Here is a 55222-nt window from a genome sequence, read left to right as displayed (position 1 = left end):
TTCCAGAAGGACCTCACCCCCCGCTACGAGCTCCTGAAGAGGCTGGACGTGGGGGACATCCTGGGGGTGAAGGGAACGGTCTTCACCACCAAGACGGGGGAGGTCACGGTGAAGGTCCTCTCCTGGACCCCCCTGGTGAAGGCCCTCCACCCCCTCCCCGACAAGTGGCACGGCCTCAAGGACAAGGAGGTGCGCTACCGCCAGCGCTACCTGGACCTCATCGTCAACCCCGAGGTGCGGGAGGTCTTCCAGAGGCGCGCGGCCATCCTTCGCTACATCCGCCGCTTCTTTGAGGAGAAGGGCTTTTTGGAGGTGGAAACCCCCGTCCTCCAGGCCACCACCGGGGGGGCGGAGGCGAGGCCTTTTCGGACCTACCACCACGCCTTGGACGACGAGTTCTTCCTCCGCATCTCCTTGGAGCTTTACCTCAAGCGCCTCCTGGTGGGGGGGTACGAGAAGGTCTTTGAGGTCGGGCGGGTTTTCCGCAACGAGGGCATTGACCACAACCACAACCCCGAGTTCACCATGCTGGAGGCCTACTGGGCCTACGCCGACTACCAGGACATGGCGGGCCTGGTGGAGGAGCTCCTCTCGGGCTTGGTCTACCACCTTTTCGGGGGCTACGAGGTCCCCTACCAGGGGCGGGTGCTGAACTTCAAGCCGCCCTTCAAGCGCATCTCCTTCGTGGAGGCCCTGAAGGAGGGGGCGGGCCTTTCCTTTGACCCCCTGGACCTGGAACGCCTCAGGCTCTGGGCCGACGCCCACCACCCTGAGCTCGCCCAGGTGCCGAGCTACAAGCTTTTGGACAAGCTCTTCGGGATCTACGTGGAGCCCGAGCTCCAGGACCCCACCTTCGTCTTTGACTTTCCCCTGGCCATCAGCCCCCTGGCCAAACGCCACCGGGAGAAGCCCGGCCTCACCGAGCGCTGGGACCTCTTCGCCGGGGGGATGGAGCTCGCCCCCGCCTACTCCGAGCTCAACGACCCCCTGGACCAGAGGGAGCGCTTCCTGGAGCAGGCGAGGCGCCGCAAGGAGGGGGACGAGGAGGCCCCCGAGCCCGACGAGGACTTCCTCTTAGCCCTGGAGTACGGCATGCCCCCGGCGGCGGGGCTTGGCCTCGGGATAGACCGCCTCACCATGCTCCTCACCGACCAGCCCTCTTTAAGGGACGTCCTCCTCTTCCCCCTGATGAAGCCCAGGAAGGAGGGGCAAGAGGAGCTGGAGGAGGCCGGGAAGGAAGGTTAGTGGCCGAGCGCGCCGCCCGCCTTAGTTTCCTCGTCGCCCTCCTGGTCCTGGGCCTGAAGGCCCTGGCCTACCTCCTCACCGGGTCGGTGGCCCTCCTCTCCGACGCCCTGGAGTCCATCGTCAACGTGGCCGCGGCCCTTTTGGCCCTCTTCGCCATCCGCCTGGCCCATAAGCCCCCGGACGCCACCCACCCCTTCGGCCACACCAAGGCGGAGTACTTCTCGGCGGTGCTGGAAGGGGTGCTGGTGGTCCTGGCCGCCCTCCTCATCGCGCAGGAGGCCCTGCCCCGCCTCCTTCGCCCGGTGCCGCTGGAGGGCCTTGGCCCCGGGCTAGGGGTGAGCCTCCTGGCCTCTGGGACCAACGGCCTTTTGGCCTACCACCTCATCCGGAAGGGGCGGCTTCACCGCTCCCCGGCCCTGGTGGCCGACGGCTACCACGTTCTTTCCGACGTCCTCACCTCGGTAGGGGTCTTTCTGGGAGTGGGCCTGGCCTGGCTCACGGGGTTTTGGGTCCTGGACCCCCTTCTGGCCCTAGTGGTGGCGGGGAACATCCTCCTCATGGGCTTCCGCCTGGTCCGGGACTCGGTGGGAGGGCTGATGGACGCCGGGCTTTCCCCCGAGGAGGTGGCCCGCATAAAGGAGGTGATCGCAAGGGAACTTGGGGGAAAGGCCCTCGAGGTCCACGACCTCAAGACCCGGAAAGCGGGGCACCGGGCCTTTCTGGAGTTCCACCTGGTGGTGCCCGGGGAAACCCCCGTGGCCGAGGCCCACCGGCTCTGCGACCGGCTGGAGCGGGCCCTGGAGGAGGCCATCCCCGGGCTTAGCGTCACCATCCACGTGGAGCCGGAAAGCGAGCGCAAGGGGCCCTGAAGGTAGGCCCCAAAGCCCTCTTTCCCGAGACGCCTTGGAGGTCACCCAAGCCGAAGCCCAATCGCCCTGGGGCGTCTTTTTCCGGGCCCCCATTCTGGCGCAAGCCAGCAAGGGGCGATATGACGCTCTTTTCCCCAGCGGCAAAAAAGCGTACACTAAAGACCAAGGGAGGGCCCATGCGCAAGAAACACGACTGGCTCAGGGAGACCTACCGGAAGAGCCTGGAGAAGATGCCGGAGAGGCCCGTGGCCCACAAGACCCTCTCCGATATCGCCCCCGAGCCCCTCTACACCCCCGAGGACATCGGGGTTTTGGACCCCGAGTACGAGGAGAAGCGGGGCTTTCCCGGGGAGTTCCCCTACACCCGGGGGGTCTACGGCTCCATGTACCGGTCCAAGCTTTGGACCATGCGCATGTTCGCCGGCTTCGGCACCGCCGAGCAGACGAACGAGCGCTTTAAGAAGCTCTTAAAGGCGGGCCAGACCGGCCTCAGCGTGGCCTTTGACCTCCCCACCCTCATGGGCTACGACTCCGACCACCCCCTCTCCAAGGGGGAGGTGGGGAAGTGCGGGGTGGCGGTCTCTAGCCTCGCCGACATGGAGGTCCTCTTTGAAGGGATCCACCTCGAGGAGGTCACCACCTCCATGACCATCAACTCCCCCGCCAACGCCATCTGGGCCATGTACCTGGCGGTGGCCAAGAAGCGGGGCTACGACTGGAAGAAGCTCGGGGGCACCATCCAGAACGACATCCTCAAGGAGTTCATCGCCCAGAAGGAGTTCATCTTTCCCCCCGAGCCCAGCGTGAAGCTGGTGATCGACACCTTTGAGTGGGGGCCCAAGAACGTCCCCAAGTGGAACTTCATCTCCGTCTCCGGCTACCACATCCGGGAGGCGGGCTCCACGGCGGTGCAGGAGCTCGCCTGGACCCTGGCGGACGGCTTTGAGTACGTGGAGGCCGCCCTCAAGCGGGGCCTGGACGTGGACGAGTTCGCCCCCCGCATCAGCTTCTTCTTTGACGTCCACAACGACTTCTTTGAGGAGATCGCCAAGTTCCGGGCGGCCCGGCGCATCTGGGCCAAGGAGATGCGCTACCGCTACGGGGCCAAGAACCCCCAGAGCTGGATGCTCCGCACCCACGCCCAGACCGCCGGGGTGTCCCTCACCGCCCAGCAGCCCCTGAACAACATCGCCCGGGTGGCCATCCAGGCCCTGGCGGCGGTCCTCGGGGGCACGCAGAGCCTCCACACCGACGCCTACGACGAGGCCCTGGCCCTGCCCACGGAGGAGAGCGCCACCATCGCCCTCCGCACCCAGCAGATCATCGCCTACGAGACCGGGGTCACCCACACCATTGACCCCCTGGCGGGGAGCTACTACGTGGAGTGGCTCACCGACGAGATGGAGCGGCAGGCCATGGCCATCATTGAGGAGATCCGCCGCATGGGGGGCGTGGTGCGGGCCATTGAGGAGGGGTACTTCCTGCGGGAGCTCGCCGAGGCCAGCTACCGCTACCAGCAGGAGGTGGAGCGCAAGGAAAGGATCATCGTGGGGGTGAACGCCTTCACCGACGAGATCCCCCTAAAAGTGCCCATCCAGCTGGTGGACCCGGAGGTGGAGAGGGTCCAGGCGGAGCGCCTCGCCCGGGTGCGGCGGGAGCGCGACCCCAAGCAGGTGGAGGAGGCCCTAAAGGGCCTGCGGCAGGCCGCGGTGGAGGGGCAGAACACCATGCCCCACTTCGTGGAGTGCGCCCTGGCCTACTGCACCCTGGGGGAGATGATGGACGTGCTGCGGGAGGTCTACGGCACCTACCAGGAGCCCGCCTACGTCTAAGGAGGCCGATATGGAAAGCACGGAGCGGCGCATACGGGTGCTCATCGCCAAGCCGGGCCTGGACGGGCACGACCGCGGGGCCAAGGTGGTGGCCCGGGCCCTGAGGGACGCGGGGATGGAGGTGATCTACACCGGGCTCCGCCAGACCCCGGAGATGATCGTCTCCGCCGCCATCCAGGAGGACGTGGACGCCGTCGGGCTCTCCATCCTCTCCGGGGCCCACATGCACTACTTCCGGGAGGTGAAGCGCCTTTTGGACGAGCGGGGGGCCTCGGACATCCTCCTCTTTGGCGGGGGGATCATCCCCGACGAGGACGTGCCCAAGCTCAAGGCCCTAGGCGTGGCCGCCGTCTTCGGCCCCGGGACCAGCACCCAGGAGATCGTGGACTTCCTGAGGAAGGCGGTGCCGGAGCGCTGGAAAGCCCAGGGGCTCGCATGAAGGCCATCCAGCTCTACTACCCCCCGGAGTGGGCCCACTGCTACGGGTGCGGCTACCTGAACGCCCACGGCCTCCACATCAAGACCTACTGGAACGCCGAAAAAGGGCTTAGCGAGACCCGCTTCACCCCCTCTCCCCACCACACCGCCCTCCCCGGCTTCGTCTACGGCGGGCTTTTGGCCTCCCTGGTGGACTGCCACTCCACCGCCACGGCGGCCGCGGCCAAGGCCCAGGCCGAGGGGCTTTCCCTGGAGGCCACCCCCCTCCGCTTCGTCACCGCGAGCCTCAAGGTGGACTTCCTCAAGCCCACCCCCCTGGGCCCGGAGCTCCTCCTCCTGGGCCGAGCCCGGGAGGTGAAGGGCAGGAAGGTGGTGGTGGAAACCGAGCTCTACGCCGAAGGGGTCCTCACGGTGCGGGGGGAGGCGGTTCTCGTTCAGATCGGCGAGGGGTTCCCGCAAGAAGGCGCTCCAGGCCCTGGATGAGGGCCTCGAGCTTGCTGGCTTGGGGCGAGGCGTGAAGGACCAGCTCCAGCCAGGCCTCCTCTAGGACCTGGCGCAACTCGGAAAGCCTCTCCGGGTCCCAGGCCCGCCCCAGCAGGGCCGCCCTCACCTCCTGGGCCAGGCGGCGGTTTTCCTCCTCGGCCCTTTGCAGGTCTTAGCCCAAAGGGCCCTCCCCCGTTGTGCCCCGGTTCCGGCGGGCCTCGAGGGCCCGCTCCCCCAGGAAGAGGAGGAGGGCGAGGCCCAGGAGGTAGGGCCTCAAGGGGAGGTCCACCGGGGCCCTTGCGGGGAGCTCCTCCGGGGAAAGGAGCCTCCCCCCCGAGGCCTCGGCCAGGGCCTGAAGGAGGGCCTTCCCGTCCCGGGGGGTCCACTCCCCGGGCAGGGGAAGGGGGAGGGGAAGGCGGCGCTTTCCGTCCAGGAGAACCCCCGGCTCCTCCAGGTGGAGCTCGTACCGCAGGGGCCCCGAGGGGAGGGGCGGCACCTCCTTCCCCCCGGCGAGGACCACGGGGCGCTCCAGCCCTCCAAGGAGGACCACCCTGACCCCCTTGCCCTCGGGGTAGGCGTAGAGGGCGAGGGCCCGCCGCGCCCCCGCAAGCCACCGGGCAAGCCCCCCGAGGAAGGCCGAGGCCCCGGGGAAGTCCCGCCAGGAGCGGGAGAGGTCCGTGGCTAAGGCCGCCACCCGCCCCTCCCCCCGCTCCCCGATGGCGAGGACGGCCCGCTCGCCGCTTTGGAGGAGCACCTCGGCCCAGGGCTCGGCCCTTGCGGGGAGGAGGACGGCGAGGGGGGGAAAGCGGAAGCCCTCGGTGAGGGGGTGGGGCCTCGCCTCCACGGGAAACCGCCCCTCCAGGCCCTCCCCCCGGAAGACCTCCTGGCCCTCCTTGAGGAAGAGGCGGGGAAGCTCCCTGGGGGAGGCCGCCCGGTAAAACCGCCCCCCGCCCCTCCGGGCGAGCTCCTGCAGGAAGGGGGTATCGGCGTCTTCGCCCAGGGCCAGGGCGCTCACCTCCACCCCGGAGGTCTGGGCGAGGTCCAGGATGGGCTCCTTGGCGTCGGCGACCAGGCCATCGGTGAGGACCAAAACCGCCTTCCGCCCCCCGGGCACCCCCTCTAGGAGGCGCACCGCCTCCCGGAAGCCCCCCCCGAGGGCCGTCCCGCCCCCCGCCCTTAGAGAGAGGAGGAGGCTTGCCGCCTCCTTTTTGGCCTGGGCGGTCATGGGCCTTGGGGGGAAGAGGACCCGGTGGCTCGAGGCGAAGACCACCACCCCCAGGCGGTCCTCGGGGGCGGCGCTTTCCACCAGGGCCAAGGCCCCGGCCACCGCCATGGAAAGCTTCTCCCCCTCCATGCTCCCGGAGACGTCCAGGACCAGGACCAAGGCCGCCCCCTCCCGGCCTAAAGGCTTCAGGGGAAGCTCTTCGGGGAGCGCCCGGTCCCACCCCCCGAAGAAGAGGCCCTTGGGGGTGGCGGTGAAGAGGAGGCCTCCCCCCTGGCGGAGGAAGCCCCGGAGGGCCTCCGGGGCCCCCTCGGGGAGGTCCAAAACCCCCACGCCCACCACCACTAGATCGGCCTCCAGGGGAAGCCTGAAGCCCTCCTCCACCTGGAAGCCCTGGGCCTCGAGGTACCGGGCCAGGGCCGGGTCCCCGAGCACCAGGGCCCGCGCCCGGTCGGCGGGGGCCACTTCCACCTCCGCCTCGCTCCTTCCCCAAGGGCCCTCCGCTGCCGCCCGCACCCCTGCCTTCTCCGTGAGGGGAAAGGTGTAGACGAGGGCCCGCCTCCCCTCCACCCTCAAGGCGCGCTCCAGGACCCCCCCAGGCCCCTCCACCCGGAGCCTGGCCTCCGCCGGAAGAGGGGCTTCCAGCACCACCCCTACCCCCACGGTCTCCCCGTAGAGGGGGTAGGCGGGAGGGACGAGGCGCACCGCCACGTGGGCCCTCGGGGGGACGTAGAGGGCATCCAGGGGAAAGGGCGGGGGAACGGGCTCCAAAAGCCCGTCGGAGACCAGGACCACCCGGGCGGGGTTCAGCCGCTTGGCCTCGGCGAAGGCCGCCCTGAGATCGGTTTTCTCCCCGAGGTCCAGCCGCCGGGCCGTGGGCGAGGGCAGGGTGGCCGCCCGCTCGGCGAAGGCCACGTACACCGCGTCCTTGGGAAGCCTCGAGGCCAGGGCGAAGACCGCCTCCCGGGCGGAAGGGGAAAAGTCCAGGAGGTAGACCACCCGGCCCGGCAAGGGCCACCTCAGGTCCAGAAAGGCGAGGAAGAGGAGCAGGAGGAGGGCGGCCCTCAGAAGCCCGAGGCGCTGGGGCATGCCCCCATGCTAGTCCATCCAGTGCCCGAGCTTCTCCTTCTTGGCCTGGAGGTAGCGCTCGTTGTGGGGGTTGTCCCCGGCCCTAAGGGGGAGGCGCTCCACGATCTCTATGCCGAAGCCGGAGAGGGCCTTCACCTTCCTCGGGTTGTTGGTGAGGAGGCGCATCTTCCGCACCCCGAGGTCGTAGAGGATCTGGGCCCCCACCCCGTAGTCCCGGAGGTCCGGGGGAAAGCCCAGGGCCAGGTTGGCCTCCACCGTGTCCAGGCCCTGGTCCTGGAGGTGGTAGGCCTTGATCTTGTTCACCAGGCCGATCCCCCGCCCTTCCTGCCTAAGGTAGACCAAGACCCCCTTCCCCTCCTCGGCGATCCTCTCCAGGGCTAGGTCCCGCTGGAAGCCGCAGTCGCAGCGCAGGGAGTGGAGGGCGTCCCCGGTGAGGCACTCGGAGTGCATGCGCACGAGGACGGGCTCCTCCGGCCCCCAGCTTCCCATGACCAAGGCGGCGTGCTCCTCCCCCGTGAGGGTGTCCCGGTAGGCCAGGATGCGGAACTCCCCGAAGCGGGTGGGGAGGAGGGCCTCCGCCTCCCGCCGCACGTAGAGGTCCCCCTTCTCCAGGCGGTAGCGGATGAGGTCGGCGATGGTGCCCACCTTGAGGCCGTGCCTCTGGGCGAAGGCCAGGAGGTCCGGCAGGCGGGCCATGGTGCCGTCCTCCTTGAGGATCTCAATGAGGCTCCCCACCGGGGTGAGCCCGGCGAGGCGGAGGAGGTCCACCGTGGCCTCGGTGTGCCCGGCGCGGCGCAAGACCCCGCCCGGCCTCGCCACCAGGGGGAAGACGTGCCCCGGGCGGCGGAAGTCCTGGGCCGTGGCCTCGGGGTCGGCGAGGAGCCTGATGGTGGCCGCCCGCTCAAAGGCGCTGATCCCCGTGGTGGTGCCCCGGGCGTCCACGCTCACGGTGAAGCGGGTCCCCTGGGGGTCCTGGTTCCTTTCCACCATGAGGGGAAGGTCCAGGGCCCTGGCCCTTTCCTCCGTGAGGGCCACGCAGAGGAGGCCCCGGCACTCCTTGAGCATGAAGTTCACCCACTCCGGGGTCACGTGCTCCGCCGCCATGATGAGGTCGCCCTCGTTCTCCCGGTCCTCGTCGTCCACCAGGATCACGGGGCGGCCCGCCCTTAGCTCCTCCAGAAGTTCCTTGACGCTGGCGATCCCTTCCATCACGCTCTCCCAAGAAGCCTGGCCACGTAGCGGGCGATGAGGTCCACCTCGAGGTTCACCCCGTCCCCCACCCGAAGCCTCCCCAGGTTGGTGACCTCGAGGGTGTGGGGGATGAGGGTCACCCAGAAGGCCTCTCCCATAAGCCCCGCCACCGTGAGGGAGACCCCGTTTAGGGCCACGCTCCCCTTCTCGGCGATGTAGGGGGCAAGCCCCTCGGGGGGAAGGAAGTAGAGGTCCTTGGCCCCCGGGGCCTCGCGCACCTCCACAAGCCTCGCCACCCCGTCCACGTGCCCGGTGACGAAGTGCCCCCCAAGCCGGTCCCCCACCTTCAGGGCCCGTTCCAGGTTGGGCCTGTGCCCCACCCGCCAGGTGGGGGCGGTGCGGCGCAGGGTCTCCCGGGCGAGCTCCACCCAAAACCCCCCTTCCTCCACCCCAACCGCCGTGAGGCAGGCCCCGTCCACGGCCACGGAGTCCCCCACCTTCAGGTCCTCAAGCACCTTGCGGGCGGCGATGTGGACCCTAAGGAAGGGCCCTTCCTCCACCTTCAGGATCTCCCCCGTTTCCTCCACGAGTCCCGTGAACATCTACTCCTCCGGGTAGGCCTCGAGCCAGAGGTCCTCCCCAAGCCACTCCCTATGGGCCAAGCGAAGGCGCAGGGCCTCCGCCACCCGCTCCACCCTGAAGCCCTCGGCCAGCCCCCTCCCCTCCCCCAGGATCCGGGGGGCGAGGAAGAGGGCGAGCTTGTCCACCAGGCCCCTTTCCAGAAAGGCCCCGGCGAGCCTCGGCCCCCCCTCCAGGAGCACCCCGTCCACCCCTTCCTCCAGGAGGAAGGCGAGGGCCCCCTCCGGGCTCACCCGCCCCCCTTCCCGGGGGAGGGCCACCACCCGGGCCCCCGCCTCCTCCAGGGCCGAGACCCGCGCCCTCGGGGCCCCCTCCCCCACGAAGACCAGGACCCGGGCGGCCTCCCCCCTGGGGCCCTTCCGGAAAAGGCGGGCCGTGGGGGGGGTGCGGGCCTCGGTGTCCAGGACCACCTTGAGGGGGTCGCGGAGGGGCGGGGGCTCCACCATGAGGGGGAAGGGGCGGAAGTCGGGATGGCGCACGGTGAGGGCGGGGTCGTCCTGGAGCACCGTCCCCACCCCCACCATCACGGCGGGGAGCCACTGCCGGTAGGCGTGGGCCACGCGGCGGCTCGCCTCCGAGGAGATCCAGCGGGCGTCCCCCGAGGGGGCGGCCACCTTGCCGTCCAGGGTGAGGGCCGCCTTGAGAAGGACGAAGGGCAGGCCCTTTCTCTGCACGGCGAAGAAGACCTCGTTCTGGGCCCGGGCCTCGGCCTCCAGAAGGCCCCACTCCACCTCCACCCCCGCCTTTCGCAGGCGCTCCAGCCCCCCCTTGGCCGCGGGGTTTTCCTCCCGGGCCGCCACCACCACCCGGGAAACCCCCGCCTCTAGGAGGGCGAGGGAGCAGGGGGGGGTGCGGCCGAAGTGGTCGCAGGGCTCGAGGGTCACGTAGGCCGTGGCCCCCCGGGCAAGCTCCCCCGCCTCCCGCAGCGCATAGACCTCGGCGTGGGGCTCCCCCGCCTTCGGGTGGAACCCCTCGCCCACGATCCGCCCCTCCCGAACCAGGACCGCCCCCACCAGGGGGTTGGGGCTGGTGTGGCCCCGGGCGCGTTCGGCAAGCTGAAAGGCCCTTCTAAGAAAGCGCTCGTCTAGGTCGCGCAAGTGGCCCTCCTTCTCCCATCCGGACTCTCACCGTCGGCCCCGGAGTTCCACCGGGTCGGGCCCCTTTAGGGGCTTCGCGGGCTTTCACCGCCGGTGGGGACTTCCACCCCGCCCCGAAGGAGGTGCTCAAGGCACCAGCTCCACTCTAGCAGGTTCCCTGGGGGACATATCTACCCCGGCTACACCCAAGGGAAAAGGGCGCCCGAAGGCGCCCCTTCTGGTGGAGGTGGGGGGAGTTGAACCCCCGTCCGAAGGTCCCTACGGCGGGCTTCTACGCGCGTAGTCCGCGTTTTGGGAGTCCTCCTGGCTTGGCCCGCGGACGGGCGGCCAGGAGCGAGCCCTCTTGGGGTTTCGCCCGGGGTTAGAGGGCGTGGCCCCGGGCTAGCCGGGTTTGTGTCCCCGCTTCCGGTGAGCCCCCGGCGGGGCTACCGGGCGGGGTCGCGGTCATTAAGCCGCGAGAGCGTAGTTGGTGTTGGCAGTTATGCCGTTGCGGGTTTTTACGGTCACGCCCTTTTGGGCGTACCTACGAGGCCACCCGCACCTCGGCGCGCAGCCACGCCTTCGGCGACCCCCGTCGAGACCGTTCACCCCCACGAGGCCGGGTTCGGACCGGCAAGCTTGAGTGTAGCAGGCTAAAGGGGTTGTAGTCAAGGGGCCCTTGGGTGTAGACTGGGGGCAGTGCTCCCAAGGGAGGGGGGTGGGTGGAAGCCCACCCTTCCTTTGTGAAGGGAGGTGGGGAGGTGTCCGTGGACCTTTGGCGGTTGGTGGAAGAGGCGGTGGAGCCCTTGGACCTCGAGGTCCTGGAGGTCAGGGAGGCCCCCGGGGAGGTTTTGGTGCGGCTTGAGCGCAAGGACGAGCGGCCCATCCGCGTGGCCGAGCTGGAAGCGGCGAGCCGCGCCATAGAGGCGGTCCTGGACCGGGAAGACCCCATCCCGGGAAGCTACCGCCTCCTGGTGGAGTCGCCCGGGCCCAAAAGGCCCCTCTTCACCCGCCGCCACTTTGAGCGCTTCCAGGGCCTCAAGGCCAAGGTGCCGGGGCCCGGGGGGTTCGTGGGGCGCATCCTCCGGGTGGAGGAGGACGAGGTGGTCTTCCAGGTAGGGCAGGAGGAAAAGCGCCTCAGGATCGGCACCTTCCGCGCCAACCTCGCCGAGTGGCCCGAGGAGCCGAGATAGGAGGGAGGATGAACCGGGATTTCGTACAAGCCATGCAGCAGCTGGCCCTGGAACGGGGCGTGTCCACCGAGGAGATCCTCGAGGCCTTCAAGGAAGCCCTGCGCAAGGCCTACATAAAAAGACAAAAAGGGTACAAAAAGGAGGAAATGGAGGCCGGCAAGGGGCCCGAGGTGGACGTTTACATTGATCCCCAGACGGGCCGCATTGAGATGGTGGAGGTCCGCCGGGTGGTGGACAAGGTGGAGGACCCCGACAAGGAGATCGCCCTGGCCGAGGCCCTGGAGTACGATCCCGAGGTCCAGGTGGGGGACGAGATGGAGTTCCCCATCAACCCGGAGGAGCTCTCCCGCATGGCCATCCAGGACCTGCGGCAGATCCTCACCCAGCGCCTCAAGGAGGCGGAGCGCAACCGCATCTACAACGAGTACAGGGACAAGGAGGGCCAAGTCCTCACCGGGGTGGTGACCCGGGTGGACAACCGGGGAAACGTCTTCGTGGACCTGGGCCGGGGGGAGGCCTACCTGCCCAAGAGCGAGCAGATCCCCACCGAGCGCTACTACCCCGGCCAGCGCCTCAAGGTCTACCTCAAGAAGGTGGACCGCTCCGCCAAGGGCCCCTCCCTCATCGTGAGCCGGGCCCACGAGGAGCTTTTGAAGTACCTCCTCAAGCAGGAGGTGCCCGAGATCGCCGAGGGCATCGTGGAGATCAAGGCCATCGCCCGGGAGCCCGGCCGGAGGAGCAAGGTGGCGGTGATGAGCCACAACCCCAACGTGGACCCCATCGGGGCCTGCATCGGGCACAAGGGGCAGAGGATCCAGGCGGTCTCCGCCGAGCTTGGGCGGGAGAAGGTGGACATCATCCTCTGGTCCAAGGACCCCAAGGAGTTCATCCGAAACGCCCTCTCCCCCGCCCAGGTGGGCTCCATTGAGCTGGACCCCGAAACCAAGAAGGCCAAGGTGAAGGTCACCAAGGACCAGCACTCCCTGGCCATCGGCACCGGCGGCCAGAACGTTCGCCTGGCCTCCAAGCTCACCGGCTACGACATCCACTTTGAGGAGGCGGAGATCTCCGACCTGGACGAGGCCATCCGCAAAGCCGCCCAGGAGGAGGCCGAGGCCCAAAGCCGGGCCAAGGAGGAGTTTGAGAAGCTCTTCCGGGACCTCGGATGAAGCACGTCCCCCTGCGCATGTGCGTGGCCTGCCGCAAGAGGCGGCCCAAGGGGGAGCTTCTGCGCATCCTCTTAACGGAAAGCGGGTTCCAGCTGGACCCCACGGGCAAGCTCCCGGGCCGGGGGGCCTATGTCTGCCCCGACAACCCGGAGTGCTGGACGGAAAAAAGGCTCCGGCGCTTCGCCGGAGGCCGGGCCAAGGCGCTTTCCGAAGCCCTTGTGGCCCGCTTAGGAGGTAAGGATGGCCAAGATACGCATCTACCAGCTGGCTAAAGAGCTGGGCATGACCAACGAGGAGCTTTTGGAGCTCCTGGACCAGATGGGGGTAGCCTACAAGTCCCACGCCTCCACCCTCACCGAGGAGGACGCCGAGGCGGTGCGGGAGCTCGTCAAGGAGCAACGGGGACTCCAGGAGAAGCTCGCCGAGGAAGAGCGCCGGAAAAGCCTCCCAAGGCGCCCTCCCGTGGTGGTCATCATGGGCCACGTGGACCACGGGAAAACCACCCTCCTGGACTACCTCCGCAAAAGCCGGATCGCCGAGAAGGAGGCCGGGGGGATCACCCAGCACGTGGGCGCCTTTGAGGTGAAGACGCCCGGGGGCACCGTGGTCTTCATTGACACCCCGGGGCACGAGGCCTTCACCACCATAAGGCAGCGGGGAGCGAGGGTGGCGGACATCGCCGTCATCGTCATCGCCGCCGACGACGGCATCATGCCCCAGACGGAGGAGGCCATCGCCCACGCCAAGGCGGCCGGGGCCAAGATGATCTTCGCCATCAACAAGATGGACCTGCCCCAAGCGGACCCCGAGAAGGTGAAGCGCCAGCTCATGGAGCGGGGCTTCGTCCCCGAGGAGTACGGGGGAGACGCCATCATTGTCCCCATCAGCGCCAAGACGGGGCAGGGGGTCCAGGACCTCTTGGAGATGATCCTCCTCCTCGCGGAGCTCGAGGACTACCGGGCGGACCCGAACGCCGAGCCCAAGGGGGTGATCCTGGAGTCCAAGCTGGACAAGCAGGCCGGGGTCATCGCCAACATGCTGGTGCAGCAAGGAACCTTCCGCGTGGGAGACTACGTGGTGGCGGGCGAGGTCTATGGGCGGATCCGGGCCATGATGGACGCCGACGGCAACCAGCGCAAGGAGGCGGGGCCGGGAAGCGCGGTGCAGGTCCTGGGCTTCCAGGAACTCCCCCACGCCGGAGACGTGGTGGAGTGGGTGCCGGACCTCGAGGCCGCCAAGGAGATCGCCGAGGAGCGGAAGGAAGAGAGGCGGGCCAGGGAGGAGGCGGAGAAGGAGCGCCGCCCCAAGACCATGGCCGACCTCCTGAGGAGCCTCCAGGAGGAGGGCAAAAAGGAGGTGAACCTCATCCTCCGGGCCGACACCCAGGGCTCCCTCGAGGCCATCCAGCACATCCTGGCCCGGGAGAGCGCCGAGGACGTGAAGATCAACGTGCTCCTGGCCCAGGTGGGGGCCCCCACGGAGTCCGACGTCCTCCTGGCCCAGACGGCGAATGCGGCCATCCTGGCCTTCGGGGTGAACCCCCCGGGCGCGGTGAAGAAGAAGGCCGAGGAAAAGGGGGTCCTCCTCAAGACCTTCCGCATCATCTACGACCTCATTGACGAGGTGCGGAGCATGGTGAAGGGGCAGAGGGAGCCCCAGTACAAGGAGGAGGTCCTGGGCCGGGCCGAGGTGCGGGCCATCTTCCGCCTGCCCACGGGCAAGCAGGTGGCGGGGTGCATGGTCCTCCAGGGCCGGATTCCCCGGAACGCCGAGGTGCGGGTCCTGCGCAAGGGGGAGGAGATCTGGCGGGGGCGCATCGCCAGCCTCAAGCGCTTCAAGGAGGACGTGCGGGAGGTGGCCCAGGGGTACGAGTGCGGCCTGGGCCTCGAGGGCTTTGACGCCTTCCAGGAAGGGGACATCGTGGAGGCCTTCCAGATGGTGGAGGTGCCCGCCTAGGAGGAGGGGTGCTTCGGGGAAGCGCGGCGCTCTTGGGGGCCTTCGCCCTCCTCCTTCAGGGGGTGTTTCTCCCCTCTCCCCGGGCCAAGGCGGAGGCGGGTCTGGCCTCGGGGAGCGCGGCGGTGGTCCTCAAGGAGGACCGCACCCCTTCCCTCCCCCTTCTCCTCCTTTCGGCCAAGGCGGAAAGGGGCCTCGCTCAGGCCCTGGGGGCCAGGGTCCTCGCTTCCGCTCCCCCTAAAGCCCCCACCCCTGGGAGGCCCCTTTACCTCCTCTTCCGCCGCCTGCAGCTGGAGGGGGGCTAAGCGCCCCACGCCGGTTGGAAGGCCTCAAAAGACCCTAGGCCAAGAGCCCTTAGCTAAGGCCAGGCGGGTCCCTCCTGACCCGCTTGCGCCAGGAGGAAAAGGAGTTCGGTTATGAACCGCAAGTGGACCACAGAAATCTTTCTTCTCGCCCTCTTCCTGGGGGCTTTGCTCCTCGTCTGGAAGCCGTGGGCCCCCCAGGAGCCCAAGATCCGACTCGGGTTGGACCTCAAAGGAGGGTTGCGCGTCCTCCTCGAGGCCGATGTGGAAAACCCCACCCCCGACGACCTGGAAAAGGCCCGGGCCGTCCTGGAAAACCGCATCAACGCCCTGGGAGTAGCCGAGCCCCTCATCCAGATCCAGGGGCAAAGGCGCATCGTGGTGGAGCTCCCTGGCCTCTCCCAGGCGGACCAGGACCGGGCCCTCAAGCTCATCGGCCAGCGGGCGGTGCTGGAGTTCCGCATCCTTAAGGACGGGGCCACCGGCACCACCGTGGCCCAGATCAACCAGGCCCTAAGGGAGAACCCCCGCCTCAAGCGGGAGGACCTGGAGAAGGACCTCATCAAGCCCGAGGACCTCGGCCCGCCCCTCCTCACCGGGGCGGACCTGGCCGACGCCCGGGCGGTCTTCGATCAGTTCGGCCGCCCCCAGGTGGCCCTCACCTTCACCCCGGAAGGGGCCAAGAAGTTTGAGGAGGTCACGCGGCAAAACGTGGGCAAGCGGCTCGCCATCGTTTTGGACGGCAAGGTCTACACCGCTCCCGTGATCCGCCAGGCCATCACCGGGGGGCAGGCGGTCATAGAGGGGCTCTCGGGCCTCGAGGAGGCCAGCGAGATCGCCCTCGTCCTCCGCTCGGGCGCCCTGCCCGTCCCCCTCAAGGTGGCGGAGATCCGGGCCATCGGCCCCACCCTGGGCCAGGACGCCATCCAGGCGGGGATCCGCTCCGCCCTCATCGGCACCCTGGCCATCTTCCTCCTCATCTTCGCCTACTACGGCCTCCACCTGGGCCTCGTGGCTTCTTTGGGCCTCATCTACACCTCAGTGCTCATCCTGGGCCTCCTCTCGGGCCTTGGGGCCACCCTGACCCTCCCGGGCATCGCCGGCCTCGTGCTCACCCTGGGGGCGGCGGTGGACGGAAACGTGCTCTCCTTTGAGCGGATCAAGGAGGAGCTCAGGGCCGGGAAAAAGTTCCGCCAGGCCATCCCCGAGGGCTTCCGCCACTCCACCCTCACCATCCTGGACGTGAACATCGCCCACCTCCTGGCGGCGGCCGCCCTTTACCAGTACGCCACCGGGCCCGTGCGGGGCTTCGCCGTCATCCTGGCCATCGGGGTGGTGGCCAGCGTCTTCTCCAACCTGGTCTTCAGCCGCCACCTCCTGGAGCGCCTGGCGGACCGGGGGGAGATCCGCCCCCCCATGTGGCTGGTGGACCCCCGCTTCAACTTCATGGGTCCCGCCCGGTACATCACCGCTATCTCCCTCCTACTCGCCCTCCTCGCCGGGGCCGTGGCCCTCACCAAGGGCTTCAACTACTCCATTGACTTCACCGGGGGCACCGCCCTCACCCTAAGGGTGGGTCCCGAGGTAAAGGTGGACACCCTCCGGCGCTTCCTGGAAGAGAGGGGCTTCCCCGCCAAGGAAGCGGTGATCACCGAGGTCCAGGCCCCCACCGCCCTGGCCAAGGAGTTTTCGGTGAAGCTTCCCCCACTTTCGGACGAAAAGCGCCTGGAGCTGGAAAGGCTCTTCTCTGCGGAGCTTAAGGCCCTCGTCCTCACCTCGGAGACCGTGGGACCGGCCATCGGCTCGGAGCTCAGGCGAAACGCCCTTATGGCCGTTCTGGTGGGGCTTGGGCTCATCCTCATCTACGTGGCCTTCCGCTTTGACTGGACCTTTGGGGTGACGAGCGTCCTGGCCGTGGCCCACGACGTGGCCATCGTGGCGGGGATGTATAGCCTCCTCGGCCTGGAGTTTTCCATCCCCACCATCGCCGCCCTCCTCACCGTGGTGGGCTATTCCATCAACGACTCCATCGTGGTCTCGGACCGCATCCGGGAGAACCAGAAGCTCCTCCGGGGGCTTCCCTACGCCGAGCTCGTCAACCGCTCCATCAACCAGACCCTTTCCCGGACGGTGATGACGAGCCTCACCACCCTCCTCCCCATCCTCGCCCTCCTCTTCCTGGGGGGAAGCGTCCTCCGGGACTTCGCCCTGGCCATCTTCGTGGGCATCTTCGTGGGGACCTACAGCTCCATCTACGTGGTGAGCGCCCTGGTGGTCTTCTGGAAGCAGTTGCGGAAAGGACGGGACCAGAAGGCCGCTTAAGGCGCCGGCCCCAGGGCTGCTTGACTTTGCCCGAAGGAGCCCGGAGGATGGTAAGGATGGACCTAAGCCGCATCCGCAACTTCTCCATCATTGCCCATGTGGACCACGGCAAGTCCACCCTGGCCGACCGCATCCTGCAGATGACCCACGCGGTGAGCGAGCGGGAGATGCGGGAGCAGTTTCTGGACTCCTTAGAGCTTGAGCGGGAGCGGGGCATCACCATCAAGGCCAGCGCGGTGCGGGTGAACTACCGGGCCAAGGACGGGGAGGAGTACACCTTCCACCTCATTGACACCCCGGGGCACGTGGACTTCACCTACGAGGTCTCCCGGGCCCTGGCGGCGGTGGAGGGGGTGCTTCTCGTGGTGGACGCGAGCCAGGGGGTGGAGGCGGAGACCCTGGCCAAGTTCTACATGGCCTTAGAGCACGGGCACGCCATCATCCCGGTGATCAACAAGATAGACCTCCCCAACGCCCGCCCCCTGGAGGTGGCCCTGGAGCTGGAAGAGGTCTTGGGCCTCCCCGCCGACGAGGCCATCTTCGCCTCGGGGAAGACGGGGGAGGGGGTGGAGGAGATCCTCGAGGCCATCGTGAAGCGCATCCCGCCCCCCAAGGGGGACCCCGAGGCCCCCCTGAAGGCCCTCATCTTTGACTCCGTGTACGACGCCTACCAGGGGGTGATCCCCTACCTCCGCCTCTTTGAGGGCAGGGTGCGGCCCGGGGACCGGATCCGGGTCTACTCCACGGGCAAGGAGTTCACCGTGGACAAGGTGGGGGTCTTCACCCCCCAGGGCCTCGTGCCCACGGAAGCGCTTTCCGCCGGGGAGGTGGGCTGGCTCGTGGCCGCCATCCGGGACATCCACGACGTCCAGGTGGGGGACACCCTCACCCTGGCGGACCGCCCCACCCCCTCCCCCTACCCCGGCTTCCGCCCGGCCAAGCCCGTGGTCTTCGCCGGGCTTTACCCCGTGGACTCGGGGGACTACGGCAGGCTCCGGGACGCCCTGGAGAAGCTGAAGCTCAACGACGCCGCCCTCACCTTTGAGCCCGAGTCCTCCACCGCCTTGGGCTTCGGCTTCCGCTGTGGCTTCCTCGGCCTCCTCCACGCCGAGATCGTCCAGGAGAGGCTGGAAAGGGAGTTCGGCCTCTCCCTCATCGCCACCGCCCCGAGCGTGGTCTACCGGGTGCGGCTCAAAAGCGGGGAGGAGGTGGAGGTCCTAAACCCCGCCGACCTCCCCGACCCCACCAAGGTGGAGGAGATCCTGGAGCCCTACGTGAAGCTCACCGTCTTCACCCCCGAGGAGTACGTGGGGAGCATCATGCAACTCCTCCAGGAGAAGCGGGGCAGGCTCCTCAACATGACCTACCTCCCCGGGGCCCAGAGGCGGGTGGAGCTCGTCTACGAGGTCCCCTTCGCCGAGATCCTCTACGACTTCCACGACCGCCTAAAAAGCCTCTCCCGGGGCTACGCCTCCATGGACTACGAGCAGGCGGGCTACCGGCCCGGGGACCTGGTGAAGGTGAACGTCCTGGTGCACGGGGAGCCCGTGGACGCCCTCACCTTCATCGCCCACCGGGAGAAGGCCTACGCCATGGCCCGGACCATCGTGGACAAGCTGGCCGAGGTCATCCCCAGGCAGCTCTTTGAGGTGCCCATCCAGGCGGCCATCGGGGGGAAGATCATCGCCCGGGCCACGGTGAAGGCCCTGAGGAAGGACGTCCTCGCCAAGTGCTACGGCGGGGACGTGACCCGGAAGAAGAAGCTATTGGAGAAGCAGAAGGAGGGGAAGAAGCGGCTCAAGGCCATCGGCAAGGTGGAGGTGCCCCAGGAGGCCTTCCTGGCGGTGCTCTCGGCGGGTCGGGATGAGCCTAAGGGCTAGGCTCGCCCTGGTCATCGCCCTCCTCGCCTTCCTGCCCAACCTGGTCCTGGCCCTCCTCCTGGGCTTCCTGGGCGGGGGCCCGTGGCCCTCCCTCCTCCTCTGGCTCGCCCTTTTGGCCTCGGTCTCGGCCCTGGTGGGCTACCTCCTGGCCCAAAGCCTCCTCAGGCCCCTCGAGGAGCTTACCCGGGCCCTGGCCTACCTCTCCTTGCGGGAGGGGCCGGTGAGCGCCCTGAGGCTCCCCTCCCCCAAGGAGCCTCCCCCGCGCGAGGTGGCCGAGCTGAGGCGGCGCTTCGCCGAGCTTTTGGAGCGGATCGCCGAGCTCCAGGAGGCCAGGGAGGCCTTCTATGCCGCCTTGGCCCACGACCTCAAGACCCCGCTCCTTTCCGCCCTGCGCCTACTGGACTACCTGGAGAGGGCGGACGATCTGGGAAAGGAGCGGCGCATCGCCCTCCTCCGCGCCCTCAAGGAGGAGCTTTCCCGGGGCTACCGCCTCACGGAAAACCTCCTCGCCCTGGCCCGCCTCGAGGCCCGTCCCCCCCAGCGGGAGACCCTGAACCTGCGGGCCCTGGCGGAGGACCTCCTCCTGCGCTACCGGGAGGAGGCCGAAAGGCGGGGGCTCCGCCTGGAGGTGGAGGGGGCGGGGCTTGCCCGGGGGGAGAGGCTCCTCTTGGAAAGGGCGCTCGCCAACCTCTTGGAAAACGCCCTGCGCCACGCCAAAAGCCGGGTGCGGGTGCGGGTGGAGGAGGGCGCTTTGCAGGTGGAAGACGACGGCCCTGGCCTCCCCCTGCCCCTGGAAGCCTTAGCGCGGCCTTTCCGCCAGGGGGAAGGCCCTCGGGGAAGCTCCGGGCTTGGCCTCTACACCGCAAAAAGGGTGGCCGAGGCCCAGGGAGGACGGCTTACCTCGGGCCCAAGCCTCCTGGGCGGGGCCTCCTTGCGCCTGGAACTCCCCCCCGGCGCCTCCTTTTAAGCGCCCAGCTCAGCCCATGACCGGGGGGATCTGCCGCACCCAGAGGATGTAGGAGAGGTGCTCCAGGTAGCGGAGGGGCACCTCGGAGAGGGGGCGGTCCATCTCAATGCTCATCATGGCCTCCCCGCCCCGCTTCTTCCGGCTCACGGTGAGGTAGGCGATGTTCACCTCGTCGTCCGCCAGGATGCGGGCCACCCGGGCCACCACCCCCGGGGTGTCCACGTTCTTCACCACCAGGGTGGGGGCGCTTCCCGTGATGCGCACCTCAAAGCCGTCCAGGTCAAAGATCCGCACGAGCCCCCCGCCCAGGGAACTCCCGGTGACGGTGAGGCGCTCCTTCTCCCCCTCCAGCACCATGCGCACGGTGTTGGGGTGGACGTCCCCGAGCTCCACCTCCTTGAAGACCACCTCCACCCCCTCCCTTTCCGCCAGGGAGAGGCTCTCCTTGAGCCTCTCGTCGTCGGGCGTGAGGCCCAAGACCCCCGCGGCCAAGGCCAGGTGGGTGCCGTGCCCCTTCCCCGTCTTGGCGAAGGAGCCGTGGAGGCCGAACTCCACCCTTTTGGGCTTTTCCCCCAGGAGATGGCGGGCGAGGAGGGCGAGGCGGCAGGCCCCCGCCGTGTGGCTGGAGGAAGGCCCCACCATCACCGGACCGATCATGTCCAGAAGGCCCATACCGGTAGAATAACCCCATGCGCCGCTGGATCGCCTTGGCCTTCCTTTGGCTTCCCGCCCTGAGCCAGGCCCTCCTCCTGCCGGAGACCGCCCGGGTAGGGGAGGCCCTCTTCCTGGAGGGCAAGGGCCTGCCGCAGGGCCGCTTCCCCCTGGAGGTCCTGGGGCCCCAGGGAGCCGCCGCCCTGGAGGTAGAGCCCAGGGAAGGAGGCTTCCGCCTCCCCTTCACCCCCGAGGCCCCCGGGGAGTACCGGGTGCGCCTCTCCCTGCCCTCGGGGGTGCTGGAGGGGCGCTTCACCGCCCTGGCCCCGGCCCAGCCCAGGCTGGTGGAGGGGGGCTTGGAACTCCCCTGGGGGCGGCTTTCCCTTCCGGAAGGCCCTTGGCTCGGCCCCCTGGTGGAAGGGGACCGGGCCTTCGTGGCCCAGGGGCTTCTGGTGGTGGAAGCGAGCCTTAAGCAGGAGGAGGTCCGCTTCCACTTCGCCCCCAAGCGGGTGGTGGCCCTGCGCCCGGGGCCCGAGGCCCTCCTGGCGGGGGACTGGGTCCTGCCCATCCCCTTTCCCCCCTTGCCCTTCGCCGGGGGCGAAGAAGACCTTAGGTCCCTGAAACCCCTTCTGGAGGCCCTAAATCCCCCCAGGCCCTGGCCCTACTTCGCCTACTGGGCCCTTCCCCCCGAGGCCCTAAGCCCCGAGGACCTCCAGGCCTACGGGGAGGACCTAAGGAGCCGAGGGCACCGCCCCGAACTCTTCTTCGGCCAGGAAGGGGTGCGGCGCATGGCCCAAGCCGCCCGCGCCCTAAGCGCTAAGGACCCGGAAGGCTCCTGGCGGCTCACTGAAACCCTCCTCCGCTACACCCCGCTTTTCCCGAACTCCCTGGCCTTTTTCCTGGAAATGGCCGAGGCCCTCGAGGCCCAGGGCCAACCCGAAAGGGCCCTGAGGCTTCGGGAGGCCGTCAAGTACCTCCGGGCCTGGATGCCCCCGGACCTCTCCTTTTTGCCCCAGGGGCTCTACGCCCTGGGCCTGGCCTACCTGGCCCTCCTCCTCTACCTCTTCCTCTACTACCTCCCGGCCCAGCTCCAGGACCTCAGGGCGCTGGGGGGCTTCCTCGGGGGGTACCTCCGCCACCCCCTCCTGCGCCTCCGCCACCTGAGCCTGGCCTACGCCAGCTTAGGGGAAAGGGTCCTGGCCCTCGTCCTCCTCCTCCTTCTGGGAGGAGCGGGGGTCCTTTACGGCCTGGACCAAGGGGCCCGCACCGCCCTCGCCCTTCCCCCCCTGGACCGGGGTACCTTGCGCACCCTCGAGGCCCAGGCCTGGCTTCGGGAACAGCCTCCCCTGCCCGAGGTAAGGGCCCTTTTGGGCTACGCCCTCCTTCCGGAAAACCCCAAGGAGGCCAAGGGGCTTCTGGAAGGGGCGAACCTCCCCTTCGCCTTGGCCTTAGGGAAAACGGGCCTCGTCCAGGCCTACGAGAAGGCCCCCTTTGACGGCCCCATCCGCTCCTCCCTGGGCCTAGGGGAGGACCCCTGGGGCGGGCGGGAGCCGGGGCCAAGCCTCCGCACCCTTTACGCCGCTCTGCTTCGGGTGGAGCTTTTCCGCCTGGGGGAAGACTTCCTCAAAGGGGTAGGTCGGCTTCCCCTTCCCCTGCCGGAAAGGGCCCGGACCTGGGCGGCCCTGGGCTTTTTCCTGCTCCTCCTCTACCACCTCCTGGCCTTCCTCCTGCCCCGGCGCAGGAAGGAGCCCCCTCCGACCTGGGCCCTCTTCGTGCGCCTCTTCGTGCCGGGGAGCCTGGGCTTTTCCGGAGGGCTTGGCCTCCTCCTTCTCCTCCTCGCCGCCTTCGGCCTCCTAAGGCTCCTCCAGGGCCAGGGCCCAGGGCTCCTCCTCCTGGCCTACGCCCTCCACCTCCTTTTCCTGGTAGGCTCTTGGAGGAGGCTTCCATGATCCTTCCTCCCATCCCGACCCCCTTTGACCGGGAGGGCCGCCTGGACGCGGAAGCCTTCCGCGCCTTGGCCGAAGCCCAGGTCCTGCAGCGGAGGCTTTTTCCCTTGGGGGACCTCCTGGCCAAAGGGGGCGTGCCCCTCCTCAAGCAGGCCCTTAGGCACCTGGGCCTGCCCGCGGGCCACCCCAGGCCCCCTTGCCCCTTGGTGGCCCGAGTTCCTTCCCCTCCTCGAGGACCTACGGGCCGAGGGGTGGATGTAATATTGATAGGGAGGTAAAAGTATGAGAAAAGCGCTCCTGCTCGCCGTTTTGGCCCTGGCCGCCTGCGCTCCGAGGCCCCTCGCCCCCGAGGCCCGCTTCCTGGGGGCGAACCTCCGGGGCCTGGAGCTTTCCCCGGAGCCCGCCCTCCTCCTGGAAGTGCGGGTGGGCTTCAAGAACCCCAACCCCTTCCCCCTCCCCCTTTCCGCTTTCGGGACCCGCCTGCGCCTCGGGGAGGTGGTGGTGCCCCTGGACCGCACCCTTCCCCCGGGGGAGGAGGAGGTGGCCCTCCCGGTAAGGCTCACCCCAGGGGCGGCCCTGGCCACCGCCCGGGCCCTCCTCTCCCGGGAGGGCGCGGAGGTGGCCCTGGAGGGGGAGACCCTGGGCCAAAGGCTCACCTTTTTCCGGACCCGCCTCGCCTTCCCCTTGGAGCCCCCTAGGGTGCGCCGGGCCGGGGTCAACCTCTTCCTGGAAAACCCGAACCCTCTTCCCCTCCGGGCCGAGGGCGCCCTGGTCCTTCTGGGCCAGCGCCTCCTGGTGCAGGCGGACCTCCCGGCGAGGGGGGAGGGGAGGGTCCAGGTGGTGGGCCTGAGGCCCGGGCTTGAGCGAGGAAGCGGACGGCTGGAGCTCCGCCTCGAGGTCCCGGGCTTCTTCACGGAAACCCTGGTCCTGGAGCTCTAAAGGCGGAAGGCCAGGGGGAGGAGGGCCCCCAAGGTGGTGCGCACCTCCTCCTCAGGCCCGTGGAGGACCACCTCCACCTCGGGCCCGCCGAACTCCATGAGGACCTGGCGGCACCCCCCGCAAGGGGGGATGGGCCCCTTGGGGCTATAAATATGCACCCGCTCCAGGCGGCGCTTCCCCGCAAGAACCATGGCCGCCACGGCGTTCCTCTCGGCGCACTGGGAAAGGGGGAAGGAGGCGTTTTCCACGTTCACCCCCAGGAAAAACTCCCCTTCCGCCTCCACCAGGGCCACCACGGGAAAGCCCGAGTAGGGGGCGTAGGCCCGCCCCACGTGGGCCTCCAGGATCTCTTTAATCTTCCTCATGCTCCACCAGCCGCTCCACCCGCACCCGGTCTATGCGCCTCTGGTCGGCGCTCTCCACCACGAAGCGGAAGCCCTGCCACTCCACGCTCTCCCCCACCCCGGGGATGCGCCCGAACTGCTCGTAGAGGAAGCCGGAGAGGGTGTCGTACTCCCCCTCGGGAAGCTCCACCCCCAAGGCCTCGGAGACCTCGTCTATGGGCGTCTGGGCCTGGATGGAAAGGGTCCCGTCGGGGAGGCGCTTGATGGGGGCGTCCTCGGGCTCGTCGGTCTCATCGTAGATCTCCCCCACGATCTCCTCCATGACGTCCTCCAGGGTCACGAGGCCCGCCGTGCCCCCGAACTCGTCCACCACGATAGCCAGGTGCACCTTGCGGCGCCTGAGCTCCTTGAGGAGGGTCCAGGCGTCCATGTTCTCGGGGACGAAATAGGGGGGGTGGGCGATGGAGGCCACGGTGCGCCGCTTCAGGTCCTCCTCGCAGTAGTAGGTGAGGAGGTCCTGGGCGTAGGCCACCCCCACGATGTGGTCCACGCTTTCCCGGTAGACGGGCACCCGGCTGTAGCGGTGCTCGCGGAAGAGGTGGAGGAAGTCCTCCAGGGTGGCCTCGGCCTCTATGGCCACCATCTCCACCCGGGGGGTCATGATCTCCCGCACCGGGGTCTCCTCCAGCTCCAGGATGGAGTGGATCATCTCCTCCTCCTGGGCCTCAATGGTGCCCGCCTCCTCCGCCCCCGCCAGGATGAGCTTGAGCTCCTCCTCCGAGACCAGGGAAGCGTCCCGGGGCTCGAGGCCCAAGAGGCGAAGGAGGGTCCCCGAAATGAAGCTAAAGAAGCGGCCCACGGGGTAGAGGAGGATAGAGAGGAAGTAGATGGGCCAGACCGCCAGCCGGGCCACGGCCACCGCGTGGTGCACCGCCAAGGACTTGGGGGTGATCTCGCCGAAGAAGAGGATGAGGAAGGTCATGACCCCCGTGGCCACCCCCACCCCCGCCGAGCCGAAGGCTTCCGTGGCGAGCTCCGTCACCAAGGCGGTGGCGGCGATGTTCACCAGGTTGTTGCCCACCAGGATGGTGGTGAGGAAGCGGGTGATGTCCTGGGCCAGGAGGCGGAAGGGCCCGCCTTTAGCCTCGGCCAGCTCCTTGAGCTTCCAGGGGTAAAGGGCGGTGAAGGCGGTCTCGCTGGCGGAGAAGGCGGCGGAAAGGAAGAGAAGGCCGGCCAGAGAGAGGATTTCCAGGGGGCTTGGCGCTTGGGACTGGGCCAGGGCTAGGGAGCCGAAGGGCAGGAGGAAGAGCCACCGACTGGGAGGTCTGTCCATATCACCTTTCGCCATTGTACACGAAAGGGTGGCCCAGCCCCCGTTTTTCCCTTTAGGCTTGTGTATAGTTGAAGGGTATGAACGGACCGCCCGCCCCCCTGGTGCAAGAGCTTTCCCAGCTGGGCTACGCCCTCATGCGCCTCCTCCTGGCCCAGGCCAAGGAGGCCTTCGCCCAAGAGGGCCTCTCCCTCCTGCAGGCCGAGGTCCTGCGCCTGGTCAAGGAAGGGGTGAGCGCCCCTTCCCGCCTGGCGGAGCACCTGGAGGTCCAGCCCTCCCAGGTCTCCCACCTCCTGGCCTCCCTGGAGGAGGGGGGCCTCCTGAAGCGGGAGCTTGACCCCTTGGACCGCAGGCGACTCCACCTCCGCCTCACCCAGAGGGGCCTGGAGGTGGCGGAGAGGCTCCAGGCCGCCTGGCTTTCCCTCTTCGGCCAGCGCCTCGCCCGGCTCGAGGCCCATGAGCTCCTCCTCTTCCGCGACCTCCTGCGGAAGCTCACGGGGGGGGAGGATGCGTAAGGCCCTCCTCCCCTTCCTCCTGGCCCCCGCCCTGGCCCAAGGGGCCCTGGCCCCCCTCCAGGACCACCCCCTGGCCCGGCAAGGGGCGGCCTACCTGGAGGCGGCCAGGAAGGCCCTGGAGGCCCAGGAAAGCCCCTTGGCCCTCCAGGTCCAGGGGAGCTACGCCCGCCTAGGGTACGAGTGCGCGCCGGAGGCCCTCTGCGGAAGCCTTCCCGCCGCCACGGGAAGCCTCACCCTGGCCCTCTCCCTCACCCCCTTCCCCTTCGGGGAGGTGGCCGACGGGCGGGAACGGGCCCGGATCGCCCTGAGGCGGGCCGAGCTGGGCTACCGCCGCACCCTCTCCGCCCTCCAGGCCCAGGCGGTGGCCGCCTGGGGCCGCTACCAGCAGGCCCTCCTGGGGGAGAGGGTTGCCCGGAAGGCCTTGGAGCTTGCCCAAAAGGCCCTGGAGGCGGCCAGGAAGCGCCAGGCGAGCCCCAAGGAGCTCCGGGAAGCGGAGCTCAACCTGAAGGAGGCGGAAAACCGCCTGGAGGAGGCCAGGCGGGGGGTGGACCTGGCAAGGAGGGCGGCGGAGGGCCTCGTGGACCTCGGGAAGCCTCTCCCGGAGATCCCCCCGCCCAGGGGAGGGGCCTACCTGGCGGTGGAGGAGGCCAAGCTCGCGGTCCTGGAGGCGGAAATCTCCTACCAGAGCGCCCTGAGGAACCTCCTGCCCCAGGCGCAGGCGAGCTACCTCCTCTACCCCTCGGGAAACGATACCCTGGCCCTAAGCCTGGGAAGCCGCACCCTCCAGCCCACCCTCTCCTACACCCGCGCTGACCCCGCCCGCCCCCCCACCCAGGTACCGGGGGGGAGCTACCGCGCCAAGGAGGAGCTCCGGCTCACCCTCTCCCTCACCCTCTCCCCCGGGCTCCTCTCGGGCCTCGAGGCCGCCCAGGCCCAGCTGAAGGGGGCGGAGGCGGCCCTGAAGGCGGCGGAGGAGCAGGCCAGGCTCCAGGAGGCAAGCCTGAAGAGCGCCCTCCAGAGCGCCGAGGCGGCCCTGGCCCTGGCTTACCTCCGGAGGGGTTCCCAGGAAAGGGCCCTGGAGGAGGTCCAAAAGCGCCTGGAACTCGGCCTGGAAAGCCCCCTCGCCCTCCTGCAGGCGGAGCTCGGCCTCTTGCAGGCGGAGCTCGCCCTCCTGCAGGCCCAAAGCGACCTCTTGAGCAAACGGATGGAGCTTTACCAGCTTTACGGCGAACTTTTGGAGGTGAACCCGTGAAGAAAGCCCTTCTTGCCCTTTTCCTGCTCTTTCCCGCCCTGGCCCAGCCCCTTCCCGAGGCCCTGAAGAAGGCCCAGGAGGCGGCGGGCGTCACCCTGGCCCGCATGGAGGTGGAGGCCAAGGCCAAGGACCTGGCCCGCCTCCTCCAGGACCCCCTCCTCACCCCCCTCTCCGAGCTCCAGGCCCGGCAGGCCCTGGCCCTGGCCGAGGCCAAGTACCGAAGGGCCCTGGCCCAGGCGGAAAGCGACCTGGTGGCGGCCTACACCCAGGCCCTGGAGGCCGGGATCCAGGCGCGCCTGGCGGCGAAGGCCCTGGAGGTGGCGGAGCTTTCCCTAAAGGCCGCTGAGGTGCGGGCCAAGGGGGGCGGGGCCACCTCCTTGGACCTCCTGGAGGCGAGCAACCGGGTGCTGGAGGCCAGGAAGAACCTGGACCTGGCCCAAAAGGGCCTGGAGAGCGCCAGGGCCGCCCTGGAAAACCTGGTGGGCCCCTGGAAGCCTGAGCCCGTGGCCGAGCTTCCCCCCCTGCCGGAAAAGGGGGTGGTGGAGGACCTCCTGCGGGCCCACGCCGACCTGCTCCAGCTCCGGCAGTCCCTGGAGCTCCTCCGCTTCCAGCGGGGCCTCCTGGACGAGGGCTTCGCCCCCAGGAAGGACATAGAGGCCCTGGAGGACCAGATCAAGGCGGTGGGGACCAACCTGGAAAACCTGGAGCGCTCCCTCCGGGTAGGCCTCGAGGCCCGCTACGCCCAGCTTTCCCCCCTCCTCCAGGGGGTGAAGGCCGCCGAGGAGGCCTACCGGGCGGCCAAGGAGCGGTACGCCGCCGAGGAGAAGCGCTTCCGGGCGGGCCTTGCGAGCCGCTTAAGCCTCCTCCAGGCGGAGCTTTCCCTCCTCCAGGCGGAGCTTTCCCAGGAGCAGGCCAAGCACGCCTACCTGAAGGCCCACTACGGCCTTCTGGCCTCGAGGTGAACCATGAGGCCTCTTCTCTTGCTCCTTCCCCTCCTCCTCTTCGCCTGCGGCCCGAGGAAGGCCGAAGCCCCCGGCCCCGCCCAGGAAGGCCCTCCCCGGGCCCAGGTCCGGGTGGTGGAGGCGAGGCGCGGGGCGCTGGAACGGGAGGCCCGGGCTTCCGCCTCCCTGCAGGCGGAAAAGGACAGCCTGGTGGCCGCGGGAGCCGCCGGGCGGGTGGTGCGCGCCCTGCCCCCGGGAAGCCGGGTCAGGGCGGGGGAGGGGGTGGTCTTTCTGGACCCCGCCCCCTTCCAGGAAGCCCTGGCCCAGGCCCGCCTCGCCCTGGCCCAGGCCGAGGCCAACCTGGAGCGGGCCAGGAGCCAGCTTTCGGGAAGCCGGGCCGCCCTTCTCGCCCAGCTAAAGGCCGCGGAGGCCCAGCTCCAGGCGGCCAAGCGCCGCTACGAGGAGGGAAGGGCCCTCTTGGAGGTGGGGGCTTTGGCCCCCCTGGACCTGAAGGCCCTCGAGGCCCAGTACCAGCAGGCCCAAAGCGCCTACGCCAACGCCAAGGAGGCCCTGGCCCGCCTGGACCGGGCCGAGGACGTGCGGCTCTTGGAGCTCCAGGTGGAGGCCGCCCGCCTCCAGGTGCGCCAGGCGGAGCGGAACCTCAGGGAGAGCGTGGTGCGGGCCCCCTTCGCCGGGGAGGTGGTGGAGGTCTACGCCAAGGAGGGGGAGTTCCTAGGAACGGGTAGCCGGGCCTTCCGCCTGGCCACCACGGAAAACCTCCTGGCCAAGGTCTACCTGCCCCCCGAGAAGGCCTCGGCCCTCTCCCCCGAAACCCCCTTCCTCCTGCGGCAAGACGGCAAGGAGGTGGCGGCCCGCCTCCTCCGCAAGACCGACCTGCCGGGGCAGACCCGGCTGGTGGAGGTGGTGCTGAAGCCCCAAGCCCCCCTCACCCCGGGCCCGGCGGAGGTGCGCTACCGGGAACGCCTCGCCGAGGGCGTTCTCCTCCCCGCGGGGGCCCTAAGGGCCGAGGAGGGCAAAGCCTTCGTCTACCGGGTGGAGGAGGGGAAGGCCCGGCGGCAGGAGGTGCGGCTCCTCGCCCAGGAGGGGGACCGGGTGGCGGTGGAGGGCCTTCCCGAAGGGGCCCTGGTGGTCCATCCCCTACCCGAGGGGCTTAGGGAGGGGGACCCGGTGGAGGTGGTGCGGTGAGGGAAAACCCCCTGGTGGCCTTCTTCGTGGAGCGCTTCGTCTTCGCCACCGCCATCTTCGTGGGGCTGGTGCTGGTGGGGCTTCTCCTCGGCCTCGGGCTTGGGGTGGAGCTTCTGCCCCGGTTCAGCGTGCCCGTGGTGGCGGTCTCCACCAGCTACCCCGGGGCGGGCCCGGAGGAGGTGGCGGAGCAGGTCTCCAAGCCCCTGGAAGACGCCCTCTCCACCCTAAGCGGCCTGGACACCCTGGGCTCAAGCTCCACCGAGGGCTTCAGCCTGGTCTTCCTCCAGTTCCGGCAGGGGGTAAACGTGGACCAGGCGGCGGTGGAGGTGAGCCAGAAGGTGGCGGCGGCCCGGGGCGCCCTCCCCAAGGACGCCTCGGCCCCGGTGGTGCAGAAGTTTGACCCCTCGGCGAGCCCCATCCTCTACCTGGCCCTCGAGGCCCCCGGGGAGGACCTCTCCCGGGTCCTGCGCTACGCCGAGCGCACCTTAAAGCCCAGGCTCCAGCTGGTGCCGGGGGTGGCGGACATCCGCCTCACCGGGGCCCCGAGGCGGGTCCTCAAGGTCTACCTGGACCCGGACCGCCTCCAGGCCCTGGGGGTGGCAGGGGGGCAGGTGGTCCAGGCCATAGGCGCCTCGGCCCTGAACCTCCCCTTGGGCGCCCTCACCGAGGGGGAGAAGCGGCTGGTCTACACCCTGCGCTCCACCCCAGCTCGGGCGGAGGAGGTGGCGGGCCTCCTCCTGGACGCCTCCCGGGGCCTCCGGGTGGGGGACGTGGCCCGGGTGGTGGAGGAAAGCGAGGCCCCCACCACCCTGAACCGGGTGAACGGCCGCCCCGCCGTGCTCCTCGCCGTGGTCAAGACCCCCGATTCCAACGCCGTGGCCGTGGCCCAAGGGGTGAAGCGGGCCCTGGAGGCCATCCCCTTGCCCCCCGGGTACCGGGCCGAGGTGGCCCTGGACTCCACCCGGTTCATCCGGGCGGCGGTTTTGGACACGGTGCGGGAGGCCTTTTTGGCGGCCCTCGCCGTCTCCTTGGTGGTCCTCGTCTTCCTCGGCAAGCTCAACTCCGTTTTCTCCGTCATCCTCGCTATCCCCATCACCCTTTCCGGGGCCATCCTCCTCTTCGGGCTCCTCGGCTTCACCTACAACCTCATCAGCCTCCTCGCCCTCACCGTGGCGGTGGGCATCGTGGTGGACGACTCCATCGTGGTGGCGGAGAACATAGACCGCTACCGCAGGATGGGCCTAGGCCCCAAGGAGGCGGTGCTCAAGGGAGCGAGCGAGGTGAGCGTGGCCGTGGCCGCGGCCACGCTAAGCCTCCTTGCGGTGTTCCTCCCCATAAGCTTCCTCCCCGGGCTCATCGGCCAGATCTTCCAGCAGTTTGGCCTCGGCATGGCGGCGGCCATCGCGGTGAGCTGGCTCGAGGCCCTCCTCTTCCTCACGGTGCGCCTGGCCTACTTCCCCGACCCCGAACCCCCCGCCCTCAAGGAGGCCCTCAAGGGGGCCCTCCTCCTCCCCCAGGACCTCGCCTGGGCCTACCGCCGGGGCTTCCGCGCCCCCCTTGGGCTCCTCCTCGGCCTCGCCCTGGCCTTCCTCCTCTCCCGCCAAGGCCCCCTCCACCTTCTCCTCCTCGTCCTCTACCCCGCCCTCCTGGGCCTCGGGCGCTACCTGGGCCGCCTCCTCCTGGCCCTCCTCGGGGCCCTCGCCCGCTTCCTCCACCAGGGGGCGGAAGGGGCCTTGGGGCGCCTCACCGAGGCCTACGCCCAGGCCCTGCAAGGGGCCCTCCATCGTCCCCGGCTGGTCCTCGGGCTTGCCCTCTTGGCCTTCCTCTCCCTCTTCCCCATCCTGCCCCGCATCCCCTTCAACTTCACCCCCCGCTCGGACACCGGGGTCCTCACCGCCACCCTCCTCCTGCCCAAGGACACCCCCCTTTCCGTCTCCGACCGGGCGGCAAGGGCCCTGGAAGCCTACTTCCTGGCCCACCCCGCCGTGGCCCGGGTGGTGACCATCGTGGGGGCGAGCGCCACGGGCGGGGCCCAGGTGGGGGACCCCTCCCGGGTCCAGCTCCAGATCGTCCTCAAGCCCAAGGGGGAGCGGGAGGACATCTTCGCCCTCACCGAGGCCTTCAACCGGGAGGGCAGGGAGGCCCTCAAGGACTTCCCGGGGGCGGACCTCCGGGTCCTGGCCCAGACCGGCCCCGAGGCCGGGGACGCCGACCTCCAGTTCTTCCTGGTGAGCCCAGACCGCGCCCTCTTGGAAAGGCGGGCGAGGGAGATCGTGGAGGAGATCGCCAAGAAGCCCTACGTGCTCTCGGTGAAGAGCACCCTCGAGGCCACCCAGCGGGAAAGGGTCTTCGTGCCGGACCCGGCCCGGCTCTCCGGCACCGGCCTCACCCCCCAGGACCTGGCCCAGGCCCTGAGGCTCTACCTCTCGGGGGTCCAGGCGGCCACGGCGAGGAGGAGCGGGGAGGAGCTCCCCGTGGTGGTCCAGGCCGACCCCCTGCGCCTAGGGAGCGAGGCCGACCTCCTTGCCCTTCCCGTCTACGCCCCCGCCCTCCAAGCCTTCCTGCCCCTCGGGAGCCTGGGGGGCTTCGCCGAGAGGCCCGGCCCCACCCTCATCTCCCGCCGCAACCAGGCCTACGCCGCCGGGATCAACGTCAACCTGCGCCCCGAGGCCCCGGGAAGCCTCCAGATCCAGCGGGAGCTGGAGCGGGAGCTTCGGGAAAAGGGCCTTCTGGGGGATGGGGTGGAACTTCTGGCCACGGGCCTTGGGAGCTTCACCGGGGAGCTCGCCCGCCTCGCCCCCCTGGCCTTCCTCCTGGCCCTGGTCCTCAACTACCTAGTCATCGCCAGCCAGTTCAACGCCTGGCGCTACCCCCTCTACCTCCTCCTCCCCGTGCCCTTGGCCCTGGTGGGGGCCTTCTGGCTCACCTACCTCCTGGGGACGGGCCTGGACGTGATCAGCGTGCTCGGGGTGGTGATGCTCATCGGCCTGGTCACCAAAAACGCCATCCTCCTCCTGGACTTCGCCGTGCGCCGGATGGAGGAGATGCCCCTAAAGGCGGCCCTGGTGGAGGCGGCGAGGCTCAGGCTCAGGCCCATCCTCATGACCACCCTCACCGTCCTCATCATCAGCCTTCCCCTCCTCCTGGGCACCGGGGAAGGGGCGGAGTACCGGAGGCCCCTCGGGGTCATCATCCTGGGCGGGCTCCTCTCCTCCACCCTCCTCACCCTATTCGTGGTTCCCGCCGCCTTCTACGCCTTTGAGGGGCGACGGGCCAGGGCCAAGGAAGCCCTCTTGAGGTGAGGCATGGCGGCCAAGCGCCTCCTTCTCTTCCTCTTCCTCCTGGCCCTGGCCCTGGGGGGAGCCCTGGTGGGGGCCACCTTCTACCTCTTCCGGCCCTACCCGGCGGAGGCCTGGGTCCAAGGCTACCTAAGCCGGGCGGGCCTGGTCCCGAAGGAAGCCCCCTACGGCCTGGAGCTCTTCCCCAAAGCCCCCAAGGCCCTTCTCGCCTTCTACCCCGGGGCGCGGGTGGACCCCCTGGCCTACGCCCCCGTCCTCGCCCCCCTGGTGGAGGCGGGGTACGGGGTGGTCCTCCTCAAGGTGCCCCAGGGCATCGCCCTCCTCGCGAAGGAGCGGGCCCTCGAGGCGGGGCGGGCCCACCCTGGCCTCCCCCTGGCGGTGGGCGGGCACAGCCTGGGCGGGGTGGTGGCGGCGGGAGTGGCGGCCCAAGAAAAGCTTCCCCTCGTCCTCTTCGCCGCCTACCCCGAGGAGGACCTCTCCGAGGAGGCCTTCCCCACCCTCGCCCTCTTCGGCACGGAAGACGGCCTCCTTCCCCCGGAGGAGGCCCGAAAGAAGGCCAAAAGGCTTCCCAAGAAGGCCCGGGTGGTCTTCGTGGAGGGCTTAAACCACGCGGGCTTCGGGGCCTACGGGGCCCAAAGGGGGGATAGGCCCCTCAAACGCCCCCGGGAGGCCTTGTGGGAGGAGGTGAGGGCGGAGGTCCTCCTCTTCCTCGAGGGCCTGGGGTGGGACACGCCCCCCTCCCCCAAGGCGCTACGCTAAGTGCCCGCACCTTGGCTTTGCAACACGGGATGCTCAAGCTTAGGCCGTGGGAAAGCTCTTTTGGGGCCCCCGCCGCGGCAAAAACCGCGGTGGGGTACTTAGGGGCATGGACCGGACCCACGAGCGCGTCCTATAGGCCATGGCGGAGAACCTGGGGGAGGGCCATCCCCCTCCTCGCGGAGAAGGCGCCGGGCCCGGGAGCGCGGGCGGAGCTGAACCTACGGAAGTGCTATAGTGAGGAAAGCCGGGGCGGGCGCCCCCCCTCGGGCTGGAATCTTCCCCCAAAAGAAGCGAGTGGCACGCCCTCTTTCCCGAACGGGGGAAGGGAAAGGAGCACCATGAAGGACAGCTTCCAAACCCTAAAAACCCTTAAAACCCCAAGCGGCACCTACGGCTACCACGACCTCCTGGAGCTGGAGCGGAAGGGCGTGGCGGAGGTTTCCCGCCTCCCCTTCTCCATCCGGGTGATGCTGGAAAGCCTCCTCCGCAACGAGGACGGCTACCAGGTCACCCGGGAGGACATAGAGGCCCTGGCCCGCTGGCAACCCGAGCCCGGGGAGATCAACGTGCCCCTGAAGCTCGCCCGGGTCATCCTCCAGGACTTCACCGGGGTCCCGGCGGTGGTGGACCTCGCCGCCATGCGGGACGCCGTGGCCAAGCGGGGCGGGGACCCGAAGCGCATCAACCCCGTGGTGCCCGCCGACCTGGTCATTGACCACTCGGTGCAGGTGGACGCCTTCGGCACGGCCTACGCCTTCTTCTACAACGTGGAGAAGGAATACGAGAGGAACAAGGAGCGCTACCTCCTCCTCAAGTGGGGCCAGCAGGCCCTGGAGAACTTCCGGGTGGTGCCCCCGGGCACGGGCATCGTCCACCAGGTGAACCTGGAGTACCTGGCCAAGGTGGTGATGACCGAAAAGCGGGACGGGCTCACCCTGGCCTTCCCGGATAGCCTGGTGGGCACCGACAGCCACACCACCATGGTGAACGGCCTGGGGGTTTTGGGCTGGGGCGTGGGGGGCATTGAGGCCGAGGCGGTGATGCTGGGCCAGCCCTACTACATGCTCGCCCCTAAGGTGGTGGGCTTCAAGCTCTTCGGCGAGCTTCCCGAGGGGGCCACGGCCACGGACCTTGTCCTCACCATCACCGAGATCCTGCGCAAGCACGGGGTGGTGGGCAAGTTCGTGGAGTTCTACGGCCCCGGGGTGGCCAAGCTCTCCCTGGCCGACCGGGCCACCATCGCCAACATGGCCCCCGAGTACGGGGCCACCATGGGCTTCTTCCCCGTGGACGAGGAGACCCTGAACTACCTCCGCCAGACGGGCCGCCCCGAGGAACTCGTGGAGCTGGTGGAGGCCTACACCAAGGCGGTGGGCCTCTTCCGCACCCCGGAGGCCGAGGAGAAGGTCCGGTACTCCGAGCACCTGGAGCTGGACCTAAGCGCGGTGGAGCCCTCCCTCGCCGGCCCCAAGCGCCCCCAGGACCGGGTGCCCCTTAAGGAGGTCAAGAAGAGCTTCCTCCTCCACCTCACCAAGCCGGTGAAGGAACGGGGCTTCGGGCTTTCCGAGGACCAGCTCCAGAAGAAGGTCCTGGTAAAGCGGCAGGACGAGGAGTTTGAGCTCACCCACGGCTCCGTGGTCATCGCCGCCATCACCAGCTGCACCAACACCTCCAACCCCTCGGTGATGCTCGGGGCGGGGCTTCTCGCCAAGAAGGCCGTGGAGGCGGGCCTGGACACCAAGCCCTGGGTCAAGACCTCCCTCGCCCCCGGCTCCAAGGTGGTGACGGACTACCTGGAGATGAGCGGGCTCATGCCTTTCCTCGAGGCCCTCCGCTTCCACCTGGTGGGCTACGGGTGCACCACCTGCATCGGGAACTCCGGGCCGCTTCCTGAGGACATCGCCAAGGCGGTGGAGGAGGGGAACCTGGTGGTGGCCGCCGTCCTCTCCGGGAACCGGAACTTTGAGGGCCGCATCAACCCCCACGTGAAGGCCAACTACCTGGCGAGCCCCATGCTGGTGGTGGCCTACGCCCTGGCGGGGCGCATGGACATTGACTTCACCACGGAGCCCCTGGGCCATGACCCCAACGGCAAGCCCGTCTACCTCAAGGACATCTGGCCCTCCATGGCGGAGATCCAGGAGGCCATCCGGAAGACCCTGGACCCCGAGCTCTTCAAGAAGGAGTACAGCAAGGTCTTTGAGGGGGACGAGCGCTGGCAGGCCCTCCCCGCCCCCACCGGGGAGCTCTACCACTGGGACCCCGAGAGCACCTACATCCAGAACCCCCCCTTCTTTGAGGACCTGGGCGAGCGGAAGGTGGAGGACATCCGGGGGGCCAGGGTCCTCCTGGTGCTCGGCGACTCGGTGACCACGGACCACATCTCCCCCGCGGGGGCCATCCCCGTGAAGAGCCCCGCCGGGCAGTACCTCTTAAGCAAGGGGGTGAAGCCCGAGGACTTCAACTCCTACGGCTCCCGGCGCGGCAACCACGAGGTGATGATGCGGGGCACCTTCGCCAACATCCGCATCAAGAACCTCATGCTGGACGGGATTGAGGGGGGATACGCCAAGAAGCTCCCCGAGGGGGACGTGGACTTCGTCTACAACGTCGCCATGCGCTACAAGGCCGAGGGCACGCCCCTCCTGGTCATCGCCGGGAAGGAGTACGGCACCGGCTCTAGCCGCGACTGGGCCGCCAAGGGCACCTACCTCCTCGGGGTGAGGGCGGTGCTGGCGGAAAGCTACGAGCGCATCCACCGCTCCAACCTGGTGGGGATGGGGGTCCTGCCCCTGGAGTTCCTGCCGGGAGAGAACCGGGAGACCCTGGGCCTCACGGGGTACGAGGTCTACGACATCCTGGGCCTCGAGGACCTCAAGCCCAGGAAGCTCGTGGACATCGTGGCGAGGCGGGAGGACGGGAGCGAGGTCCGCTTCCAGGCCATCGCCCGCCTGGACACCCCGGTGGAGGTGGACTACTACAAAAACGGGGGCATCCTCCAGACCGTCCTCCTCCGGATCCTAAAGGAGGCCAAGGCCGGCTAACGCACCCCGCCGCGGCTTTTGCCGCGGTGGGGGCCCCACCCGAAAAAGCTCGGGCATTCCACGTTGTAAAGCCAAGGTGCGGGCACCCATACTCGGCCCAAAGGGGCGCATGGCCCTGGTTTAGGCCGAGGGTTCGCGGAAGAGGCGAGCCCCAAGAACCACCCCCCGGGCAGGGCCCAGGGGGTCCTTACGGCCTGGGCCTAGGGGGAGGGGGTCCCCTCTTCCGCCTCCCGGGCCTCGATCTTCCCCTTGATGCGCTTCAAGCGGAAGGTGTCCTCCCTCTCCCGCTGCTCCAGGACCTGCTGGATGAAGCGGATCTGGCCCCGGATCCCGGGGATCACCACCTGTTCCAGGGCGTTCACCCGCCGCGTGGTCTTCTTGATCTCCTCCCCGATCTTCTTCAGGCGGGTCTCGGTGTTGGCCACCCGGACCAGGGCCTCGGCGTAGCGGCGGAAGGCCCGGCTGGCCTCGAGGGTGTAGGCCGGGGTGCCCACCGGGGAAAGGAGGACCCCCTCGGGGAAGGTGGCCTTGAGCCTCGGCACCTTGCTTCCCCAGACGTTCTCCACCTCCGCCTCCACCCCCTCCAGGAGGGGCACGCCCAAAGCCGCCCCGGCCACGCTCTCTGGGCCGTCAAAGGCCTGGGCCAGGAGGAGGGCGGTGTAGGCCTCCTTGGCCGCCTGGTTCAGGGCCTTCCTCGCCTCCATGGCCTCCCGCACCAGGCCGAAGAACTCGGCCACCAGGGCGTCCCGCTTCTTCTTGAGGAGGTCCACCCCCTTCTGCGCCAGGCGGAGCTGCCCCCGCCTTTGCAGAAGGTTCATCCGGGTGGGGCTCACCTGGCTCATCTGCCCTCCTTTAGTCCAAGGCCTGGGGCGCGCCCCAGATCTCCTCCAGCTTCTGGCCGTAGTACTTGCCGATGTGGTCCTTGGAGATCCGCTTGAGCTCGCCCTGAGGGAGCATGGAGAGGAGGGCCCAGGCGATCTGCAGGCTCTCCTCAATGGAGCGGTTCTGCTGGCCCTGGTTGATGAAGAACCGCTCAAAGGCATCGGCGAACTGCAGGTAGCGGCGGTCGTTCTCCGTGAGGGCGTCCTCGCCGATGATGGCCACCAGCTTCCTGATGTCCACCCCGTTGGCGTAGGCGGAGTAGAGCTGGTCGGAGACCTGCTTGTGGTCCTCCCGGGTCTTGCCCTTGCCCACGCCGTTGTTCATGAGCCGGGAGAGGGAGGGCAGGGGGTCAATGGGCGGGTAGATGCCCTTGCGGTGGAGCTCCCGGGAGAGCTGGATCTGCCCCTCGGTGATGTAGCCCGTGAGGTCGGGGATGGGGTGGGTGCGGTCGTCGTCGGGCATGGAGAGGATGGGGATCTGGGTCACGCTTCCCTTCTTCCCCTGCACCACCCCGGCCCGCTCGTAGATGGTGGCCAGGTCGGTGTACATGTAGCCGGGGTAGCCGCGGCGCCCGGGGATCTCCTCACGGCTGGCGCCGATCTCCCGCAAGGCCTCGCAGTAGTTGGTCATGTCCGTGAGGATGACCAGCACGTGGTAGTCGTGCTCAAAGGCCAGGTACTCGGCCACGGTGAGGGCCATGCGGGGGGTGAGGATGCGCTCAATGGTGGGGTCGTCGGCCTTGTTGAGGAAGAGGACGGAGCGGCTCAGGGCCCCCGTGCGCTCAAACTCCTGGATGAAGTAGGAGAGCTCCCGCTGGGTGATGCCCATGGCGGCGAAGACCACGGCGAAGGGCTCCTCCTTCTCCCCCTCCCCGGAGAGGTCGGGGCGCACCGTGGCCTGGCGGGCGATCTGGGCGGCGATCTCGTTGGCGGGAAGGCCCGAGCCGGAGAAGATGGGGAGCTTCTGCCCCCGCACCAGGGTGTTCATCACGTCAATGGTGGAGATGCCCGTCTGGATGAACTCCTCGGGCTTCCTGCGGGCCACGGGGTTCAGGGGCAGGCCCACGATGGGAAGCCGCTTCTCCGGGGTGATGGGGGGCAGGCCGTCAATGGGCTTGCCGATCCCGTTGAAACGGCGGCCCAGCATCTCCTTGGAGACCCCAAGCCGGGCCACGTCCTCCACCAGGCTCACGCTGGTGGTGGCGAGGTCCAGGCCCGTGGTCTCCTCAAAGACCTGGATCACCGCGTACTCCTCGGAGACCTCGATCACCTGCCCGCCCCGCACCCGGCCCGTGCCGTCCTTGATGTCCACGATGGCCCCGTAGGCCAGGTCCTTGGCGTTCTCCACGAAGAGCAGGGGCCCCGAGATGTAGGTGACGCCGGTGTACTCCTTCTTCAAGAGGTCCATGCTTCCCTCCTTAGGCCAGGGCCTTGAAGGCCCCCTGGATCTCCTTCATGGCCTCCTCGAGGTAGGCGGGGAACTCCTCCTCGCTCACGTAGCGGGCCCGGCCGATGCGCTCCACCACGGGAAGCTGGAGGATCTCGTCCATGGAAACCCCCCGCTTGATGGCCGCCTCCGCCTCCTTGTAGAAGGAGAGGATCATTTTCATGATGCCGTAGGCCTTCCTCATGGAGCAGTAGGCGTCCACCTCGTGGTAGGCGTTCTGCTGGAGGAAGTCCTCCCGGATGATGCGGCCCACCTCAATCACCAGGCGCTCCGCGTCCTGGAGGGCGTCCGGCCCCACGAGCTGGACGATCTCCTGAAGGCCCGCCTCCCGCTGGAGAAGCTCGGAGATGGCGTCGCGGAGCTCGGGGTAGTCCTCGGCTACGTTTTCCCGGTACCAGGGGTCCAGGGCCGGGGTGAAGAGGCTGTAGGAGCCGTTCCAGTTGATGGCGGGGAAGTGGCGGCGGAAGGCCAAGGAGGCGTCAAGCCGCCAGAAGGCGCCCACGATGCGCAGGGTGGACTGGGTCACGGGCTCGGACATGTCGCCGCCCGGCGGGGAGACGGCCCCCACGATGGTCACCGCCCCCTCCTCGCCCCCCAGGGTGATGACCTTGCCCGAGCGCTCGTAGAAGGCGGCGAGCCGGGCGGCGAGGTAGGGCGGATACCCCTCCTCCGCGGGCATCTCCTCGAGGCGGCTGGAGATCTCGCGCAGGGCCTCCGCCCAGCGGCTCGTGGAGTCGGCCATGAGGGCCACGGAGAAGCCCTGGTCGCGGAAGTACTCGGCGATGGTCACGCCCACGTAGATGCTGGCCTCGCGGGCGGCCACGGGCATGTTGGAGGTGTTGGCGATGAGCACCGTGCGGTGCATGAGGGGCCCTCCGGTCTTCGGGTCGGTGAGCTCGGGGAACTCCACCAGCACGTCCGTCATCTCGTTCCCCCGCTCGCCGCAGCCCACGTAGACCACCACGTCGGCGTTGGACCACTTGGCCAGGGACTGCTGGGTCACGGTCTTGCCGCTCCCGAAGGGCCCGGGGATGGCGGCGGTGCCCCCCATGGCCACGGGGAAGAGGACGTCCAGGATGCGCATCCCCGTGAGGAAGGGGGTATTGGGGTCAAGCTTTCGCTGGACGGGCCGCGCGCGGCGGACGGGCCAGGTGTGGTACATCTTGAGCTCGGTGCCGTCCTCCAGGACCACCACCGGCTCCTCCACGGTGTACTCCCCGGCGGGCTTCACCTCCTTGACCCGGCCCCGCACGTCCGGGGGCACCAGGATCTTGTGGGTGAAGCCGAACTCGGGCACCGTGCCCAGGACCATGCCCCCCCGCACCTCGTCCCCGGGCTTCACCCTGGGCGTCCAGGCCCACTTCCTCTCCCGGTCCAGGGCGTGGACCACCACGCCCCGGGTGATGTAGATCCCGGTCTTCTCCTGGATGCGCTCTAAGGGGCGCTGGATGCCGTCGTAGATGCCGTTGAGCATCCCGGGGCCGAGCTCCACCGCCAGGGGAAGCCCCGTGGAGACCACGGGCTCCCCCACCTTGAGGCCCGAGGTGTCCTCGTAGACCTGGACGAAGGCCGTGTCCCCGTCCAGGCGGATGATCTCCCCTACCAGCCCCTCCTCGCCCACCTTGCAGAGGTCGTACATGCGGGCCCCCAGCATCCCCTTGGCGATCACCGCCGGGCCCGCGATCTTCTGGATTACCCCTTGGATCATCGTCCCTCCATTCTACAGCTTGATGTCAAAGCCGATGGTCCTCTTCACCAGCTCCCGCATGTAGCCTTCCACGTCGGGGTTCTGGAAGGCCTCCTTTAGCCCCGCTATGGGAAGGAGCACGGGGAGGTCCTTCCCCCGCATGAGCCTCTCCACCGCCCGCTCGGGCTCGGGAAGAAGGGCCTGGTCCACGGCCACCAGGGCGTAGCCCCCCTTCTCCACGAGCTCCTCCAGGCGGGCCCTGGCCTCTTCCGGGGTGCGGGCGGCGTGGGCCTCGAGGCCCGCGAGCCGGAAGCCCTGGGCCGCCTCGGGGTCGGCGATCACCGCGATCCTCATGGGCAGACCACCTCCTCCTCCACCTGGGCCCGGGGGAGGCCGTAGTAGGCCCGCCGGGCGAGGAGCCTGAGGCGCATGGCCTCCCACTCCCTTTCCTTAACGTAGGCCAGGACCAGCCCGGCCCCCAAAGGATCGGCGCTTCCCCGCCTGGCCTCCTTTAGGAGAAGGCACCTCAGGCGCCGCTCCAGCTCCGTGGCCTCCCGCACCCCGGAAAGCCCGGCGAGGGGGGTGCCGGAGAGCTCGTCCAAAACGGCGTAATCCCCTTCCAAAAGGCGGGCGAAGCCCACCCTGTCCAGGAAGCGCCCCCCCCGGATGAAGACCTGCTCGGGGGGTACCCCCGACCCCTGGAGCTTGAAGGCGGTGCGCAGGTTCTCGGCGTCCACCTCGAGGGCCAGGTAGTCCCGGAGGACGGGCTCCTCCAAGGCCTTGGCCCCCTTGACCACCCCCTCAAAGAAGCGCTTGGCGAGAAGCGCCTCCGCCCGGGCGAGGTCTTGGGTCTCCCGCAGCGCCTCCCGCAGCGCCCGGGCCAGGGGGTGGCCGGGAAGGGAGAGGACCTGGGCCACCCCGGCGGCGTCCTGGGCCTCGTAGGCCTGGCGCCAGAGCTCCTCCCGGAGGGTCCCGGGAAGGAGGGGCACCTCCTCAAAGGGGCGGCCCGTGGCCTTGGCGCGAAGGAGGGCCTGGAGGTTGTGCAGGTCCTGGCGTAGGAGAAGAAGCCGCACCGCCTCCCGGGCCTCCCCCGAGACGAGCCTCGGCAGGTCCGAAAGAAGCCTCTCCTGGGTGCGGGCGATGGCCCGGTCCACCTCGGATAGACCCCCCCCGGCGAGCTCCCCCCCGTAGACGCTCTCGGAGAGGAGGCGCAGGAAATCGGGGAAGGGGAGGTCCAGGGCCTCCTGGAAAAAGTTCTCCTTGAGGAGGCTGGCCCGCCGGGCCCGCACCCGGGCGTTGAGGTAGCCGAAGTCATCCGCCATGGCCTAGCCCCAAAGCACCTGGGCCACCTGGGAGGAAAGGGCGTCCCACGCCCGCTCCAGGCGGCTTTCCAGAGCGTTCTCCACCTGGGTCCTGCCCCCCTTGCCCAAAACCCGCACCCCCAGGCGCAAGCCCGGGTCGGCCTGAAGCCCGAGGCCCCGCTCCCGGGCCAAGGGCTCCAGGTGGGGCAGGTTCTCCGGGTGGGAGACCAGGGCCTCGGGCTCGGGGAGGGCGGAAAGGGCCTCCTCGGCAAGCTTCCTCAGGACCTCGGGCCACTCGGGCTTTTGGGGAAGGGCCCTCAGGGCCTCCTCTGCCTTGGCCTTCACCGCTTCCAGCACCTCCCCCTTAGCCTGGGTGCGGGCGGTGGCCAAGAGGAGCTCCCCGGCGCTTTCCGCCCGGCGCAAAGCGGCCTGGAACTGGGCCTCCAGGGCCCGCTTCCGCCCCTGCAAGAGGGCCTCCGCCTTGGCCTCCGCCTCCTTGCGCAGGCTTTCCGCCCTGGCCTTGGCCTCCTCCAGGAGGGAGCGGATCTCCGCCTCCACCTCCTGGCTCAGAATGGCTTCCAGTTTGGACATCTCGCCTCCCTTAGAAAAGGGCCAAGCCCCTCGAGGGGCCTGGCCCCGAGGACCGCTTAGAGCTTGCCGTTCAGGATGAAGGCGATGAGAAGGCCGAAAATCACCAGGGTCTCGGGCAGGAGGAGGAAGATGAGGGCGGTACCGAAGTTACCCCGGTCCTCGGCGATGGCCCCCACGCCCGCCGCGCCGATGCGGGCCTGGGCCACGCCCGTGCCCAGGGCGGCTAAGCCCACCGCCAGGCCCATGCCCACGGCGATGAGGCCCCGGTCCAGGCCGCCGGAGGCCGCCGCCCCCTCCGCCGCGAAAGCCAACGCGCCGAACACCGCCACCAAAAGGAGAACCAAAAGCTTCTTCATCTCTTTCCCTCCCTACTGCGTCTCGCGGACGCTTCTGAACGGCCGGTATGGCCTGCCGTTCTCCTCGTAGAAACCGAACTTGGTGAAGAACTCCACCCAGATCAAACGGATGGGCTGGAGCATGTGGCCCAAGGTGGTGAGGAGGAGGATGAGGAGGTGCAAGACCCCCGCCACCAGAAGGCCCAGGAGCACGCCCAGTAGCCCAAGCCGCTCCGCCATGGCGAAGCCTATATCGGTGAGGAGGCCCGCCAGGATCCCCCCCGCCGCCCCCACGGCGTAGATACGGATGTGGGAGAGGACGTGCCCCGCCTGGGTGAAGATCTCCGGGATCATGAGCCAGATCCGGCTCATGAGGACCGAAAGCAGGAAGACGCCGAACCCCAGGTACATGAGCCCCTGGAGCCAGCCCGCCTGGAGGTTGCCGAGGTAGGAGGCCGCCAGGGCCAGGATGCCCACGAGCCCCCCGAGGTACCCCACCCCCTCCCAGAAGTGGGCCATGTGGCGGTGCTTGAGGCCGAGGTAGGCCCGCAAGATAAGCCCAAAGAAGACCATGACCACCCCGAAGGCCACGGAGAGGAGGATGAGGAGGTTGGCGGTCTTGGCGGTGTCTATGCGGGGGATGAGGATGGGGATAAGCCCCGGGTGCTCGGGGGTGCCGAAGACCCCCAGGTGCTCCAGGAAGGTGCCGAAGAACTCCCCGTAGACCACGCCCCAGACCGCGGTCCAGAAGACCATCCAGTTCAGGATGTAGACCAGCTGGCGGAGGACCGGGGGCTTGAGCCTGAGGGCGAAGAGGTTGATGACCAGGGGCTCGTTCCGCTTCACGTACCCGGAAAGCCACCGCCCCACGAGGTAGAAGAGGAGGGCGTAGCCGATGTCCCCCACGATCATGCCGAACCAGAAGGGGAAGAAAAGGGGAACGACGGGCGTGGGGTCAATGGAGCCGTACTTGGGGGTGTTGAGGAAGCCCACCAGGAGCTCAAAGGGCTTGACCCAGGGGGGGTTGTCCAGGGTCACGGGGACCTGGTCCCGCTCGTGGTGCTCGTCCACGGGCTCGAAGGCGTAGACCACGCTCTCCTTGTGCCGGGCGAGGGCCTCCTCCACCTTGGGCTTGGCCTTCACGGGGACGTAGCCCAAAAGCCCGAAGCCGAAGCGGCCCGAGGCCAGCTCCTCCAGGGCCTTGAGCCGGGCCACCTCGTCCTTGGCCCGGGTCCAGAGACTCTGCAGGGTGGAATGGGCCTCCTGAGCGAGCTTGTAGAGGGCCTGGCGCACCTCGGAAAGCTCCCTGGGGGCGGCCTGGAAGCGCTCCTTCAGGCGCCTCGCCGCCTGGGAAAGGGAAAGGTCGGCGTAGGCCCCGGGCAGGCGGAGCTCGGCCAGGCCCAGCCGGGAGAGGGCGGCCTTGGCGATCTCCTGGTCCTTGCGGTGGACCACCAAAAGGCCGGCGAGCCCCTTGCTGTAGGGCTCCGCAGCCAGCAGGAAGCGGTCTTCCAGGGATTTCCTAAGCCCCTCCTCCACCAGGGGAAGCTCCTTCTCGCTGAGGAGGAAAGGAAGCACGCGGAAGAAGGGGCTTTGGTCCAGGCCGTGGGCCATGCCGGCGAGCTTCTCCAGGGGCTCGAGGTAGGCCTCCGCCAGGGCGAGCTCCTCCTCCAGCTCCTGCTTCTGGCGGGTGAGGCCCTCGGCGTGGGCCTGGATGGGGGCGAGGGCCTTCTCCGCCTCCTCCAGGCTTCCCGGAAAGGGCCTTGCGGGCTCCGCCTCCCGCCCGAGGAGGGCGAGGGTGTGCTCCGCCCCCGCCGCCACGGCCTCCCAGCGCCGCTCTTCCTCCCGCTCCTCCGGGGAAAGCCTGTACCCGGAAAGGGCCTCCGCCCGCAGGGTCTCCAGGTGGACCACCCCGGCCTGCTGGAGGCTTTGGAGAAGCTCCCTAGCCCGGCCCTTGGGCCCGGCCAGGACCAACTTCTCCATGGGAGCGATCACGGCAAGACCCCCCGAAGGACCAGGTCCACCGCCTCCTCCAGGCGGGAAGCGGCCTTCTCCCGCACCGCCCGGGCCTCGGCCTCCGCCTGGGCCCGGTAGCGGGAGAGGAGGGCCTCGGTCTCCCGGGCCTCCCTCTCGCGGTACTCGGCCTCCAGGGCCTTGGCCTTGGCCTCGGCCTCCTCCAGAAGGGCCTTGGCCTCGGCCCCGGCCCGCGCCACAAGCTCCTCCGCCTCCTTCCTGGCGGCCTCGAGGCGGGCGAGGAGCTCCCGCTCCTTCTCCGCAAGGCTTTTAATAAGTCCCAGGCCTCCCATCGCCCCTCCTTATGTGAAAAGATGCGCAAAGCGCGCCCACCGGTTAGGCTACCGGCTTCCGGGGCAAACGTCAACCGACCCCGCTTAAGTATACTTAAGCGGTGCGGATTCTCGTCAACGAACGCGGGGCGGAAAGGCTCCTTTCCCGCCACCTCTGGGTGTTTCGCCGGGACGTGCTTTCGGGACCCGAGGCCCCGGGGCTTTTCCCCGTCTACTGGGGCAAGCGCTTCCTGGCCCTGGCCCTTTACAACCCGCGAAGCGACCTCACGGTGAGGGCGTTCCGCTTCCGGCCGGCGCCAGACCCCGCCGAGGCCCTTCTGGAAAACCTGGAAAGGGCCCTGAGGCGGCGCGAGGAGGCCCTAAAGCGGGAGCCCGAGGGGGGCTTCCGCCTGGCCCACGCCGAGGGGGACTTCCTCCCGGGGCTCGTGGTGGACTACTACGCCGGCCACGCCGTGGTCCAGGCCACGGCCCACGCCTGGGAAGCCCTCCTGCCCCAGGTGGCCGAAAGGCTCAAGCCCTACGCGGAAAGCGTCCTCGCCAAAAACGACGCCAAGGCCCGGGAGCTGGAGGGGCTTCCCCTTTACGTGAGGCCCCTTTGGGGAAAGGTGCCCGGCCAGGTGGCGGTGCGGGAGGGCCGGGTGCGCTACCTGGTGGACCTGGGGGAGGGGCAAAAGACCGGGGCCTTCCTGGACCAACGGGAAAACCGGATCCTCATGGAAAGGTTCTCGGGGGAAAGGGCCCTGGACGTCTTCAGCTACGCCGGGGGCTTCGCCCTGCACCTGGCCCTGGGCTTCCGGGAGGTGCTGGCCGTGGATAGCTCCAAGGAGGCCCTGGCCCGGGCGGAGGCAAACGCCAGGCTGAACGGCCTCCAGCTAAAGACCCTCGAGGCCAACGCCTTTGACCTCCTGCGGAACCTGGAGAAGGCGGGGGAGCGCTTTGACCTCGTGGTCCTGGACCCCCCGGCCTTCGCCAAGGGGAAAAAGGACGTGGAGCGGGCCTACCGGGCCTACAAGGAGGTGAACCTCCGGGCCATCCGGCTCCTGAAGGAGGGCGGGATCCTGGCCACGGCGAGCTGCAGCCACCACCTCAGCGAACCCCTCTTCTACCAGATGCTCCTGGAGGCGGCCCAGGACGCCCACCGCACCCTAAGGGTCTTGGAAAGGCGGGGCCAGCCCTTTGACCACCCCGTCCTCCTCAACCACCCGGAAACCCACTACCTCAAGTTCGCCCTGCTGGAAGTGCTCTGATGCCACCCCACGGGGGCCCCGGAACGAAAAGGGGTAGACTAGGGGCGTGGAGAAGGACCTCTTGGAAGCCCTGGGCCAGCACCTGGTCTGGCGCATCGGCCGGGCGGAGGAGGAGGAGGTGCTGGTGGTGCGGGTGGGGCTGGCCTCGGCCACGCCACGTTTTCGGGAGCTTCCCCGGCTCATCAACCTCCCCGACCAGGAGATGGTCCGCCTGGTCCAGGAAGGCCGGGTGCGGGTGGAGTGGGTGGAAGGATGAAGGTGCGGCTTGAGCTCCAGCGCAACGGCCACCTCCCCCAGGGGCTTCCCCTGGAGCTTTTCTGGGAGGAGGGGGGCCTTCGGGGCCTCCTCCGCCAGGAAAACCCGGCCCTAGGGGAGCTGGTCCTGCCCTTCCGAAGCCGCCTCGAGGGCCAAAGGCTCAAACCCCTCCCCCTCCCTCCCCCCTCCCTCCGGGTCTCGGGGGAAGCCAGGCCCGAGGGGGAGGGCTTCCTCCTCTCCCTGGAGGTGGAGCTCGCCCTGCCTGAAGGGAAGACCTGGGGGGAGCGGGCCTTCCTCCGCCTGGTGGAGGCCATCTTTGCCCTGAGGCTGGAAAGGACCCTTTCCCAGAAGGCCCTCCTCGGGGTATAGTGGCGGCCAAGGAGGCAGGTATGGTGGAGGTACGCTATCTGGGCCACTCGGCGGTCCTCCTCACGGACGGCAAGACCCGGATCGTCATTGACCCCTTCCTCACCGGAAACCCCGTGGCCGCCCTCGGGGTGGGCGAGGTCCAGGCGGACCTGATCCTCGTCACCCACGCCCACGGGGACCACTTCGGGGACAGCGTGGCCCTCTCCAAGAAGGGGGGGGTGGTGGTCTCCACCTTTGAGATCGCCACCTACGCCGAGAAGCACGGGGCGAAGAGCGTCCCCATGAACCTGGGGGGCACCTACCGCTTTGAGGGGGGCTGGCTCAAGTGGGTGCCCGCCTGGCACTCCTCTAGCTTCCCCGACGGCACCTACGGCGGCATGCCCATGGGGGTGGTGGTGGAGCTTTCCGGCAAGCGCATCTACCACGCCGGGGACACCGCCCTCTTCTCCGACATGCGCCTCATCGGGGAGCTGGGCCTGGACCTCGCCCTCCTCCCCATCGGCGACCACTTCACCATGGGCCCCGAGGACGCCCTGAAGGCCCTGGACCTCCTCAGGCCCAAGAGGGTGGTGCCCATCCACTACAACACCTTCCCCCCCATCCGCCAAGACGGGGAGGCCTTCGCCCAGCGGGCCAAGGAGAAGGGCGTGGAGGGGCACGCCCTGAAGCCAGGAGAGGTTCTCCGCCTTGACTAGGGGGGACTTCCGGCTGGAGATGCTTTTGGGCCTGGGCCAGACCGCCCAGGTCTACCTGGGCCGGGCCCCTGACGGGACGCGGGTGGCCCTGAAGATCCCGAAGAAGGAGGTCCGCCAAGACCCCAAGCTCGCGGAGCGCTTCGCCCGGGAGGTCTCCTTCTCCCTCTCCCTCCGGCACCCCCACCTGGTGCGAGGGCTGGCGGGGGTCCCCTTTGGGGAAGAGGCCTTCCTGGCCCTGGAGTACTTCCCCGAGGGGACCCTGGAGGACCGCCTCCGCCAAGGCCCCCTGCCCAGGGAGGAGGGGGTGCGGGCCCTGCTTCAAGTGGGGGAAGCCCTCCTCTTCCTGCACGGCAAGGGGCTCCTCCACCAGGACGTGAAGCCCTCCAACGTGTTCGTGGGGGAGGGGGTCTACAAGCTGGGGGACCTGGGCACCCTGAGGACTCCCGAGGACCGGACCCAGGAATACGCCGGCAGCCCCCACTACCTGGCTCCCGAGCTCTTCCTGGGAGCCTCCCCAAGCCCCAAGAGCGACGCCTACAGCTTCGGGGTGATGGCCTACGAGGTCCTCACGGGAAAGCGGCCCTTCCGGGGCGAGACCCTGGAAGAGGTCCGGAACGCCCACCTCTTCCTCCCCCCGCCCCCCACCAACCTTCCCCCCTACCTGGACCGGGCCCTGAGGCGCCTGCTGCTTAAAAAGCCCGAGGAGCGCCTGGGCGTGGAGGAGTTTTTAAAAGTGCTCAAAGAACCCCCTAGCAAGCCCCAGGAAAGGCCGAAGCAACCAGGCCCATGGAGGAAGTGAGATGGAACCCGTCTGGTATCCCCAGCCCGAGGAAGCCCAGGCCACCCGGCTTTACCGCTTCATGGAGGCCCTGGGCTTCGCCGACTACGGGGCCTTCTACCGCTACAGCGTGGAGGAGGCCGAGGACTTTTACCGCCAGTTCTTCACCCACCTCGGCCTTCCCTGGCGCAAGCCCTACGCCCGGGTGGTGGAAGGGGGCTTCCCCTTCCCCCAGTTCTTCCCGGAGGGGAGGCTCAACCTGGTGGAGGCCTGCCTGCGCCACGACGCCCAAAGGACCGCGCTCCTCCACGAGACCGAGGCGGGGGAGGTGCGCGCCTTAAGCTACGGCGAGCTTAGGGCCGAGGTGGCCCGGGTGGCGGCGGGGCTTAGGGCCCTTGGGGTCAAGCGGGGGGACCGGGTGGGGCTTTGGATGCCCATGGGGCTGGAAGCCGCCGTCCTCCTCCTGGCCGCGGCCTGGCTTGGGGCCATCGCCATCCCCATCTTTTCCGGCTACGCCGCCGAGGCGGCGAGCGTGCGGCTGAAGGACGCCGGGGCCAGGCTCCTCGCCGTCCAGGACGGCTTCCTGAGGCGGGGGAGGAGGGTGGAACTCCTTCCCGAGGCCCGCAAGGCGCTAGGGCTTTCGGGGACGGAACGCCTCCTCGCCGTGCGCCGCCTGGGGCTTCCCCTCGAGGCGGGGGAGGCGGACTACCAGGGCCTTTCGGGGGAGGCCTTCCCCCCGGAGGAGATGGAGAGCATGGACCCCTTCATGCTCATCTACACCTCCGGCACCACGGGCCGCCCCAAGGGCACGGTGCACTACCACGCGGGCTTTCCCCTGAAGGCCGCCCTGGACCTCGCCCTCCTCTTTGACCTTAGGGAGGAGGACCGCCTCTTCTGGTTCACCGATCTCGGCTGGATGATGGGGCCCTGGGCCATTCTGGGGGGCCTCATCCTCGGGGCCACCGTCTTCCTCTACGACGGGGCCCCGGACCACCCGGGGCCGGACCGCCTCTGGCGGATGGCCTCGGCCCACCGCCTTACCCACCTCGGCCTCTCCCCCACCCTGGTGCGGGCCCTCATCCCCTTCGGGGAGGCGCCCGTGGAGGCCCACGACCTCTCCTCCCTAAGGGTCCTCGGCTCCACGGGGGAGCCCTGGAACCTCGAGGCCTACCTCTGGTTCTTCCGGGTGGTGGGCAAGGAGCGGCTTCCCATCGTGAACTACTCGGGCGGCACCGAGGTCTCCGGGGGCATCCTGGGAAACGCCCTCCTAAGGCCCATCAAGCCCATGGGCTTCAACACCGCCGTCCCCGGGATGAGGGCCGCCGTCCTGAATGAAGAAGGAAAGCCCGTGGTGGGCAAGGTGGGGGAGCTCGCCGTCCTCGCCCCCTGGCCGGGGATGACCAAGGGCTTCTGGCAGGACGAGGGGCGCTACCTGGAGACCTACTTCCAGAAGGTGCCCGGGGTCTGGGTCCACGGGGACCTGGCCCTCCAGGACGAGGAGGGGCACTTCTTCATCCTCGGGCGCTCCGACGACACCCTGAAGGTGGCGGGGAAAAGGGTGGGCCCCGCCGAGGTGGAGACCGCCGCCACCGGCCACCCGGCCTTAAGGGAGTGCGCCGCCATCGGGGTCCCCCACCCGGTGAAGGGGGAGGCCATCGTCCTCTTCGCCGTGCTGAGGCCGGGCTTCGCCCCCTCTTTGGCCCTCGCCGAGGAGGTGGCGGAGAAGGTGGCGGAGGCCCTGGGAAGGCCCCTCCGCCCCGAGCGGGTCCTCTTCGTCCCCGACCTCCCCAAGACCCGGAACGCCAAGGTGATGCGCCGGGTGGTCCGGGCCGCCTTCCTGGGCCAGGACCCCGGGGACCTCTCCGCCCTGGAAAACCCCGAGGCCGTCCGGGCCATCCAGGAGCTGGGGAATGCGGGGGCTTAGCCTCTTCCTCCTCCTCGGCCTGGCCCTGGCCTCCCCCCTGGACGAGGCCCGCACCCTCTACGCCCGGGGGGACCTGGAGGGGGCCCTTTCCCGCCTTAAGCCCCTCCTTTCGGGCTACGACCCCCCTGAGGAGGCCCTTCTCCTCTCGGGCTTCGCCCAGTACCGGCTGGGCAGGGTGGAGGACGCCCTCTTCACCTTCGCCCGCCTGGTGGGGACCCTAAAGGGCGGCCCCGAGGCCCTTTACGGCTTCGGCCTCGCCCTAAGGGCGAAGGGGGACCTGGAAGGCGCAAGAAGCGCCCTGGAGGAGGCCCTCCGGCAGGGCTACGGGGACGCCGAGGCCGTCCTCCGCACCCTCCCTCCCCCTTCCCCACCCGCCCCCAAGGCCCGAAAGATTCCGCCCCCTTTTAGGGCGGAAAAGGGGGCCTTCTTTGTGGGGGGAAAGCCCCTAAGGGTGCGGGGGGTGAACCTGGGGGTGGCCCTCCCGGGGCGCTTCCCCGCGGAGTTCCCCGAGGCGCTTTGGCTTTACCGAGCCTGGCTGGAGCTTTTGGGAAACATGGGGGCCAACGCCGTCCGGGTCTACACCCTCCTGCCCCCCGCCTTCTACCGGGCCCTCCTGGGCTACAACCTGACCCACCCAAAGAGCCCCCTCTACCTCTTCCAGGGTGTCTGGACCGAGCTTCCCGAGGAGGAGGGCTACGGGGACTGGGAGGGCGCCTTCCTGGAAAAGTTCCTCCTGGAAGGGCGGGAGGTCCTGGACGCCCTCCACGGGGACCTCCGCCGCCCGCCCAAGCCCGGCCACGCCCACGGGGACTACACCGCCGACGTCTCCCCTTGGACCCTGGGCCTTTTGGTGGGGCGGGAGTTTGAGCCCTACTCCGTGGCCGCCTACAACGAGCGCCACCCGGGGCGGGCCTACCGGGGCCGCTTTGTAGAGGCCCTCCCCGGGGCGAGCCCCTTTGCGGCCTACCTCGCCGAGGTCCTGGACCGCCTGGCCACCTACGAGTGGGAGGCCTACGGCGCGGCGAGGCCCCTAGGCTTCGTCAACTGGCCCACCCTGGACCCCCTCACCTGGGAAAGCGAGGCGAGCTTCCAGGAGGAGTACCGCCTGAGGAAGGCGCGGGGGGAAAGGGTGGAGCCCCCGCGGGCGGGCCCCCTCCACGAGGAGGACACCGTGGCCCTGGACCCCACCCACCTGCGCCCCGCCGCGGGTAGCCCCGCGAGCCTCTTCGCCGCCTACCACGTGTACCCCTACTACCCCGACTTCATGGTCAACGAGCCGAGCCTGGAGGGAGGCCGCTACCGCAAGTACCTGGAGCGCCTCGAGGCCCACCACGGGGAGATGCCCCTCCTCATCGCCGAGTTCGGCCTCCCCACGAGCCGCGGCCTCGCCCACTTCCACCCCGAGGGGTTCCATCACGGGGGGCTCTCGGAGGAGGCCCAGGCGGAAAGGGTGGCCGCGCTCTGGCGGGACATAGAGGGCCTAGGCCTGGCGGGGGGCCTGGTCTTCGCCTTCCTGGACGAGTGGTTCAAGAAGAACTGGCTCTTCATGGACCTGGAATACCCCCCCGAGCGGGACCCCCTCTGGCACAACCTCCTGGACGCCGAGGAAAACTACGGGCTCCTCGCCGCCACCGCCAAGGGGGCGTTCCGCCTGGACGGCGACCCCGAGGAGTGGGAGAAGGTGCCCTTCCTCCTCCGGGAGGAGGGGCGCTTCCTCAAGGCCTACGCCGACCCCGAGTACCTCTGGCTCCTCTACCGGGGCCCCCTCCCTCTGAGGGTCTACCTGGACACGGTTCCGGGAGGGGTCCCGGTGGCCGAGGGCTTCGGGGCCGAGTTCCCCCTGGAGGTGGGCCTCGAGGGGGGGAGGCTTCTCGTGGAGAAGGGGTACTACCCCTACGAGGAGCTTTCCCACGGCCTTCCGGGGACGGAGTTCCTCCACTTCCGGGGGTTCACCAGGCCCGGCGGGGGCCCCTTCGTGCCCTTCGTCCTCGAGCCCAACCGCCGCCGCACGGGCCGGGACGGCACCGACTACCCCCGCAAGACCTACGAGCTGGGAGCCCTGAGGCGGGGGGAGGACCCCCTGGGGGCCCGCGACCCCACCGCGGACTACGCCCTTGGGCCCGAAGGGCTTCTGGAGGTGCGCCTTCCCTGGGGCATGCTCCTCATCACCGACCCGAGCCGCCCCACGGCCTGGTACGCTCCAGAGCCCATCCCCATAGAGGGCGTTGGTCTCCTCCTGGAAGGGGGAAAGCCCCTCCGCTTCGCCTGGGCCCCCTGGGAGGCCCCCGCCTTCGCCTTGCGGCTCAAGCCCCTCTACTACCGGCTGAGAGACCTCTGGCGAGGGCCCTGAGGGGGAGGCCCATCGCCCAGGCGGCGAGGAGGAAGAGGGCCACTCCGCCTCCCCCCCCGAGGAGGAGGGGAAGGAGGGTCCCGTGGGAGGAGGTTGCGCGGAGGAAGCTTCCCAGGATGAGCCCGGGCACCGCCGCGAGAAGCCCCGCCAGGGAGGCGCGGAGGAGGTAGGGGGGCACGTACCCCACCCCCACCCCCTCCCGCTCCAGCCGGAAGAGGTAGAGGAAGAGGCCCAGGTACCCCGCCAAGGCGGTAGAGAGGTTCAAAAGGAAAAGCCCCGCATCCTTTAGAAGCCAGTAGCCCAGGGTGTTGAGGAGAAAGACCAGGGCGCTGGCCATCACCGCTTCCCGCACCTTCCCCAGGGCGTAGAGGCCCCTTAGAAAGAGGGTGTTCACCCCCCAGGGAAGCACGGCAAAGCCCAAGGCGGCGAGGACCTGGGCGCTAAAGGCCCGGTTCTCCGGGGTGAGGGGCCCGAAGAGGCCGAAGAGGAGGACCACCACGAAGGGAGCAAGCCCCGTGAGAAGCCCCCCAAGAAGGGCGAGCACCAGGCTCAAGCGCTCAAAGGGGCCCCGGAGAAAGCGGGAGAGCTCCTCGCCCCTCAGCGTGCTCATGCGGGGAAAGAGGGCGATGGCGGGGCTCGTAGCGAAGAGGCCCAGGACCATCTGGAAGACCACCTCGGCGTTGTAGAAGCCCGTGACCGCCGCCTGGGGGTAGCGGGTGAGGATGTTGGTGAGGACGAGGTTTAAAAACTGCCTGAGGGAGGTGGTGAAGGCGAAGGGCCCCATGCGGAGGAGGGCGGGGAGGAAGGCCCGGTGCCAGCGCCACTCCAGGCGGAAACCCCGGAGGAAGGGGAGCTGGACCAGGGCCTGGAGAAGCCCCCCGAGGGCCACGGAGAGGCCCAGGGCCGTGGGGTCTCCGGGGAAGAGGGCCATGAGGCCGATGGCCACCAGGTTGAAGGCGATGGGCCCGAGGGCGTAGGGCAGGAAGCGTTCCTCGGCCTGGGTGAGGGCGGAGAAGAGGGCGGCCATGGAGAGGCCGAGGAGAAAGGGGAGGAGGAGCCGGGTGAGGTAGACCACCTGGGCGAAGGCCTCTGGGGTCCTTAGGTGGCTCCCTTCCGCCACCAAAAGCCCCGCCACAAAGGGGGCGAGGAGGTAGCCTAGGCCTAGGACGAGGAGGTTCACGCCCAGGAGGAAGGCGGCGAAGCGGCGGGCGAAGGACTGGGCCTCCTCCTTGGAGAGGCTTTTTAGGAGGGGGATGAGGGCGTTCTGCACCGCCCCTTCCGCGAGGAGCTCCCTGAGGAGGTTCGGCACCCGGTAGGCCACGTTGAAGGCGTCCTTGAGGGCGTCGGGGTAGAGGGCGTTGAAGACCGCCTGGCGGACGAGGCCTAAGACCCTCGAGGCCAGGGTCCCCCCCATGACCAGGAGGACCTTACGGACCATTCCCCTCCAGCGCCTCCTGGAAGACCTCGAGGAAGTTCGCCTGGTTCACCACGGTGAGCCCGTGGAGGGCGGAAAGCTCCTTGGCCCGGGCCTTGTCCATGCCCAAGAGGACCAGAAAGCTCTCCTTTTGGGAAAGCCCGAGCACCTTTTTAAGCCCGGCGTACTTGGCGATGTGGGCCTGGAACTCCCCGGTCTTGGCCTCAAACCAGTAGACCCGCTCCCCCACCCGCGCCAGAACGTCCAGCTCCATGGCCTCCCCACCGGGAAGGGCCACCTGGTAGCCCACGGCCACCTCGTGGGGAAGGTTCTTGGAGCGGAGAAACTTCCTCAGGCGCTCGGCCACGTACCGCTCCAGCCAGCCCCCGGTGAGGAAGTTCTGCACCCAGCCCTCGGTGCTGGCCTTGGCCCGGAGGCGCCGGTCCTCGCTCTTGTAGTGATAGGAGGTGAGGAGGGCGTACTGCTTGAGCATGGTGCAGAACTGGGTGGAGTTGGCGATCTCGTCCTGGGAGGCCTCGGCCAGGGAGAGCTCAAACTGGCGCTTGGTGGATAGGCTTTGCTTGAGGCGCTCGTAGAGCTTCTCCAGGCTCGGGTAGCGGTCCCCCAGGAAGAGGGCCAGGCGGGTGAGGACCTTTTCTTTCTCCTCGTCCTCGGGCTGGGGCCTCCTCACGAGCTGGAGGCCGAGCCCCTGGAGCCACTCCTCCAGGGAGGCGGGCTTTCTCTTGGGCCCCTCCTGCCCCCGGGCGAGGCGGGCCGCCCCGGAGGCCTCCTGCGCAAGCCGCCACATCTCCCCCGCCAGGGCGAAGAAGCGGGCCCGCACCGGATCCCCCTCCCCCTCCAGGCCGGAAGGCACCACCCCGGAGCGCAAAGCCTCGAGGAGCCAGGCCTCCAGGGCCTCCCTAAGGGCTTCCCGGGCGGCCTCGAGGTGGGAGGCCTCCACCCGGAGGCCCTGCTCAGGAAGCTCCCCCACGTAGCGGCCTGGGCCCAGGAGGTCGTACCGGGCCTGGGCCATGACCCGTTCCAAATACCGGGTGATCGCGCCCACGCCCCCAAGCATAGCAAAGGCCCCGGCAAGGCCGGGGCCCTTTGGTGCCGGGGACGGGACTCGAACCCGTACGGGGGTAACCCCCCAGCGGATTTTAAGTCCGCAGCGTCTACCGTTCCGCCACCCCGGCGGGCGCTTCCCATGCTACCCAAAGGGAACCTCTCCGCCAAGCCTCTTATAGATTCCTTCGTGTGCTAAGAGGCTGTCGTAAAAGGGTGGTATCCTTAAGGGGTGACTCTTAGACGATCTTACCCCAGCGACCTCAGCGATGCGGAGTGGGCCCTCCTGGAACCCCTCATCCCCGCCCCTAAGCCCGGTGGCCGCCCCGCCAAGGTGCCGAGGAGGGAAAGGGTGAACGCCATCCAGAAGGTGTTCCCCTAAAGGGGAAGCACGTTACGTCCTGGAGAACGGCATCAAGTGGCGGGCCATGCCTCGTCACGCCGCAGGCGTACGTTCCCGACTTGCCCCACTGGTCCACCGTCT

47 protein-coding genes, 1 tRNA gene, 1 other RNA gene, 2 pseudogenes and 1 riboswitch (1 of these 52 cut by a window edge) are annotated in these 55222 nt (G+C 69.0%); of the genes and pseudogenes, 31 read left to right on the top strand and 20 right to left on the bottom strand.

Going from position 1 to position 55222, the window contains the following annotated elements; all coding sequences use genetic code 11:
• The 5 genes from lysS to AC01Y6_RS01375 all read left to right on the top strand — a co-directional run.
• Nucleotides 1–1245 carry the 3' portion of a lysine--tRNA ligase gene (lysS, locus tag AC01Y6_RS01395; RefSeq protein ID WP_476669898.1) on the top strand. It extends 252 nt beyond the left edge of the window, so only the last 1245 of its 1497 coding nucleotides appear in the window; its start codon lies beyond the left edge, outside the window; it ends in the stop codon at nt 1243–1245.
• Entirely contained in the window at nt 1245–2114 is an 870-nt protein-coding gene (locus AC01Y6_RS01390) for a cation diffusion facilitator family transporter (protein ID WP_476669896.1), read from the top strand. The genes lysS and AC01Y6_RS01390 overlap by 1 nt, the downstream gene beginning before the upstream one ends.
• A gap of 176 nt (nt 2115–2290) precedes the next feature.
• Entirely contained in the window at nt 2291–3946 is a 1656-nt protein-coding gene (locus AC01Y6_RS01385) for an acyl-CoA mutase large subunit family protein (RefSeq protein ID WP_476669895.1), read from the top strand.
• A gap of 10 nt (nt 3947–3956) precedes the next feature.
• Complete coding sequence (locus AC01Y6_RS01380) at nt 3957–4385, top strand: cobalamin B12-binding domain-containing protein (protein ID WP_347241841.1); 429 nt, start codon at nt 3957–3959, stop codon at nt 4383–4385.
• The gene (locus AC01Y6_RS01375; RefSeq protein ID WP_428720615.1) at nt 4382–4867 is read left to right on the top strand and encodes a PaaI family thioesterase; all 486 of its coding nucleotides are present in this window, start codon (nt 4382–4384) and stop codon (nt 4865–4867) included. Before AC01Y6_RS01380 ends, AC01Y6_RS01375 begins: the two co-directional genes overlap by 4 nt.
• A gap of 172 nt (nt 4868–5039) precedes the next feature.
• On the opposite strand, the gene AC01Y6_RS01370 is transcribed toward AC01Y6_RS01375, so the two are convergent.
• The 5 genes from AC01Y6_RS01370 to ssrA form a co-directional block, all read right to left on the bottom strand.
• Nucleotides 5040–7178: a VWA domain-containing protein gene (locus AC01Y6_RS01370; protein WP_476669894.1), complete on the bottom strand. Its 2139-nt coding sequence runs from the start codon at nt 7176–7178 to the stop codon at nt 5040–5042.
• Between the two features lie 9 nt (nt 7179–7187).
• Complete coding sequence (locus AC01Y6_RS01365) at nt 7188–8387, bottom strand: bifunctional 3,4-dihydroxy-2-butanone-4-phosphate synthase/GTP cyclohydrolase II (protein ID WP_476669892.1); 1200 nt, start codon at nt 8385–8387, stop codon at nt 7188–7190.
• A complete protein-coding gene (locus AC01Y6_RS01360) occupies nt 8387–8971 on the bottom strand; it encodes a riboflavin synthase (RefSeq protein WP_476669891.1) in 585 nt (194 codons plus the stop codon). Before AC01Y6_RS01360 ends, AC01Y6_RS01365 begins: the two co-directional genes overlap by 1 nt.
• Entirely contained in the window at nt 8972–10105 is a 1134-nt protein-coding gene (gene ribD / locus AC01Y6_RS01355; protein ID WP_428721488.1) for a bifunctional diaminohydroxyphosphoribosylaminopyrimidine deaminase/5-amino-6-(5-phosphoribosylamino)uracil reductase RibD, read from the bottom strand. It abuts the gene before it with no gap.
• Between the two features lie 3 nt (nt 10106–10108).
• Nucleotides 10109–10230, bottom strand: a riboswitch (FMN riboswitch).
• A gap of 93 nt (nt 10231–10323) precedes the next feature.
• Nucleotides 10324–10697: a transfer-messenger RNA gene (ssrA, locus tag AC01Y6_RS01350) on the bottom strand.
• A 154-nt stretch (nt 10698–10851) separates the two neighbouring features.
• Here ssrA and rimP point away from each other — a divergent pair.
• From rimP to AC01Y6_RS01310, 8 genes are all read left to right on the top strand, one after another.
• Nucleotides 10852–11277 carry a ribosome maturation factor RimP gene (rimP, locus tag AC01Y6_RS01345; RefSeq protein ID WP_347241835.1) on the top strand — a complete coding sequence of 142 codons (426 nt, stop codon included), beginning with the start codon at nt 10852–10854 and terminating at the stop codon, nt 11275–11277.
• Between the two features lie 8 nt (nt 11278–11285).
• A complete protein-coding gene (nusA, locus tag AC01Y6_RS01340; protein WP_428715333.1) occupies nt 11286–12446 on the top strand; it encodes a transcription termination factor NusA in 1161 nt (386 codons plus the stop codon).
• On the top strand, nt 12443–12718 hold the full coding sequence (locus AC01Y6_RS01335) for a YlxR family protein (RefSeq protein ID WP_476669889.1): 276 nt from the start codon (nt 12443–12445) through the stop codon (nt 12716–12718). Before nusA ends, AC01Y6_RS01335 begins: the two co-directional genes overlap by 4 nt.
• Nucleotides 12687–14402 (top strand): translation initiation factor IF-2, encoded by a 1716-nt coding sequence (gene infB, locus AC01Y6_RS01330; protein ID WP_476669888.1) that lies wholly within the window; start codon nt 12687–12689, stop codon nt 14400–14402. Before AC01Y6_RS01335 ends, infB begins: the two co-directional genes overlap by 32 nt.
• An 8-nt stretch (nt 14403–14410) precedes the next feature.
• Entirely contained in the window at nt 14411–14704 is a 294-nt protein-coding gene (locus AC01Y6_RS01325) for a hypothetical protein (RefSeq protein WP_428720481.1), read from the top strand.
• Between the two features lie 111 nt (nt 14705–14815).
• Nucleotides 14816–17023 carry a protein translocase subunit SecD gene (gene secD / locus AC01Y6_RS01320; RefSeq protein WP_428721490.1) on the top strand — a complete coding sequence of 736 codons (2208 nt, stop codon included), beginning with the start codon at nt 14816–14818 and terminating at the stop codon, nt 17021–17023.
• Between the two features lie 47 nt (nt 17024–17070).
• The gene (lepA, locus tag AC01Y6_RS01315; protein WP_476669886.1) at nt 17071–18903 is read left to right on the top strand and encodes a translation elongation factor 4; all 1833 of its coding nucleotides are present in this window, start codon (nt 17071–17073) and stop codon (nt 18901–18903) included.
• Nucleotides 18887–19870, top strand: coding sequence for a sensor histidine kinase (locus AC01Y6_RS01310; RefSeq protein WP_476669885.1), 984 nt, complete (start codon nt 18887–18889; stop codon nt 19868–19870). Before lepA ends, AC01Y6_RS01310 begins: the two co-directional genes overlap by 17 nt.
• Before the next feature lie 9 nt (nt 19871–19879).
• On the opposite strand, the gene sdaAB is transcribed toward AC01Y6_RS01310, so the two are convergent.
• Entirely contained in the window at nt 19880–20542 is a 663-nt protein-coding gene (gene sdaAB, locus AC01Y6_RS01305; protein WP_428715340.1) for an L-serine ammonia-lyase, iron-sulfur-dependent subunit beta, read from the bottom strand.
• Between the two features lie 17 nt (nt 20543–20559).
• Between sdaAB and AC01Y6_RS01300 the strand changes: the two genes are divergently transcribed.
• From AC01Y6_RS01300 to AC01Y6_RS01290, 3 genes and pseudogenes are all read left to right on the top strand, one after another.
• Nucleotides 20560–22470 carry a hypothetical protein gene (locus tag AC01Y6_RS01300; RefSeq protein ID WP_476669883.1) on the top strand — a complete coding sequence of 637 codons (1911 nt, stop codon included), beginning with the start codon at nt 20560–20562 and terminating at the stop codon, nt 22468–22470.
• Nucleotides 22471–22520: 50 nt separating this feature from the next.
• Nucleotides 22521–22728, top strand: a pseudogene (locus AC01Y6_RS01295) (dihydrodipicolinate synthase family protein); the annotation flags it as partial.
• 21 nt (nt 22729–22749) lie between these two features.
• Nucleotides 22750–23406 (top strand): hypothetical protein, encoded by a 657-nt coding sequence (locus AC01Y6_RS01290; RefSeq protein ID WP_347241825.1) that lies wholly within the window; start codon nt 22750–22752, stop codon nt 23404–23406.
• Here AC01Y6_RS01290 and cdd read toward each other — a convergent pair.
• Together cdd and AC01Y6_RS01280 are read right to left on the bottom strand one after the other, a co-directional pair.
• Nucleotides 23403–23771 carry a cytidine deaminase gene (cdd, locus tag AC01Y6_RS01285; RefSeq protein WP_347241824.1) on the bottom strand — a complete coding sequence of 123 codons (369 nt, stop codon included), beginning with the start codon at nt 23769–23771 and terminating at the stop codon, nt 23403–23405. The genes AC01Y6_RS01290 and cdd overlap by 4 nt on opposite strands.
• Nucleotides 23758–25083 (bottom strand): hemolysin family protein, encoded by a 1326-nt coding sequence (locus AC01Y6_RS01280; RefSeq protein WP_347241823.1) that lies wholly within the window; start codon nt 25081–25083, stop codon nt 23758–23760. Before AC01Y6_RS01280 ends, cdd begins: the two co-directional genes overlap by 14 nt.
• 77 nt (nt 25084–25160) lie before the next feature.
• On the opposite strand from AC01Y6_RS01280, the gene AC01Y6_RS01275 reads away from it, so the two are divergent.
• The 7 genes from AC01Y6_RS01275 (at nt 25161) to acnA (ending at nt 36096) form a co-directional block, all read left to right on the top strand.
• Complete coding sequence (locus AC01Y6_RS01275) at nt 25161–25595, top strand: MarR family winged helix-turn-helix transcriptional regulator (protein ID WP_428715345.1); 435 nt, start codon at nt 25161–25163, stop codon at nt 25593–25595.
• Complete coding sequence (locus AC01Y6_RS01270; RefSeq protein WP_476669881.1) at nt 25588–26847, top strand: TolC family protein; 1260 nt, start codon at nt 25588–25590, stop codon at nt 26845–26847. The genes AC01Y6_RS01275 and AC01Y6_RS01270 overlap by 8 nt, the downstream gene beginning before the upstream one ends.
• Nucleotides 26844–27809 (top strand): TolC family protein, encoded by a 966-nt coding sequence (locus tag AC01Y6_RS01265; RefSeq protein WP_476669880.1) that lies wholly within the window; start codon nt 26844–26846, stop codon nt 27807–27809. Before AC01Y6_RS01270 ends, AC01Y6_RS01265 begins: the two co-directional genes overlap by 4 nt.
• A 3-nt stretch (nt 27810–27812) precedes the next feature.
• Complete coding sequence (locus tag AC01Y6_RS01260; protein ID WP_428715348.1) at nt 27813–28994, top strand: efflux RND transporter periplasmic adaptor subunit; 1182 nt, start codon at nt 27813–27815, stop codon at nt 28992–28994.
• Nucleotides 28991–32296, top strand: a complete 3306-nt coding sequence (locus tag AC01Y6_RS01255) for an efflux RND transporter permease subunit (RefSeq protein WP_476669879.1) — start codon at nt 28991–28993, stop codon at nt 32294–32296. The genes AC01Y6_RS01260 and AC01Y6_RS01255 overlap by 4 nt, the downstream gene beginning before the upstream one ends.
• 3 nt (nt 32297–32299) lie before the next feature.
• Nucleotides 32300–33052, top strand: coding sequence for an alpha/beta hydrolase (locus tag AC01Y6_RS01250; RefSeq protein ID WP_428719903.1), 753 nt, complete (start codon nt 32300–32302; stop codon nt 33050–33052).
• Between the two features lie 338 nt (nt 33053–33390).
• Nucleotides 33391–36096, top strand: coding sequence for an aconitate hydratase AcnA (acnA, locus tag AC01Y6_RS01245; RefSeq protein WP_476669877.1), 2706 nt, complete (start codon nt 33391–33393; stop codon nt 36094–36096).
• Nucleotides 36097–36296: 200 nt separating this feature from the next.
• On the opposite strand, the gene atpD is transcribed toward acnA, so the two are convergent.
• From atpD to AC01Y6_RS01200, 9 genes are read right to left on the bottom strand one after another with little or no spacing between them, the layout of a single operon-like run.
• Nucleotides 36297–36938 carry a V-type ATP synthase subunit D gene (gene atpD / locus AC01Y6_RS01240; RefSeq protein ID WP_476669876.1) on the bottom strand — a complete coding sequence of 214 codons (642 nt, stop codon included), beginning with the start codon at nt 36936–36938 and terminating at the stop codon, nt 36297–36299.
• A gap of 10 nt (nt 36939–36948) precedes the next feature.
• A complete protein-coding gene (locus AC01Y6_RS01235; protein ID WP_428721500.1) occupies nt 36949–38385 on the bottom strand; it encodes a V-type ATP synthase subunit B in 1437 nt (478 codons plus the stop codon).
• Between the two features lie 10 nt (nt 38386–38395).
• The gene (locus tag AC01Y6_RS01230) at nt 38396–40132 is read right to left on the bottom strand and encodes a V-type ATP synthase subunit A (protein ID WP_347241813.1); all 1737 of its coding nucleotides are present in this window, start codon (nt 40130–40132) and stop codon (nt 38396–38398) included.
• 12 nt (nt 40133–40144) lie between these two features.
• Nucleotides 40145–40459, bottom strand: coding sequence for a V-type ATP synthase subunit F (gene atpF / locus AC01Y6_RS01225; protein ID WP_428719913.1), 315 nt, complete (start codon nt 40457–40459; stop codon nt 40145–40147).
• Between the two features lie 2 nt (nt 40460–40461).
• On the bottom strand, nt 40462–41433 hold the full coding sequence (locus tag AC01Y6_RS01220; RefSeq protein ID WP_347241812.1) for a V-type ATPase subunit: 972 nt from the start codon (nt 41431–41433) through the stop codon (nt 40462–40464).
• 3 nt (nt 41434–41436) lie between these two features.
• Complete coding sequence (locus tag AC01Y6_RS01215) at nt 41437–42003, bottom strand: V-type ATP synthase subunit E (RefSeq protein WP_428719907.1); 567 nt, start codon at nt 42001–42003, stop codon at nt 41437–41439.
• A 56-nt stretch (nt 42004–42059) separates the two neighbouring features.
• Complete coding sequence (locus AC01Y6_RS01210) at nt 42060–42359, bottom strand: F0F1 ATP synthase subunit C (protein ID WP_347241810.1); 300 nt, start codon at nt 42357–42359, stop codon at nt 42060–42062.
• A 12-nt stretch (nt 42360–42371) separates the two neighbouring features.
• Complete coding sequence (locus tag AC01Y6_RS01205) at nt 42372–44330, bottom strand: V-type ATP synthase subunit I (protein WP_428721502.1); 1959 nt, start codon at nt 44328–44330, stop codon at nt 42372–42374.
• Nucleotides 44327–44641 carry a V-type ATPase subunit subunit G family protein gene (locus AC01Y6_RS01200; RefSeq protein ID WP_347241808.1) on the bottom strand — a complete coding sequence of 105 codons (315 nt, stop codon included), beginning with the start codon at nt 44639–44641 and terminating at the stop codon, nt 44327–44329. The genes AC01Y6_RS01205 and AC01Y6_RS01200 overlap by 4 nt, the downstream gene beginning before the upstream one ends.
• 101 nt (nt 44642–44742) lie before the next feature.
• On the opposite strand from AC01Y6_RS01200, the gene AC01Y6_RS01195 reads away from it, so the two are divergent.
• From AC01Y6_RS01195 to AC01Y6_RS01165, 7 genes are read left to right on the top strand one after another with little or no spacing between them, the layout of a single operon-like run.
• The gene (locus AC01Y6_RS01195) at nt 44743–45888 is read left to right on the top strand and encodes a class I SAM-dependent rRNA methyltransferase (RefSeq protein ID WP_476669875.1); all 1146 of its coding nucleotides are present in this window, start codon (nt 44743–44745) and stop codon (nt 45886–45888) included.
• A gap of 46 nt (nt 45889–45934) precedes the next feature.
• Nucleotides 45935–46144 carry a DUF3248 domain-containing protein gene (locus AC01Y6_RS01190; protein ID WP_347241806.1) on the top strand — a complete coding sequence of 70 codons (210 nt, stop codon included), beginning with the start codon at nt 45935–45937 and terminating at the stop codon, nt 46142–46144.
• Nucleotides 46141–46512, top strand: a complete 372-nt coding sequence (locus AC01Y6_RS01185) for a DUF3809 family protein (RefSeq protein WP_476669874.1) — start codon at nt 46141–46143, stop codon at nt 46510–46512. The genes AC01Y6_RS01190 and AC01Y6_RS01185 overlap by 4 nt, the downstream gene beginning before the upstream one ends.
• 20 nt (nt 46513–46532) lie before the next feature.
• Complete coding sequence (locus AC01Y6_RS01180; RefSeq protein WP_347241804.1) at nt 46533–47207, top strand: metal-dependent hydrolase; 675 nt, start codon at nt 46533–46535, stop codon at nt 47205–47207.
• A 19-nt stretch (nt 47208–47226) separates the two neighbouring features.
• On the top strand, nt 47227–48006 hold the full coding sequence (locus AC01Y6_RS01175) for a serine/threonine-protein kinase (RefSeq protein ID WP_428715365.1): 780 nt from the start codon (nt 47227–47229) through the stop codon (nt 48004–48006).
• Nucleotide 48007: 1 nt separating this feature from the next.
• Nucleotides 48008–49909: an AMP-binding protein gene (locus tag AC01Y6_RS01170; RefSeq protein WP_476669873.1), complete on the top strand. Its 1902-nt coding sequence runs from the start codon at nt 48008–48010 to the stop codon at nt 49907–49909.
• Nucleotides 49896–52259, top strand: coding sequence for a tetratricopeptide repeat protein (locus AC01Y6_RS01165; protein ID WP_476669872.1), 2364 nt, complete (start codon nt 49896–49898; stop codon nt 52257–52259). The genes AC01Y6_RS01170 and AC01Y6_RS01165 overlap by 14 nt, the downstream gene beginning before the upstream one ends.
• On the opposite strand, the gene murJ is transcribed toward AC01Y6_RS01165, so the two are convergent.
• The 3 genes from murJ to AC01Y6_RS01150 all read right to left on the bottom strand — a co-directional run bounded on the left by murJ (nt 52213) and on the right by AC01Y6_RS01150 (nt 54869).
• On the bottom strand, nt 52213–53697 hold the full coding sequence (gene murJ, locus AC01Y6_RS01160; protein ID WP_476669871.1) for a murein biosynthesis integral membrane protein MurJ: 1485 nt from the start codon (nt 53695–53697) through the stop codon (nt 52213–52215). The two genes, AC01Y6_RS01165 and murJ, sit on opposite strands and share 47 nt — an antisense overlap.
• Entirely contained in the window at nt 53687–54751 is a 1065-nt protein-coding gene (locus AC01Y6_RS01155; RefSeq protein WP_347241800.1) for a PDDEXK family nuclease, read from the bottom strand. Before AC01Y6_RS01155 ends, murJ begins: the two co-directional genes overlap by 11 nt.
• Before the next feature lie 30 nt (nt 54752–54781).
• Nucleotides 54782–54869, bottom strand: a tRNA-Leu gene (locus AC01Y6_RS01150).
• 101 nt (nt 54870–54970) lie between these two features.
• Between AC01Y6_RS01150 and AC01Y6_RS01145 the strand changes: the two are divergent.
• Nucleotides 54971–55102: pseudogene (locus AC01Y6_RS01145) on the top strand (transposase); the annotation flags it as partial.
• Nucleotides 55103–55222: the final 120 nt, after the last annotated feature.

The organism is Thermus sp. (genome assembly GCF_056332225.1).
Note: the sequence above shows the minus strand (reverse complement) of the source record. Positions and strands in the feature narration are given on the sequence as shown.

Excerpts from the sequence above, each read along its gene's own strand:
- AC01Y6_RS01385 (WP_476669895.1), top strand. The coding sequence starts at position 2,291 with ATGCGCAAGAAACACGACTGGCTCAGGGAGACCTACCGGAAGAGCCTG.
- AC01Y6_RS01380 (WP_347241841.1), top strand. The coding sequence starts at position 3,957 with ATGGAAAGCACGGAGCGGCGCATACGGGTGCTCATCGCCAAGCCGGGC.
- AC01Y6_RS01375 (WP_428720615.1), top strand. The coding sequence starts at position 4,382 with ATGAAGGCCATCCAGCTCTACTACCCCCCGGAGTGGGCCCACTGCTAC.
- AC01Y6_RS01370 (WP_476669894.1), bottom strand. The coding sequence starts at position 7,178 with ATGCCCCAGCGCCTCGGGCTTCTGAGGGCCGCCCTCCTCCTGCTCCTC.
- AC01Y6_RS01365 (WP_476669892.1), bottom strand. The coding sequence starts at position 8,387 with ATGGAAGGGATCGCCAGCGTCAAGGAACTTCTGGAGGAGCTAAGGGCG.
- AC01Y6_RS01360 (WP_476669891.1), bottom strand. The coding sequence starts at position 8,971 with ATGTTCACGGGACTCGTGGAGGAAACGGGGGAGATCCTGAAGGTGGAG.
- nusA (WP_428715333.1), top strand. The coding sequence starts at position 11,286 with ATGAACCGGGATTTCGTACAAGCCATGCAGCAGCTGGCCCTGGAACGG.
- AC01Y6_RS01335 (WP_476669889.1), top strand. The coding sequence starts at position 12,443 with ATGAAGCACGTCCCCCTGCGCATGTGCGTGGCCTGCCGCAAGAGGCGG.
- infB (WP_476669888.1), top strand. The coding sequence starts at position 12,687 with ATGGCCAAGATACGCATCTACCAGCTGGCTAAAGAGCTGGGCATGACC.
- secD (WP_428721490.1), top strand. The coding sequence starts at position 14,816 with ATGAACCGCAAGTGGACCACAGAAATCTTTCTTCTCGCCCTCTTCCTG.
- lepA (WP_476669886.1), top strand. The coding sequence starts at position 17,071 with ATGGTAAGGATGGACCTAAGCCGCATCCGCAACTTCTCCATCATTGCC.
- AC01Y6_RS01310 (WP_476669885.1), top strand. The coding sequence starts at position 18,887 with ATGAGCCTAAGGGCTAGGCTCGCCCTGGTCATCGCCCTCCTCGCCTTC.
- sdaAB (WP_428715340.1), bottom strand. The coding sequence starts at position 20,542 with ATGGGCCTTCTGGACATGATCGGTCCGGTGATGGTGGGGCCTTCCTCC.
- AC01Y6_RS01300 (WP_476669883.1), top strand. The coding sequence starts at position 20,560 with ATGCGCCGCTGGATCGCCTTGGCCTTCCTTTGGCTTCCCGCCCTGAGC.
- AC01Y6_RS01290 (WP_347241825.1), top strand. The coding sequence starts at position 22,750 with ATGAGAAAAGCGCTCCTGCTCGCCGTTTTGGCCCTGGCCGCCTGCGCT.
- cdd (WP_347241824.1), bottom strand. The coding sequence starts at position 23,771 with ATGAGGAAGATTAAAGAGATCCTGGAGGCCCACGTGGGGCGGGCCTAC.
- AC01Y6_RS01280 (WP_347241823.1), bottom strand. The coding sequence starts at position 25,083 with ATGGACAGACCTCCCAGTCGGTGGCTCTTCCTCCTGCCCTTCGGCTCC.
- AC01Y6_RS01275 (WP_428715345.1), top strand. The coding sequence starts at position 25,161 with ATGAACGGACCGCCCGCCCCCCTGGTGCAAGAGCTTTCCCAGCTGGGC.
- AC01Y6_RS01270 (WP_476669881.1), top strand. The coding sequence starts at position 25,588 with ATGCGTAAGGCCCTCCTCCCCTTCCTCCTGGCCCCCGCCCTGGCCCAA.
- AC01Y6_RS01260 (WP_428715348.1), top strand. The coding sequence starts at position 27,813 with ATGAGGCCTCTTCTCTTGCTCCTTCCCCTCCTCCTCTTCGCCTGCGGC.
- AC01Y6_RS01250 (WP_428719903.1), top strand. The coding sequence starts at position 32,300 with ATGGCGGCCAAGCGCCTCCTTCTCTTCCTCTTCCTCCTGGCCCTGGCC.
- acnA (WP_476669877.1), top strand. The coding sequence starts at position 33,391 with ATGAAGGACAGCTTCCAAACCCTAAAAACCCTTAAAACCCCAAGCGGC.
- atpD (WP_476669876.1), bottom strand. The coding sequence starts at position 36,938 with ATGAGCCAGGTGAGCCCCACCCGGATGAACCTTCTGCAAAGGCGGGGG.
- AC01Y6_RS01235 (WP_428721500.1), bottom strand. The coding sequence starts at position 38,385 with ATGGACCTCTTGAAGAAGGAGTACACCGGCGTCACCTACATCTCGGGG.
- AC01Y6_RS01230 (WP_347241813.1), bottom strand. The coding sequence starts at position 40,132 with ATGATCCAAGGGGTAATCCAGAAGATCGCGGGCCCGGCGGTGATCGCC.
- AC01Y6_RS01220 (WP_347241812.1), bottom strand. The coding sequence starts at position 41,433 with ATGGCGGATGACTTCGGCTACCTCAACGCCCGGGTGCGGGCCCGGCGG.
- AC01Y6_RS01215 (WP_428719907.1), bottom strand. The coding sequence starts at position 42,003 with ATGTCCAAACTGGAAGCCATTCTGAGCCAGGAGGTGGAGGCGGAGATC.
- AC01Y6_RS01210 (WP_347241810.1), bottom strand. The coding sequence starts at position 42,359 with ATGAAGAAGCTTTTGGTTCTCCTTTTGGTGGCGGTGTTCGGCGCGTTG.
- AC01Y6_RS01200 (WP_347241808.1), bottom strand. The coding sequence starts at position 44,641 with ATGGGAGGCCTGGGACTTATTAAAAGCCTTGCGGAGAAGGAGCGGGAG.
- AC01Y6_RS01185 (WP_476669874.1), top strand. The coding sequence starts at position 46,141 with ATGAAGGTGCGGCTTGAGCTCCAGCGCAACGGCCACCTCCCCCAGGGG.
- AC01Y6_RS01180 (WP_347241804.1), top strand. The coding sequence starts at position 46,533 with ATGGTGGAGGTACGCTATCTGGGCCACTCGGCGGTCCTCCTCACGGAC.
- AC01Y6_RS01175 (WP_428715365.1), top strand. The coding sequence starts at position 47,227 with ATGCTTTTGGGCCTGGGCCAGACCGCCCAGGTCTACCTGGGCCGGGCC.
- AC01Y6_RS01170 (WP_476669873.1), top strand. The coding sequence starts at position 48,008 with ATGGAACCCGTCTGGTATCCCCAGCCCGAGGAAGCCCAGGCCACCCGG.
- AC01Y6_RS01165 (WP_476669872.1), top strand. The coding sequence starts at position 49,896 with ATGCGGGGGCTTAGCCTCTTCCTCCTCCTCGGCCTGGCCCTGGCCTCC.
- murJ (WP_476669871.1), bottom strand. The coding sequence starts at position 53,697 with ATGGTCCGTAAGGTCCTCCTGGTCATGGGGGGGACCCTGGCCTCGAGG.
- AC01Y6_RS01155 (WP_347241800.1), bottom strand. The coding sequence starts at position 54,751 with ATGCTTGGGGGCGTGGGCGCGATCACCCGGTATTTGGAACGGGTCATG.